This is a genomic window from Marinovum sp., assembly GCF_034669705.1.
Taxonomy (GTDB): domain Bacteria; phylum Pseudomonadota; class Alphaproteobacteria; order Rhodobacterales; family Rhodobacteraceae; genus Marinovum.
The window spans coordinates 1-50,084 of record NZ_JAXMOR010000035.1; the positions used below are offsets into that span (position 1 = coordinate 1).

Here is a 50,084-nt window from a genome sequence, read left to right on the forward strand (position 1 = left end):
GGCACACACACTCAACAGCAGACCCCGCAAAACGCTTGGCTGGAGAACGCCTGCAGAGGCATTGGACGACGTCCTGCGGTGAGATATAAACCAACCGTTGCGACGACCAGTTGAATCCGCCCAATACCTGTCGATTAAATACACAGAGCGGTTGGGAGAAGCTGGTATCGAGCCCTCTGTCGGCAGCGTCGGAGACAGTTACGACAATGCCTTGGCCGAGACGATCAACGGTTTGTTCAAGGCCGAAGTCAGCAGTGTCCCGACGGTTGGTGTAATTTCCGCCAGTAGCGCGGGCTGAGCGGAGCCTTCGCATAGCGAAGCGAGGCCCGTGCGGGTCGCTTGGCGGCCACGGTTGTTCTTCGGCTAAGGTTTGGTTTGCCGACCTGACCCATGACCGAGGAGACCAACCATGACCAACGACAGCCTATCAGAGACCGCGGCCTTGCGCGCGCTTTTGTCGGAGACCTCCGACACCCATCTGCTCGCCGAGATGCTCGGGTTTGTCGCCGACCGGCTGATGGCGCTGGATGTCGATCAGCTCTGCGGCGCCGGCGCGCACGAGCGCAGCGAAGATCGTGTGAACCGCCGCAACGGATACCGGTCCAGAGCCTGGGAAACCCGCGCCGGGAAGGTGGACGTGAAGATCCCGAAGCTGCGCAAGGGCAGCTACTTCCCCGAGTTCCTGGAGCCGCGCAGGGCGGCGGAGAAGGCCATGACAGCGGTCATCCAGGAGGCCTATGTCCAGGGCCTGTCGACACGCTCGGTGGACGACTTGGTCAAGGCGATGGGCATGACCGGCGTGTCCAAAAGCCAGGTCTCGCGGCTCTGCTGCGAGATCGACAAACGGGTCGATGCGTTTCTGGGTCGACCGCTCGAAGGCGAATGGCCGTACCTGTGGCTCGATGCCACTTACATCAAGGTCCGCCGCTCCGGCCGCATCGTCAGCGTCGCAGCCATAGTGGCCGTGGCGGTCAACCTGGACGGCCGTCGCGAGGTCTTGGGCATCGCCGTCCAGCCCAGCGAAGCCGAGGTCTTCTGGGAGGAGTTCCTGCGATCTCTGGCCGATCGTGGCCTGCGCGGCACCCGCCTGATCATTGCCGACGATCACAAGGGGCTGAAGGCCGCGGCCGCCAAGGTGCTCGGTGCCACCGTCCAGCGCTGCCGCGTCCACTTCATGCGCAACGCGCTCGCCTGCGTCGGCAAGAAGGACCGCCCGATCGTTACCGCGGCGCTCAGAACCGCCTTCGATCAGGACACGCTCGCGGCGTCGAAGGAGCACTGGGCCAAGCTGATCGACGCGTTTGAGCCGCGCCATGCCAAGCTTGCTGAGCTGATGCGCCGGGCTGAGGATGGCGTCTTGGCCTACAAGAGTTTTCCCAAGGAACACTGGGCGAAGATCCACTCCACGAACCCGCTTGAACGCTTGAACAAGGAGATAAAGCGCCGGACCAACGTTGTCGGGATCTTCCCGAACGAAGCCGCAGTCACGCGCCTGGTCGGCGCCCTGATGCTGGAGCGAAATGATGAGTGGGCGATCACGCGGCGCTATATGACACTGGAAACCGTCGCAGCCATTTGCGACACTGACCCCATGGACCCGGCGACAATCGCCGCCCTGTAACTGCGGCCGAGCCAAGGCCGAGGAACAAAGTTACACCATTTCACGGGACACTATCGCCGAAGTCATTCACCGCCGCGGCCCTTGGCGCAACTTCGAGGCAGTGGAATACGCAACACTCGAATGGGTGGACTGGTTCAACAACCGCCGTCTGCTTGAGCCTATTGGGAGCATTCCGCCGGCAGAAGCAGAGGCCAATTTCTACGCCGCTCTGGAAACTGAGGACATTGCCGCGTAACTAACTGAAATCAGCCTCCGGAAAACCCGGCGCGGTTCAAACCGTCTTCTGGCTGCTCCCTTGCGCCGGTTCGGAGCCTTACAGCCTTTCGGGGAAACTCTGAGTCGGTGGGGATTTCCTTGAGGGGCCGATTGCGATTCATCCTGTTCAGGAGGATGTTTCATGTCAGCCCCACTGCCAGGCGCGCTTCGGACGCGGTTTCAGAAGTTGATTGAAGAAGGGTTAAGCGGACGCGTGGCGGCGTTGCGGCTCAAGCTCTCGGCCTCGACAGGCACAAGGTGTGCAAGGTCCGTGCGCACCAGAGGCCACGCCGATCCCGGACCGCAGGGCCGCCCGAAAGGCGGCGGCAAGCTGGAGCCGTTCACCGACTTCTTCGAAGAACTGGTCACCCAGGACCCCGACATCACGCTCCATGAGCTGCGCGACGCGCTGGCCGAAGCCGAGGGTGTCATCGTGCACCATTCCTCGATCTCCGACCTGCTGTCGAAGCTGGGCTACACGTATTAAAAAAAGTCGCTGGTGGCCACCGAGCGCCGCCGTGCCCACGTAAGACAGCAGCGCAAGGACTGGTTTGCGCATCGCATCCCGGCGATGCAGGCGAAGCCCGAACGCGTTGTGTTCCTTGACGAAACCTCCGTCAAAACCAATCTCACCCGGCTGCGCGGACGGGCTCTGCGTGGCGCACGCCTGGAAATGGACGCCCCGTTTGGCAGGTGGGGCACGCAGACCTTCATCGCCGGTCTGACCCCGACCGAACTGATCGCCCCCTGGGTCATCAAGGGGGCGATGGACGGCGCGGCTTTTGCCGCGTACGTGCGCGAGGTCCTCGCGCCGGAGCTTCAGCCGGGCACTGTTGTCGTGCTCGACAACCTTGCCACGCCGAGGCCGCCGCAGCCCTGCGCGAGGCCGGCTGCTGGTTTTTGTACCTGCCGCCGTATTCGCCCGATCTGAACCCTATCGAACAGGCCTTCTCCAAGCTCAAGGCGCATCTTCGGAAGGCCGGGGCGCGGACGTTTACCGAATTATTCAGCGCCCTCCGAAGAATATGCGACCTGTTCACTCCTGACGAATGCATGAACTACTTTCGCGCTGCCGGATATGCGCCACGTTAATCCCGAAATGCTTTAGATGCCTCTTCCGCTGGTTGCTCGGTACGCTCCCCGATCAGCTGGTCATCCAGCTCGGCGCTCAGGGCGCGCTCTGCCAGCGCCTTGGTCAGCTCGGTGAGAACGCCATCCTTGCCGAAAAGGTCGCCGGCCGATCGGCCTTTCATCAGTTCATCCAGAAGGTCTTTGTCGACGCTCCTACGTGGGTCTCCTCATTTCAGAGTTACCACGCCCGGGCACAGAATTCCGGACAGTCTCCGCAACCGCGCCCATCATCATGCCCCTCCGGAGACAGCCTCGTACTCAGCGAAGGGTCGCAGCAGCGTTGCCTCCGGCATCGGGCCCTCCGCGTCCGCGAAACTATCTCCAAAAATTCGGATCATCTGGCCTGCGGCACCGGCCACTGCGGCGAAGTAAGCATGATCGATGATACGGCCGCGCCGGCCGCAACTGCGCCGGTGGCAGGCCACCTCCACCCCGGCATGGGTGATGCGCACCGTCTCGCCGGTGACCGACACGCGGACCCGTTCGCACAGCTGTTCGCCGTCCATGCGCAACAATCAAACCGCGATCATTCCAGAACGATTTCCGGCAGCACCACCTCCCATGTGTCTCTGTGAAGCCTCATACGGTGTTCCTCGCCACTCTCATGTGCGTGGCGCGCGACGATCGCGCCGACCTCGGCGGAGATCACCCGGGCTCCTTCCGGCAGGATCCAGCCGCCCTTCATCGCGATCAGGCTACGACCCCGCGCATCCCGGACCGACCAGCGCGGGCCATCGTTCACCAGCGTGACCGGGTCGCCGACCTGCGCCTGAGCGATCGCCTCGAGACAGGGATCGCCTGCACGCAGGCGGCCGGCCCAACTGATGAACACCTGGCTCATGTCAGGCATCAGATACGTCCGGTCCGGCGGCAAATCCTGCGCGTCAGGCAACGCGGCGGGCCTTCGCAGAACGGTATCGCCCTCGGACGGCACGAAGGCATGTGCGCCTTGCGTCATGACGGCAAGGCTGCGCCGGGCGCGCGTCATGGCGACGTAGAAGAGCCTGCGCGGCGCGTCGAGATCCTCGTTCCGGGAGGGCCGGTCCCAGCCGCCGTTCAGGATCACCACGTCGTCGAACTCCAGCCCCTTGGCGCGGTGCGCAGTCAGCAGCAAGAGTCCGCGCTGTTCGCCGCGTGCATCGCGCGCCCACTCGCCGAACCATTCCACGAGGTCGGGGACGGAAACCTGACCCATGCCGACCTCCTGTGCCAGCGCGGCAACGCCCTCGGCGATCAGGTCGGACCAGCGGTTGCGCGGCAGGGTGTTTGCGACCTCCAACAGCTCCGGAACGGTCAGAAGGCGCGTCCGGTTTTGGTTCAGGCTGGAGATGAAGTGCCGCATCTCGCGCAGCCGCCAGAGGCTCGGCAGGCTCTCGTTGGCCATCTCGACGGGAATGCCCTGAGCCTCGGCAAAGGCCCGAACCGGGGCGAGCTGGCGCCAGTTGCGCGCGATGATCGCCGTGTGCGACCAGTTCCAGCCGGGCTCCAGCGCCGCCAACCTTTGCAATTCGGTCACGGCCGCGACGGCCTGCGACCGATCGCCGGGAGGACATTGGAGAAGGTGAACCCGGCCCTGTGCAACAGGATCGCGGGTGCCCATGATGCCGCCCGGGGCATCCTTGCGCCGCTTGCGGTCGATGGTGATGTCATGGCCCAGTTTCATCCTGTCTCGGGCACCGGCGATCACGGTGTTCGAGGCTTCGATGATGTGGCGGGTGGAGCGGTAATTCTCGACCAGGAACTCCGGCTTTGCGCGGTAGTCCTCTTCGAATTGCCGGATGAATTTGATGGACGCCCCGGCAAAGGCATAGATGTTCTGGTCGTCGTCGCCCACCGCGAAGAGGCTCAGCTTCATGTCCTCGTCCTCGATCGTCCGCCCGGCGACGGCGGCGATCAACGCATATTCCTCGGGCCCGATGTCCTGATACTCATCGACCAGAATCCACCGGTAGCCCTGGATCAGTGTCTCGCGCTGCGCCTCGGCCTCGGCTTTGCTCAGCCCTTCGCCGTTCAACTGGCGCACCGCCTCCATGACGATGCCGTCGAAATCGCGGCTGTCCGCCTTAGCCCCCTCGAAGCTGGCCCCCACCAGACGCATGGCCATGGAATGACAGGTCGAGACCGTCACGCCAAAGGCCTCATCTCCGATCAGGTGGCGCAGACGCGCCCGGATTTCCACCGCCGCGTGACGGTTGTAGCTGAGCACAAGGATGCTGCGCGGGTCCTCGCGCCGCACCCGGATCAGATAGGCAATACGATGGACCAGCACGCGCGTCTTGCCCGAGCCCGGCCCCGCCAGAACCAGCACGTTGGTGGCGTCCCGGTCGTCGGCGACGATTTTCTGCTGCACCGGATTGCCGAGGACCTCGACCACGTTCTGCCATGACTTGCCGGTGGTCTGGCGCTTTACCTCTGTCGCCCTGCCCTTCATCCAGCGGCCCATGAAGCCGTCCTGATCGAGGGCGAAGTAATCCTCGGTCAGGCGGATGGCGTCGGGCATCGAGGACAGGCCGGTTTCCGCATAGGCCGCCATCACATGTGTCTGCACCGTCTGTTCGTCGTAATGCTCCTGCAAGGGCGCGAAGTCCTTGACCAGAAACTGCGTCTTGCCCGGTGCCAGCTGCACCGTCATGGCGGGGCGGAACACGGTCAGCCCCTTGCCCAGCGTCACCACGTCCTGCTCGTGCAGCCACAGCAGCGCACGGTCCATCAGCCGTGTCATTTCCTTGACCTGGCCGCGCAGGAAGGCATCGCCGGTCAAGCTCGCCAGCATGTCGCCCAGTGTTGTCTCGACCTGCTGGTCCTTGCCGCGCTGGCCCTTTCCGAGCCGTCCGAGCAAGTGTTCCACCAGCGCCTCGCCAGCCTGCCTGCGCAAGGCGGCCGACTGTTCCAGCACCGTCCACGACCGTTGCAAAGCCAGGAGCAGCGTATCACGGGACGCCTTGCGCAGGCGCAGATTGCCCTTGCCACCGTCAAGGTCGCGTCCATCCCGGGCCATCCCCCGCAGCAGCTTTTCGACCACATCGGGGCGGACGTGACTATGCCCGCCGTCGCGCAGCTTCTGGCAGGCGGGTTGCAGGTTGAAGGGCGTACTTACCGCACTCTCTGCGTCCGGCGCCTCTTCCCGCATCAGCGCGATCAGGTCCGTCTCGAGCCGCGTCGTCTGCGCCAGCCGTTTGCGCGAATCCTCGGCCACCCCTGAATGCACGAACACCGTCACCGCCGTGTCGTTTCGCGCAATGCCGAGTGTTTCGAGGTCGGCCATCGCCTTGGTGAGCTGCCCGCCGGTCAACCCGCTCACCCCGGTCAATTCGTCGGTCGAGATACCCTCGTCCGGCGGGGCGTTCATCAGGTGGCGGACGATGTCCATCAACTGCGTCCGCCGCGTGCCGGTGATCTGCGCCTTGTCGATCCGGGCGCCGGCCTCATCGATGCTGCGCACCCGCAGCGACGACGGGAAGACCTGCACGCGGTTTTCCTCGCGCGACATCAGCTTGGCCTCCTCCAGCCAGGAGATCGCAGTCTTGACCCGTGTGTCGTCGGTGGCGCTCTCGCGCTGGAACTCACGGTCATTTTCCTGTCGCACGATCTCGCCCGAGGTGGCGACGACCGTTCCGGTACTCCGGGTGCGGGCATCCATACGCCGCACGGCTTTCAGGATCGCGCCGATCTCGCGCCGGTCAAGCCGCGAGCGGGCGGACAGTTGAAACTGCCGTTCCACGTCCTCTGGCGTGAAGAGAAGCACGCAGTTGGCGTGGTCGCGGTCTCGCCCGGCGCGGCCAGCTTCCTGCAGGTAGTTCTCGAGCGAGCCGGGGATGTCACCATGCACCACCAGCCGGATATCGGGCTTGTCGATGCCCATGCCAAACGCGTTGGTGGCCGCGATCACCCGCAGTTCGCCGACGCGGAACCGTTCCTGGATGGTCTTCTTCTCGTCCGGCGTGAGGCCCGCGTGATAGCGTTCCGCCGACACCCCCTGTTGCTGCAGAAACTGTGCGACATCCTCCGTCGCCTTGCGCGTCGCGCAGTAGACCACGGCGCCCGACGCCCCTTCGGGCGGCAGCCGCTGCTCGATGACTTCGAGAATGTCGGCATGTTTGGTGCGCTTGCCGGTCGCGCGGACCTCGAAGCTCAGGTTGGTGCGCGAGGCACCACCATCGAGAAGCAGGAGCTCGGTCCCGATCCGCTGAAGGAAATGGTCGCGGATGTCACGGATCACCTCGGGTTTTGCAGTGGCGGTCAGACAGATCACCGGGGCCGGATCCTCGTCACCCGAAGTCTCCCGGATGAACCGCGAGACATAGCGATAATCGGGTCGGAAATCATGGCCCCATTTCGACACGCAATGCGCCTCGTCCAGCACCCACAGGCCGATCTCACGTTGCTTGAGCACGGACCTGACCGAGACGCTGCGCAGCTGCTCCGGCGAGATCAGAAGCATCGCGGCCTCGCCCAGGCGCACCCTGTCCAGCGCATCCTGCCGTTCGGGCAACGACAGCATCCCGTTCACCGTGACCGCCGAGGAAATCCCCGTGCGCTCCATCCCCGCCACCTGGTCGGCCATGAGCGCAACCAGCGGCGAGATCACAACCGTCAGCGCGCCGGTCCGGTCAAATTTCGCCAGCGCGGGGATCTGGTAGCAGACGGATTTCCCGGTCCCGGTCGGCAGGATGCCCAGCAGGCTCTTGCCGCGCATGCCCTCGTCGACAATGCGCTCCTGGAGTGGGCGGCCTGCGGGATCTTTGGGTGTCGGCCGGAAGGCATCAAAGCCGAACCAGCGTGACAGCGCCTTGACCGGATCGCTCTTCTCCCGGCACCAAGCGCACTCCGGGGCATTGCACGTTGTGTCACGCAGCAACTTCACTATCCTGGCCGCATCCGGAAACTGCATCCGCACCCACGGCGGCATCACCGAGTCTCCGCCTGAAACCGAAATCCACGCCAGCGCATAGGCCAGCGGCCAACCGTCCTGAGCAGCGCCCACCTGCTCCTGCAGGTGCCCCACCTCCGTGCCGCAGGCCTCACCCTCCAGCAAGCGCCCGAGCACCTGCCGCGCTTCTTCGGCCGACGGCACGGCAGCACGGCGCACGTGGCTGAACACGGCATCAAACCCTGAATCATGCGCGCTGCGAGTCGTCAGGAAATGGTGGGCGGCAAGGATCTCCGGCGCCTCGGCGTTCAACGTGCGAAAGGCGTCCAACTGGTTGCCAAGAACGTCGAACACCAGCCGGGCATCTGCCTCCGGATCGTTGACATGTCCCGACAGAAGCCGCCCGTCGTCGTAGTGCTTGACCAGATGGTGATACGGGTTGCGCGGGAAGGCCAGTGGATTGAGCCAGAGCGTGTCGATCGGCGCTTCGGCAAGCCGCGCCAGCCGCGGCCGTAGCGCCGCAAGATGCGGCAGGTCATGACGCAGGATGTTGTGGCCGATCAGGTGGCGCGTTTCACCGAGGTCAGCTTCCAGCCGATCCAGCGCAGCCGTGATGTCGCCCCTATGACATCGCAAAGCCGGCGTATCGTCATTGCGGACCGCCGCCAGATCGAAGACCCGCGCCGTTTTCGGGTCGACCTCGATGTCGACGGAAAGGCATTTCGCCAGAAACGGATCGGGGTGTTGCACGGCCTTTAACAGAGGGCACCAATGAAGCTAGAAAGATCAATAGCATATCTGACGCACTGACCCTATCAGGGTCAAGCTCGGCCCGGAAGTTTGAGTTATGCAAAACGGTCTGTGTTCGTCAGGCATCTGCAAGCGTGCGATGCCCCGGGGAGGCGCCTGAAGCCGGTCAAATCTTGACCGCGAGTTTTCCAGAACGCATGGCCTTCCCCTGCCCCGAGAAGTTTTGCCGGACCACGGCAGGTGACCTTCAGGGCGGCGAGAGCTTTCTGCTGGACGCCAACCAGGGCTGGACGCCGGATGAGGCAGAGCGCGCGATGCGCTGGATCGCGCCGCATGGCCCCCGCTGGATCGAAGAGCCGATCGCCGTGGACGTGCCTCAGGCCGCCTGGCAGGTGCTCAAGGCCGGCACCGGCGTGCCGATCGCCGGTGGCGAGAACTTCCTGGCCCGCCGCGATTACGAGGAGGTGGTGCAGGGCAAATGGCTGGATGTGGTGCAGCCCGACATCGCCAAATGGGGCGGGTTCACCGACTGCCTGCCGGTGGCGCGCGATATCGTGGCACACGGTCTGACCTACTGCCCGCATTCGCTGGGGGGCGGCATCGCCCTGGCCGCTTCGGCGCATCTGCTGGCCGCGGCTGGCGGTCCGGGGCTGCTGGAATGCGACGCGAACGAGAACAGTTTCCGCGACGAGACCTTCCCGCTCGATCTGAGCCACGGGGTGGTCACCCTGCCGGAGACCCCCGGCCTTGGTGTGAACTCAGCGGTGCTCGACCGCGCATTCTCGTAGCCTGTCTGGAGGTCAGGAGTGAATAGGACCAGCTCCCCGGCACGACGCCATATTGAGCAGCAACTCTTGGAGCAACCTTCGGGAGGTGTCTGCGACGGATGACGGCCGAGCGGACGAAGTGACCTTTCGCCGCGGCGGCTCCGGCACCTAAAGGCGCGAAATCAAACCAATTTTCTGGCGCTTACCACGAACTGCGTCAAAGAAAAGAAGAACCGCCCCTCCCGCGCGAGGCTGATCTGCTCATCAAACCAGGCGTCTGCGATTTCGACGTCGACATGCCCGTTCTCGATCGCATACTGCTTCATGAGGGTCATCATGGTGAACGCGAGGCCGTCCGGCTTCAGAACATGATCGACCACCGTGAAGGGAACGACGCTTTCCACCGTCTGACCCTGGTCTTTCAGTAGACCCGGCAAGCGCGCGGGCAAGTCGCCGGCCACGAAGTGCTGGTCCCATGACGACCTGAGTTCCGCCATCCGTTCCGGGTTGTCGCTGAACCACACCAGGCTCCCGAAATGGAGATCGCTGATCACCAGCCGTCCGCCGGGTTTCAGACAGCGCAACGCGCCTGCCACTGCAGCTTCGATATTCTCGACGTATTCGAACACCTGAACCGAGACGGCCTTGTCCGCGATCTGGTCATCCAGAGGCAGCGCGGTCGCGACGCCGTCCATGAAACTTACCCATGGATACTCCCGGCACCGCGTCTCGCCGGCGGAGCGCATGTCAACACTGGGATCGATGCCGATGATCCGGCCATCGTGACCGACCGCGCGGGCGAGTTCAGCCGTCAGCAGCCCGTTTCCGCATCCGATATCGAGGATCGTTTCGCCGGGGATTGGTTGAAGCGCATCGAACGAAGCCTGCCGTCGCCGGGTTAAATCGGCACCCAGATATGCGGTGTCCAGCAGTCGAGTGATCTCGGCATCGAACTTGAGCACCCTCGCACCCCCCGCAGCTACTGCGTCGTGCCAGCACTCTATCACACCTCTGTCGTGTTGCGAACCGACGCCTGAGGACACCAACCCGGCGCGGTAGGAGGTGTTCGCTGCGATCAGCCCCTCAAGGTTCCCAAGGGGCTGGCCGTTTACCGCCCGGGAGAGCGCCCTGACCTAGACCGTCAGGCCCGCGCTCTCGCGCTCTGCCACGACCTGCATCGCCGGGCGGTCGGCGCAGCGTCGTATCCAGTCTGCCACAGCCGGTTGTTTCGGCGCCGCGTCGGGGAGCCATTGGAACGGGCTCGAGAGCAACAGGTCGACCGCCGAATACCTGTCGCCCAGAAGATAGGGCCGGCCGTCAAGCGCGTCGGCCAGACGGTCGACCACGGTCTCCAGATCCCGGAAGGTTGTGCGTACAGCCGCATGGTCGAGCTTGGCCCAATTGAGCACCAGCACCGGCTCCATCACGCCCTGGTAGTAGAACAGCCAGCTCAGAAAGGCGCCGCGCTGGGGGTCGCCCTCGGGACGGCCCATCCCGGTCTCGGGGAACCTGTCGGTCAGATAGGTGATTATCGCGCCGCGCTCGCGCAGGTGATCCGCGCCATCGGTCAGGTAGGGCACCTTGCCCTCGGGGTGCGGGTTGCGCGGGTCGGCACGGCCGCTGCCGTCCTGGCGTGCGACGGTGACCTCGATCACGTCGATATGCTCGGCGATGCCCATCTCTTCGATCAGCACGAGGATCGAGGTCGAGCGAGAGTGCGGGGCGTGGTAAAGTGTCAGCATGGGGGTCTCCTGGTTCAAGCCATACCTTGCCATACCTGCCCCCTGCTGACAGTTTCCGTCAGCATGGCCCGGACCGATCGCCTTTTTCGACTCATGGACGCATTGCGCCGCTTGCCCGCGCCGGTCACCTCGGCGCGGCTGGCGTCAGAGACCGGCGTGTCGCGGCGCCAGCTCTACCGCGACATTGCCACGCTGCGCGCGGGCGGCGCCCTGATCGATGGCGAGGCGGGGGTCGGCTACCGGCTGACCGAGGACCCTGCCCTGCCACCGCAAAGCTTCTCGCGGCTGGAGATCGAGGCGCTGGTTCTCGCGGTGGGAGACTTGCGCCGGACCGGCGACCCGGCGCTGGAGGCCGCAGGCCAGTCGGCGCTTGCGCGGATCATCGCCACGCTGCCCGACCGCCAGTCGCGCCAAGCGATGCACACGGTCCTGCGCAGCTTCCGTCCGCCGCAGGTCCGCGCGGACTACGCCGTCGACATGGCGCTTCTGAGGCGCGCTTGCTGGGAGGAACTGGCGCTCGAGGTGCACTACCGCGACCTGAACGGCAAGGTCACCGAGCGCGAGGTCTGGCCGCTGGGGATCAGCTATTCCGAGCGCGCGCTGATGATGCTGGTCTGGTGTTGCCTGCGGCAGGACTGGCGCATTTTTCACCTCTCGGGCATCGAGCGCGCAAGCCTGAACGGCCGCAGTTTCAGGCCGCGGCGGGTAGGTTTGCTGCGCGACTACGCGGCCCGGCAGGCGGCCTCGAGGGCGTCGACGAAGCAATAGCGGCTCGCGGTTCGGTGTCCTGCCGTCAGCGGGCTCGGTGACGTCCCCCTGGTTTTCGGATGTGTCTGCATGGCGCGTGCGGAGGTGTCTCGGTGAAGCACCTCCGCGGGCGCGCTATTGCCCGCGCCGGTTGGGGCCCATGCGGATTGGATCTTCCTCACGCTCGCAGCACGGCAGCTTGTCGCAGAGCGCCAATGCGCTCGTGCGACACATATCATTCTTTCAGCCAAGACAGGACCCGGCCGGGGTCAAGTGCGCGGCGGCAGGCTTTCGATCTTGCGCAGCAGGTCCTGCACCTCGGCGGCCAGGTCCTGCGCCAGCATGCCGGCCACGCGGGGCAGGACACGCTGGGCGCTATGGGCAACGCTGATGTTTTGCGGAATGATCTTCTGTCCCTTGACCGGGATCGCCACAAGCTCGCCGGCAAGAAGCTCCGGCGCGACGTCCAGAACCGATGTCAGGGCCACGTGCCGCCCGGCCACCACCAGGTGTTTCAGGAGCTGCAGGGAGTTGGTGGCGACGGGCGGCAGATCCTCGGAAAAGATCCAGCTGTATCGCGCCTCCAGCATGCGACGGATCGCCAGCACCCGGCTTTGAATGACGATCGCGTGGGCCGTCACCTGTCTCAGGCTCACGGTGCGCTCGCGGGCCAGCGGATGGTCGGGCGCGGCGACGCAGTGCAGTGGCAGCGAGGTGCTCCAGGCAACATGGATGTCGCGGCGGGGGCGCAGGTTGAAGGCCAGCGCGATGTCAGACTGCCCTTCGCTCAGGGCCTCGGCCGCGTCATCCGGGGTCGCCACATCCACGTCGACGCGCACCCGCGGATACCTCTCGGACACCCGGCCAAGGAAATCCGGCACGATGCCGTTCATCAGACTGTCCATCGCGACCAGCCGAAAGTGACCGACATCCAGCCCCTGCATCTGTTTCACATCCGACCAGATGCGGTTCTCGTCCGCCTGCCAGCGCCGCGCCAGCAGCACCATGGCCTCGCCGACCGGGGTGAGTTTCATCCCGACCGGAAGCCTGTCGAACAGCGGCACGCCCAGCCGGTCCTCGATCAGCTTGATCTGCCGGTCGATGGCCGAGGCCGCGATGTCGATGTCGCGAGAGGCGGCCTGGATCGACCCGTGCTCGGCCACCGCCAGCACGTATTGAAGCCCGCGCGGGACAAGATGCAACGCCATTAGCCATCCTAATTATCAGAACAAGTCGTTGCCTATTATATCATGGATTAGATTGGAAGGATCGGATTAGTTTCAGGGACCGACAGCCGAGAGCCCTGCCATGACCCCGAGCCAGACCGACCTCCTGACCCGATTGAACGCCGCGCCGCGCGATGCGGCCCGTGCCATGATCGCGCCGCTGGCCGAGCGGTCCGAGTGGGTCGCCGACGCAGCCGTCGACCAGCGCCCGTTTACCAGCGATGGCGATGTCGCGGCCGCCTTGATCGAGGTCATCCTGGCCGCCCCGGCGGCCCGGCGCGTTGCGATGTTTCGCTGCCATCCCGAACTGGCGGGGCGCGAAGCGGTCGCCGGCCGGATGACCGAGGAGTCGCAGGGCGAACAGGGGCGTCTCGGGCTGATGTCGCTCGATGCCGGAACCCACCGCCATCTGACGCAGCTCAACGCGGCCTACGAGGCGCGTTTCGGATACCCCTGCATCATCGCGCTGCACCGCGTTCCCGACCTCGACACGCTGTTGCAGTCCTTCGAGACGCGGCTGACCGCCGATCCGGTCGAAGAACATGTCACCACCCTGGCGGAAATCGCCTCGGTCATCCGTGCGCGTGCCGCGCGCGCTTTCACCTCCACCCCAATCCCCCTAACGACACCCTGAACCCAGGAGCACTCCCCATGAAATCCTTCCTCCCCCTCCTCGCCACCTCTGTCCTGGCGATCTCTGCCGTCACCGCAGGCGCTGCCGAAACGATCCGCGTCGCCGGCAATTTCGCGACCGAGCATTCCTCGTCGCTGGCCATGGTCAAGTTCGAGGAAGAGCTCGAACGCCTGTCGGGCGGCGAGATCGACGTCAACATCTTCCCCGCACAGCAACTCGGCGGGGCTGCGGAAAACGTGCAGGCCGTCAAGATCGGCGCCATCGAGCTGATGTGGGTCGGCACTGCCTATCTGACGCGCACCGTGCCCGAACTTGAGGCAATCGGCCTGCCGTTCCAGTTCGGCAGCCGCGAAGAGGCTTTTGCCATCGCCGACGGCCCGGTAGGCGCTGCGCTGGACACCAAGCTGGCAGACGAAGGCATGACCTCGATGGGATACATGGAACTGGGCTTTCGCCAGCTGACCAACAACGTCGGGCCGATCGAGACGATCGAGGATATCGCCGGGTTGAAGATCCGCCTGCAACCGAATGAAACCCACCTCGCGACCTTCCGGGCGCTTGATGCCAATCCCGTCGCGATGGACGTGAAGGAACTGTATTCGGCGCTCGAACAGGGCGTGATCGACGGCCAGGAAAACCCCTTCGCGATCATCGACGTGGCGGGCTATGCCGAAGTTCAGGAGCATGTCTCCAACACCGGGCATTTCTTTGATTTCATCTCGGTCATCGGCAACAAGGACTGGTTCGACGGGCTCGACGGCGAGACCCAGTCTATGGTGCAGTTGGCGATGGCGACCGCGATTGCCTACCAGCGCGATCTGGCGGCAGAACAGGATGCGGCCGGGCTGGCGAAGCTCGAGGAAAAGGGCATGACCTATACCGCCGTCTCGCCCGAGCTTGCCAAGGCGCTGCGCGACAATACCGCCGGCGTCGCGGCCGAGACCAAGGCGCGTCTTGATCCGGGCCTCGTCGAGCTGCTCGACGCCGAAACCGCGAAATTCGGCATGTAGGATCATGATTGCGGATCGTCTCCTGACCACGATCCTGACGCGCGTCGACAGCGGCGCGCGTCTCATCGTGATTGGCGGCGCCGCCACCATGGTGGCGGTCGTCTCGGCCCAGGTGGTCATGCGGTATGTCTTCAACGGGTCGTTTGACTGGGCCGACGAGGTGTCGCGCATCGCCTTTGTCTGGACCACCTTTCTGGCGATCCCGCTTGGCATCCGCGAGGGCGCGCATGTGGGCATCACGCTCTTGGTCAACAAGTTGCCCGCCGGTCTGCGCGGCGCCATTTCGCGGCTGATGAACCTGCTGGCCGCGGGGATGCTGCTGGTGGTCTTCTGGACCTCCATCGCGGTGGCGGCAGCCACATGGTCCGAGCGACTGGGCGCCGTGAACATGACCTCGAGCGTCTTCTTCATTCCGGTGATCCTGTCGGCGGCGCATGGCGCATTGCACCTCATCAACCTCGCGCTTCACCCTCTCCCTCACCGACCAGCCGAGGCCATGGCATGAGTCTCTTCGTCATCATCACCTTTCTCATTCTGGCGTTTCTCGGCATGCCGCTGGCGTTCTCGCTGGGCGTCTCCGCCCTCGCCGGTCTCTGGATGTCGGGGTTCGATCTGGCGGTGCTGTCGCCGCGGCTGATGAACGCCGTCAACTCATTCCCGCTGATGTCGATCCCGCTGTTCATGGTCGCGGGTGAGCTGATGTTGAAGGGCGGGATCATGGACCGCTTGGTGGGCTTTGCGAATGCCTTCATCGGGCGGATGCGCGGCGGGCTGGCGCAGGTCGCAATCGTGTCCGGCGCGGGGCTGGCCTCGGTGTCCGGGGCGGCCGTGGCCGATGCCTCTGCCCTGTCCTCGACGCTCGTGCCCTCGCTCAAGAAGCAGTACGGGCTGGGGTTTTCGTCGGGCATCGTGGCCGCGGCGGCGAACCTCGGGCCGATCATCCCGCCGTCGGGGGCGATGATCGTCTATGCCTTCATGGCAGGCTCCAGCGTTTCGGTCGGGGGGTTGTTCATGGCCGGCGTGGTGCCGGGGCTGATCCTGTTTGTCGCGCTGATGGCACTGTGCTGGCTCATCGCCTGGATGCGGGACTATCCGCTGGCCGGCACGCCGTTCTCACTGGCCAATATCCTGCGGGAAACCCGCCGCTCGTTCCTCGTGTTCCTGATGCCCGTGGTTGTCATCGGCGGGATCGTCATCGGCGCCTTCACGCCCACCGAAGGGGCCGCCATCGGGGTGTGCTACGCGCTGTTTCTCGGGTTTTTCGTCACCCGTCAGCTCAAGCTTTCGGACCTGCCGGAGGTGTTGCTGACCGCCGCCAAGACCTCGGCGCTGGTGGGGGCGATGATCGCCTTTGCCTCCACCGTGACCTTTCTGTTCACCATCGACATGCTGCCGATGCAGCTTGCCAGCCTGATGAAGGGCATCACCGACAGCCCGTTCCTGTTTCTCTGCCTGATCTCGCTGATGCTCCTGGTCGTGGGGATGTTCCTTGAATCCAACGCCGCCTATATCATGCTGGTGCCGCTGTTTCATCCGATCGCCCTGCAATATGGCATCGACCCGCTGCACTTCGGCTTCATCTTCGTGCTCAACCTCGTGATCGGGATGCTGACGCCGCCGGTCGGGGTGGTGCTGTTTGTCGTCACCGGCATCACCGGTGTCAGAATGGGCGAGCTGGTGCGCGAAAGCTGGCCCTTCATCGCGGCGATGTACGCGGTTCTCCTGCTGTGCATGCTGGTGCCCTCTGTCGTCACCTGGCTGCCGACCTGGCTGGGCTATTGATGCGCCTGATGCTCCTGAACCCGAATACGACCACGGCGCTGACCGAGCGGCTGGTCGCCTCGGCGCGCAGCATCCTCCCCGACGAGGTGACGCTGGTGCCGGTGACCGCCGAGCGCGGCTTTCCCTATATCTCGTCGCGCCCCGAGGCGCAGCTTGCCGGGGCGGAGGTGCTGGAGATTGTGGCCGCCCATCTGCCGGCTGTCGATGCCGTGACCATCGCCGCCTTCGGGGACCCCGGTCTCGATGCGGCGCGAGAGGCCTTTGACCTGCCGATCACCGGGATGACCGAAGCCGCGATGGTCACGGCGCTGCAGCTTGGCCAGACTTTCGCCTTCGTCACCTTCACGCCGCAGATCGCGCCCTGGTACCGCGATCAGGTGACCCGCGCCCAGCTCTCGGCCCGGTTCGCTGGTGTCTTTTCGCCGCGCCAGGGGTTCGGCGACATCACCTCGGTGGCCGAAGACCTGACCGACGCGCTGCGCGAGACCTGCAAGGTGGCGGCGCGCCATGCGGATGTCCTTGTCCTCGCCGGTGCGCCGATCGCCGGCCTTGCCTCGGTCATCGAGAAGGATGTGCCCGCCGTCCTGATCGACCCGGTCAAAGCCGCAGTTCTTCAGGCCCATGCCCTCTGGCGGCTGAGGCCCAAGGGCGCTGACAAGGGCGGGTACGCCCGTCCGCCCGGCAAAGCGTCGGTCGGGCTCTCCTCACATCTGAGCGGTTGGTTGCAGCGCGAGACAACCAGAGACTGACCTCAGGGACCGCCGGCTGTCACCCGGCCGCGACACCTCCATAGCTTTGGCAGCGGGGCGGGCCGGTGTGGTACTGACCCCGAAGGTTCAGGCGAACGACAGCGTCAGGCTGCTGTCCATCCTCTCGCCGGGCGCAAGACGGGTGCCGGGCCCGCTGGTGCCGTCCGGACGCAGGTCGCAGTTGCAAGGCTCGATGGCGAGGATATTCCGCTTGCGGCGGCCATCGCGCCAGGTTTGCAGGAAGGGCAGCGATCCGGTGTCGGATGTCAGCTCAAGGCGCATCCCGGGCCAGTCGCCCGAGGCCGGACGCTCGACCACCACCGGCACGTCGGGCGGCATCCTGTGGCACTCCGGCGCCCCGGGCCGGTCGCCGGGGTCCAGACTGTCGATCCCGGTGACGCGGGTTCCGCCGATCCGAACCGCGCAGCCCGGTGCCGCGACGGGAAACCCGAAGTTGACGTGATAGAGCAGCATCACCTCGGCCGGCGTGGCCGAGATGTTCTCGATCCGGTCATGAACAACCAGCCGGGTGCCGCCGATGGGGGCGGACATGCGGCGGATGATCCGGCAGACCGCGCCACAGGGCATGGGGTGGTGGATCTCGCCCGTCACGAACAGATGCGGCTCCGGGGCCTGCCAATCCGCATCCAGCGCAAGCAGCCGCACCGGTGACAGCGCGAGGCTGCCGTGCTGAGGCAGACCGGCGCGCGGCGCGCGGACGTTCTCCAACCCGCAGGTCACCAGAAACCCGGTCAGCGCGCGCTGCGGGTTGCCGGTGTCGCCTGCCGGATGCCGCCAGCCGAGCGGCAGTCCGCGCAGGTGCAGGCTGCGGATGTCGAGCGAGCCCTGTTCCTTGACCTGGAAGTCCAGCCCGCCGCCGGTAGAGAACGCCAGCAGCTTTTGCCCCGCGTCCGGCCCGTCGCCAAGGGTGATGCGCTGCACCGAGGCCAGCTGCCGCAGGTCGCCCACCAGGTCAGGCAGGCTGTGACGCGCGGCGCGCGGCATGTCGGGCAGCGGCGCGTGCATTGCTTCAGGCCGCCCGTCGCGCGGTCGCGCTGTCATGTTCCGGCACATCGCCGATCTCGGTCATGCGGGCGTCGAGCTGCGCCAGCATGTCGTCGAAGACCTCGCCGTAGGCCGGGTCATCGGCGACATTGACCAGCTCCAGCGGGTCTTTTTCGCAGTCGAAGAGCTCCCATTCCGGCGGCTCGTCGGGACCATGCGCACCGGGCTGGCCGAGGTCGGAATTGTACCAGTAGATCAGCTTGTAGCGGTGACTGCGCAGCCCGTAATGCGCCCAGGCATTGTGGTGCTCGTCCTTGTGCATCCAGTAGCGGTGATAGGCGCTCTGCGGCCAGTCTTCGGGCGTCTCCTGCTCCAGCAGAGGCCGCATCGTGCGGCCCTGCATGTAGCTCGGCACCGGCAGGCCGGCGTAATCGAGGAAGGTGGGCGCGAAATCGACATTGGTGGCGATCTCCTTGGCCACGCTGCCCGGCGCGATGGCGGCGGGATAGCGGATAAGGAAGGGCATCTGCAGCGATTCCTCGTACATGAAGCGCTTGTCGAACCAGCCGTGTTCGCCGAGGAAGAAGCCTTGGTCGGAGGTGTAGATGACGATGGTGTTCTCGGCCAGGCCCTCGTCGTCGAGCCAGTCGAGCATCCGGGCGACGTTCTCATCCACCGCGTGGATCGTCGCCAGATAGCGCTTCATGTAGCGCTGGTATTTGAACAGCGCGAGCTCCTCCTCGGTCTCGAAGGTGAAGTTCTCGCCGGTGTGCCGGTCGATCAGCACCAGCCCCTTCGGGTCGGAGGGATGCGGTACGCGGCGGTCGGTGTCGCCGGGCACGCAGAGCTCGCCCACTTCCGCCCCACCTTCGGGCTGGATCAGACCCAGATCGGCGTATTTCAGGTCCATCCGCACGCGCATCCGGGCGGCCTCGGCGGCACGGGCGCGGTTGGCGTAATCGTCGTTGTAGGTCTCGGGCACCTTGATGTCCTGGCCCTCGAACATGTCGCGATCACGCGGGTGCGGCTCGAAATTGCGGTGTGGCGCCTTGTGATGACACATCAGGAAGAACGGCCGGTCGGGGTCGCGCTCCTTGAGCCAATTCAGGCTCTTGTCGGTGATGATGTCGGTGACATAGCCGGGCTCGACGCGGTCCTCGCCCATCTCGATCATCAGCGGATCGAAGTAATCGCCCTGCCCCGGCAGCACCGACCAGTAGTCAAACCCGGTGGGCTCATGCGGTTTGCCCTCGCCCAGGTGCCACTTGCCCACCATCGCGGTCTGATAGCCGGACTGGCGCAGGTGTTTGGCGACATTGGGCCAGCGGTTGTCGATGTGGGTGTCGAGCGTGGTGACGCCGTTGACGTGGTTGTAGGTGCCGGTGAGGATCGCGGCGCGCGATGGCGTGCAGATCGAATTGGTCACGTAGCAATGGTCGAGCCGCATTCCCTCGTTGGCGATTCGGTCGATGCCGGGGGTGTCATTGATGCCGTGGCCATAGGCGGAGATCGCCTTGGAGGCATGATCATCGGACATGATAAAAAGGATATTCGGTCTCATCGGCGGCTCCGTCGTAGCGAATTTTCGGGCCAGCTGTTGACCCGCTTCTCGTATTTGATAATAACAATCTCAGATATGGGAAGCAAGAATGTCCGGCACCTCAAGCAGAGTCATCGCAATCCTCGACGCGCTGAGCACCCCAGAAGGCGGGCTCACCGCGCAGGAGGTGGTGGAACGCGCCGGACTTCCGGCCTCGACCGGCTATCGCATCCTGACCGAGCTGCAGGAGCTGGGGCTGGTGCATCGCGGCGCCGAGCGGCGGCTGATCGCCAACTTCAGCTTTCAGAGGCGGCTGCACTGCCCGGGGCTGGAGCCCGAGGTGCTGGCGCAGGCCTGTGCGAAACTCAGCGCCGACATGACCGTCGCGGCCGAGGTGGTGGTGCTGAGCGGCCACAACATGCTGTGGCACATCGTCGAGCAGCACCCCGAGCAGGCGATCCGGCTGCGGGCCTTTCCGGGCTTCATGCGCGCCGCCTATGAGCTCGACAGCATCTCGCGGCTGGCGCTGGCGCACCGCTCGGTCGAGGCGCTGGAAAAGTCCTTCGACACCGGGGCCTTCTATACCGCGGGCGTCGACCGCCGCTCGCTGGACTGGGCCGAGGCACGCGCGATGATCGCCGCTGTCGACCGCCACGACATGCAGCACGACATGATGGGCAACGCCAAGGGCATCCGCCGCTACTGCGTCGCGATCCATGACGCGGGCGGCGAGATGATCTGCCTGCTGACCGTGGCCGAGGCGGCGACGCCGTTGCGCGACGAGGCGGCGCATGTGGCCAATGTCAGAGCGCAGCTGATGGCCCGCAAATCCGCAATCGAAAGCGTCTTCTCGGATCCGGCACAGACCGGCTGAGCGGCGATAACCACTGGGAGGAAGACCATGAAATTCACTTTGCCAATCCTGGCCACGGCTGTCGCGCTGACCGCGCTGCCGGCGATCTCGCAGGAGCTTGTCCTGTCAATCGGCTCGCGCGGTTACGGCCCCGCGGTCGAACGCAACCTCGAGCGCTTCAAGGAGGTGAACCCCGATGTCAGCATCGAGTGGAACAAGGTCTCGGACGTGCCGGGCGAGACCCGCAAGCTCTATGTCACCAGCCTGACCGCCAAGAGCCCGACACCCGATCTGCTGGCCGTCGACGTGATCTGGGCCGGCGAGTTCGCCCAGCGCGGCTGGCTCGAGCCACTGAACGGGCTGCTGGATGACGAGACCATCGCCGCCTTCAACCCCTCGCTGCTGGATGCAGCGACGGTGGACGGCGAGGTGCATGCCCTGCCGCTCTATGCCGATGGCATCCACTTCTTCTACCGCACCGACCTGCTCGAGAAATACGGGCTCGAGGTGCCGCAGACCTGGGAAGAGGTGCTGGCCGCCTCGCAGACCATCACCGAAGGCGAAGGCAACCCGCAGCTCTACGGGTTCGTGTCGATGTGGGCCAAGATCGAAGGGCTGTTCATGAACTGGCTGGCCTTCACCAATGGCAACGGCGGCGGCTTCTATGACGCCGGGGGCAATGTCGCGGTGAACTCGGAGGCCAATATCGAGGCGACGCAGTTCATGGTCGACCTGCTGCACGAACACCGGATGACACCGGACTCGATCCTCAACGCCCGCCCCGACGATGCGCGCACGCTGTTCCAGCAGGGCCGCGCGGCCTTTCTGATGGTGCAGGACTTCGTGCATGCACCGCTCAGCGCCGAGAACAGCCCGGTTGCCGGAAAGTTCGATTTCACCCGCGTGCCGTATTTCGAAGGTCATGAGGATGCGAACTCCACCACCATGGGCGGCTGGTTCCTCGGCATCAATCCGAACTCGGAAAACAAGGAAGCGGCGGCGGAGTTCCTCGCGCATTTCACCGCCAAGGAGCAGCAGCTGGCCGCCGCGGTCGAAGACAACCGCGCGCCGACCATCCCCTCGGTCTATGAAGACGAGAGCATGGGCAGCAACGATGTGCTCGCCAAGTTCGGCGGCAACTACGACTTCGGCGTCGTGCGCCCCTCTGCCGGCTCGGGCAGCAAATACCCCCGCGTCTCCGAGATCATGCAGCTCGAGATCACCAATGCCCTGCACCGGCAGAAGCCGGTCGAAGAAGCGCTGAACGACGCGCAGGAGCAAATCGAGGCGCTGCTGGCCGAGTAAGCCGCAGACCCTCTCGCCCGGCGGCGCCTCCCCGTCGCCGGGCCTCTTCTGACACCCCAACGGTGGCCCCATGACATCCATGACTTCCCCGCTCGACAGGCGCAGGCACCTGACGGGTCTGGCCTTCATCACGCCGACGATGCTCGTGATCATCGCGATCCTCGTCTACCCGATCCTGCAGTCGATCGTCCTGAGCTTTGGCCAGTCGAGCATCGACGGCACCGCCCCCTACCAGTTCGTCGGCCTCAAGCATTACGCCGCGCTGGCCGACAACGAGCGGTTCTGGAATGCGCTCTGGGTCACGCTGATCTTTACCGGGCTGTCGATCCCGCTGGAGCTGGCGATGGGCATCGGGCTGGCGGTGCTGATGAACGAGCATTTCCGCTTCAAGGGCATCGCGCGGCTCGCCGTGCTGTTCCCCTGGGCGCTGCCCACGGCGCTAAACACGCTGATGTGGCGCTGGATGTACAACACCGATTACGGCCTGTTCAACGCCGCCGCGCTGCAAAGCGGCCTCGTCGACCGGCCGATCAACTGGCTGGGTGACGAGACGCTGGCGATGGGCTCGATGGTCGTGGTCGCGGTCTGGAAGACCTCGAGCTTCATGGCGCTGATCATCCTCGCCGGGCTGCAATCCATTCCCCGCGACCTCTATGAGGCCGGCCGCATGGACGGCATGACCCGCTGGCAGGAGTTCCGCGAGATCACCCTGCCGCTCTTGAAAGGCCCGATCCTCGTGGCGCTGATCGTCCGCTCGATGGATGCGCTCAGGACCTTCGAGCTGCCCTTCAACCTGACCGACGGCGGGCCGGTGACCGCGACCGAGAGCCTGTCACTCTACGCCTACAAGGTGATCTTCGATTTCATCGAGTTCAACTACGGCGCGGCCATCGTCGTGGTGCAGTTCCTGGTGATCTTCGCCATGAGCCTGCTCTACATCCTCACCCTGCGGAACAAGGACTGAGACCATGACCAAACGTCCCCGTTTCGGCCTCTACGCGCTGGTGATCCTCTCGGTGGTGATCTCCTTCCTGCCGATCATCTGGCTGATCCTGACCTCGCTCAAGACCACCGAGGGCATCTATGCCTGGCCGCCGCAGTACCTGCCCGATCCCTTCACGCTGAAGAACTACATCCACATCTTCACCAACTCGCCGGAGCTTCTGCTCTATGTGCTGAACTCCTTCATCGTGGCGTTGGGCTGCACCGTCGTGGCGCTCAGCTTTGGCGGCATGGCGGGCTATGCGCTGTCGCGGCTGGGGATGCGGCGGGCCGGCGTGCTGATGGTCTTCATCCTCGCGGTGTCGATGTTCCCGCCGGTGTCGCTGCTGCCCTCGCTGTTCCAGAACTTCCTGCACCTCGGGTTGCTCAACACCTACACCGGGCTGATCATCGCCCACACCGGATTGTTCCTGCCCTTCACGGTCTGGATGCTGGCCAGCTACTTCGCCACGCTGCCGCCCGAGATCGAAGAGGCCGCGCGGATGGACGGCATGGGCTTCTTCCGCATCTTCTGGTCGATCGTGATCCCGCTGTCGTGGCCCGGCTTCGTGGCGACCGGGCTGATCGTCTTCATCTTTTCGTGGAACGAGTTTCCGCTGGCACTGGTGCTGATGACCCAGAACGCGATGCGCACCGCGCCGGTCGGCATCTCGCTCTACCCCGGCGAATACGCCTTCCCGTGGGAGACGATCTCGACCGCGACGGTGATCGCCATCATCCCCGTGCTGATCATCACCGCCATCTTCCAGAAACAGATCGTCGGCGGGCTGACCGCGGGCGCAGGCAAGTGAGACCCTGACAATGACCGAAGTGAAACTGGACCGTATCGGCAAGAAATATGGCAACGTGGAGGCCGTGCAGCAATTCGACCTGACGATCCGCGACGGCGAATTTCTTGTGCTGCTGGGGCCCTCGGGTTGCGGCAAGTCGACGACGCTGCGGATGATCGCCGGGCTCGAGAGCATCACCTCGGGCGACCTGATGATCGGCGGCGCGCGGATGAACGATGTCGATCCCAAGGACCGCGGCGTGGCGATGGTGTTCCAGAACTACGCGCTCTATCCGCATAAGTCGGTGTTCGACAACATGGCGATGGCGCTCAAGCTGCAAAAGGTGCCCACGGCCGAGATCAACGACCGCGTCGGCCGCACCGCCGAGATGCTGGGGCTGACCGACTATTTGCAGCGCAAGCCCGCCGCCCTGTCCGGCGGCCAACGCCAGCGCGTTGCCATTGGCCGCGCCATCGTGCGCACGCCCAAGGTCTTCCTGTTCGACGAGCCGCTGTCCAATCTGGATGCCAAGCTGCGCGTCAAGATGCGGATGGAACTGCAGGAGCTGCACGGCCGGCTCGGCGCGACCTCGGTCTATGTCACCCATGACCAGGTCGAGGCGATGACACTGGCCGACCGCATCGTGATCATGAACGGTGGCGTGGTGGCCCAGGTCGGCACCCCGCGCGAGGTCTATGACCGCCCGGCGGATGAATTCGTGGCCGGCTTCATCGGCAGCCCGGCGATGAACTTCCTCGACCTCAGCCGCGACGACACCGGCGCCTGGCGCAGCGACTGCGGCAGCCTCGCCCTGCCGGCCCTGCCCGTCGATACCGGCGCGCGACGGCAGGTCCGTCTCGGCGTGCGGCCTGAGCATATCACGGTTGGCGCCGGCAGACCGGCGGATGCGCCGCTCACCTACAGCGCGCAGGTGCTGCTCGACGAGCTGCTGGGGGCCGATGCGCTCCTGAGCCTCGGGATCGGCGAGGCCCGGCTTCTGGCGCGGGTCGGTGGAATCGACCATCCGGTCAAGGGCGATAGCGTGACGATCCGGCTGACCCCGTCGCAGCTGCACGTCTTCGACCGCGAGACCGGCACCGCCCTACGCTAGGGTCCGGTCCGGCTTGTGCTGCAGGCTCGGCGATGTCCGAGAGCGGCTCTCTCCGAGCCGCGCGGTACCGGGTTGCGATCAGAGGACACGCTGCCTCGGCTCAAACTCAGGCGTGACGTTGCGGGGCGCGTCGTACGGTAGCCCCGCAAGGGACGCGGCGCGCTGCGTGGCGCCATCGCGACATCCGCGGCGCAAACCGGGCGCAGGGGGCCGGGACCGCCGACCGCTGCCCCTTGGCGGCCACGGTCCACTCGGGGGCCGGAACCAGCGCCGTACGAACCACCTCGCCCCATCGCACGCCGTCCGGATCTTGCGTCGTCACAGCTTCTTTGCCGAACCGTAAAAAACCTGATTCAAATCCGTCACCGTGCTGTCGCGCTGAGCCTTTATCCGGCCTCCAAACACGGGGGCGACATGCTGAAGATCGAAGGACTCACCAAACGGTTCGGTGACAAGACGGCGGTGGATGCGGCCAGCATCGCGGTCGCACGGCCGACCATGATCGGGATCATTGGCCGCTCGGGCGCCGGCAAGTCGTCGCTGCTGCGCATGGTCAACCGGCTGAGCGATGCCTCAGAGGGCACCATCACCTTTGAAGGCGAAGAGATCACTGCCCTGCGCGGCGCAGCCCGACGCGACTGGCAATCACGCTGCGCGATGATCTTTCAACAGTTCAATCTGGTGCCGCGGATGGACGTGGTGTCGAACGTGCTGCACGGCACGCTGAACCGGCGCTCGACGCTGGCGACCATGTTCAACCTCTATCCGCAGGCCGACATTCACAAGGCCATCGAGATCCTCGACCGCCTCGGCATCGCCGAACAGGCGCCGAAACGCGCCGAGGCGCTCTCTGGCGGGCAGCAGCAGCGGGTGGCGATTGCCCGTGCGCTGATGCAGGGCCCCAAGATCATCCTCGCGGATGAGCCCATTGCCAGCCTCGACCCGATGAATGCCCAGGTGGTGATGCAGTCGCTGCGCCGGATCCACGAAGAGGACGGGCGTATGGTGATCGCCAACCTGCACACGCTCGATACCGCGCGGCGCTATTGCGACCGGGTGATCGGGATGCGCGACGGGCGCATCGTGTTCGACGGCACGCCCGAGCAGCTGACCACCGGCGTGGCACGCGACATCTATGGCGCCGGCGCGGATTTCTCAGAGGCTGCAACTTCGACCGAGATCGAGACCCTCGACAGGCCGGAGGTCCGCGAGGCCGAAGCCTATGCCTGAGCCGGGCCCGTGCGCACCGGCACGGCGCCGCCCCTGACAACCCCGCCCGCAAGCCGCCGCCCGGCGGCAGGGCAAACAACCCGCCCTCAAGCCGCCGCCCGGCAGTAGGGCAACAAACCCGCCCTCAAGCAGCCGTCAGGCAGTAGGGCAACAAACCCGCCCTCAAACCGCCGCCCGGCGGCAGGGCAACAAACCCGCCCTCAAGCAGCCGTCAGGCGGTAGGGCCATACACCGGAGAGAGACATGACCAAGACCCTCGCACTTGCGCTTGCCGCCACCACCGCGCTGAGCAGCGGCGCCGTCGCGGAAGAGATCACCGAGTTCCGCATCGGCATCCTCGGCGGCGAGAACGCCCAGGACCGGATGAACTCCTACCAGTGCCTCGCCGACTACACCACCGAGGCGCTTGGCGTCGAAACCAGGCTGTTTGCTCCGGCCGATTACAATGGCGTGATCCAGGGTCTTCTGGGCGGCACGATCGACATGGCCTGGCTCGGCGCCTCGGCCTATGCCGCCACCTTCCTGCAGGACCCCGAGGCGGTCGAGCCGGTGCTGATCAAGGTCAACGTCGACGGCTCGATCGGCTATCACTCCATCGGGTTCGCGCGCAAGGACGTGGGCATCACCTCGCTCGACGACATGGAAGGCAAGGTCTTTGGCTTCGGTGACCCGAACTCGACCTCCGGTTACCTGATCCCGTCGATCGAGATCCCGCAGTACAAGGACGCCATCACCATGGAGTCGGGCGCCTACTTCGAGGAGGTCAAGTTCACCGGCGGCCACGAGCAGACCATCGTCGCGGTCAACAACGGCGACATCGACGCCGGCGTGACCTGGGCCGACGGTCAGGGCCACTGGGAAGACGGCTACAACTCGGGCGCGCTGCGCAAGGCCGTGGACGCGGGCATCGTCGACATGAACGAGATGGTGGAAATCTGGAAATCCAACGTGATCCCGGAGGGCCCGATCGTTCTGCGCAAGGCACTGCCGGCCGAGGTGCGCGAGAAGATGACCGCGCTGGTCGACGAGTTGCATGAGCGCGACGCCGAGTGCGCCTATGGTGTGGCCGCCGGCGAGACGCTGGGCTTTCAGCCGGTGACTCATGACACCTATCTCTCGATCGTCGAGGCGCGCAAAGCCAAGATCGGCAGCTGAGCCTGTCGCGACCAAGGAGCGACGCGCAGCCCTCGCGGTTGCGCGTTCCCCACGCGCGCCCCGGGCCTGCCCCGGGGCCTCTTTGCCAAACAGCGCCAAGCTCCCGGACCCCGTTCGGGCCGGCGCGCGCAGGAAGACACCCCGATGACCGACGCCTCCCTCGCCCACGCGCCGCAGCGCCTGCGCGCCCTGCAATCAAGCTACATGGCGCAGGTCCAGCGCCGCAGGCTCTATGGCGGGCTGACGCTCATGATCTTTGTCGTGCTGATGGTGGCGGGGTTCAACGTCGCCGACGGCCGCAACGCCGGTGGCTTCTGGGACGGGCTGCACCAGATCGGCGACTACCCGGCCGACGTGCTGTCGGAGGCCTGGGAGAAACGCGCCGACCTGCCCGCCCTGATTGTCCGCTATGTTCCGGCCCTAATCGAGACCGTCAATATCGCCGCCGTCTCGACCCTGATCGGCGCTCTGGGCGGGCTGGTGCTGTCGCTTCTGGGCACCCGGGGGCTGGCCCGCTGGCCGCGGCTGATCCCGCTGTTCCGCCGGCTCTCGGATGTGCTGCGTGCAGTGCCCGAGATCGTCATCGCGCTGGTCCTGATCTTCGTTCTGGGCGGCGGCCCGGTGCCGGCGATGATCGCCATCGCCTTTCACACCGCCGGTGCGCTCGGCAAGATGTTCTCGGAAGTGGCCGAGAACGCCGACCTCAAGCCCGTCGAGGGCCTCGCCTCTACCGGGGCCAACTGGTCGCAGCGGATGCTGCTGGGCGTGCTGCCGCAGGTGGCGCCGAACTATGTGAGCTATGCCCTGCTGCGGTTCGAGATCAACATCCGCGCCTCTGCCATCCTCGGCTTCGTCGGCGCCGGCGGCATCGGCTACGAGCTGCGCAACGCCATGGCCTGGGGGCCGGGCCGGTTCGATGAGGCGGCCGCCATCTTCATCCTGCTGTTCGGCACCATCGTCTTCTTTGACCAAGTGTCCAGTCGGTTGCGGGATCGCCTGACCGAAGGTCAGTAATTCACGCTGACCGAAGGTCAGTAATACACGTTGTCCGAAGGTCAGTAATTCACGGTGTCCGAAGGTCAGTAATTCACGTTGACCGAAGGTCAGCAGTCCAGCCTGGCCGAAGGTCAGCAATCCAATCTGGCCGATGGCCAGTCACCCAAAAGTTCCAAGGGGCCCGCACAATGACCGCCACCGATCTGAGCCTGACCAAACACGCCGCCGACCGGCTGTTCCAGCGCAAGCGCCTGCTGGGCTTCGGCATCCCGGCGGTCATCGTGCTCTACTTCGTCTACATCGTCGTGGCCTTCGACATCCCCGGCCTCGCCCAGCGCGCCAATATGGACAACGCGGTCACGGTGCTGTCTGACAGCTGGTCGCACAAGGTCCATGTCACCCGCGACAATCGCACCGGCCAGATTTCCTATGCCGTCGAGGGCGAGCGCAAGGGCCGGTATCCCGAGGGCCAGCGCCCCGCCTGGGTCAGCGGCGACGAGGTGCTGACCATCGATCTTGGCAGTGACCACATCGTGCGCTACCTGCCCGACACCCGGACCGAGATCGAGATCCCCGGCTTTCCCATGATCGAGGTGCAGGCGCGGGGCCGCACCCTTGTGACCAACCTGCCCGAGGCGCTGCCCGAGTGGATCTCGGCGTCGAGCCGGCGCATCGGCATCACCACGCCGGAGGGGCGCATCACCCTGACCGGCGCGCGCACCGAGGTGTTCAACTACTTCCCCGGATGGGAGCTGTTCTGGTTCACCCTCGACAGCCCCTACCACGGCCACAGCTTCGCCGCGCTGCTGCTGGGCGACCGGCTCGATGCAGAGCGGTCCAACATCGCCGGCGCGCTCCACGACTTCTGGAACAACCCGATGTGGCGCCACAAGGACGTGGCCTGGGCGATCGGCGAGACCATCCTGATGGCCTTTCTCGGCACCATGGGCGCGGCGCTGATCGCCTTGCCGCTGGCCTTTCTGGCCGCCCGGCGCTTTTCGCCGCTGATGGCGCTGCGGGCCGCCACCCGGCGGCTGTTCGACTTCCTGCGCGGGGTGGATGCGCTGATCTGGACGGTGGTGCTCTCGCGCGCCTTCGGTCCCGGCCCGTTGACCGGGGCGCTGGCAATCCTGATCACCGACACCGGCACTTTCGGCAAGATCTTCTCGGAAGCGCTGGAAAACGTCGACGGCAAGCAGATCGAAGGCGTTGCCTCGACCGGGGCAAAGCCGCTGCAACGCTATCGGTTCGGCGTGATCCCGCAGGTGGTGCCGGTGCTTCTGGCACAGCTGCTCTATTTCCTCGAGTCCAACACCCGCTCGGCCACCATCATCGGCGCGATCACCGGCGGCGGCATCGGTCTGATGCTGACCCAGGCGATCCAGACCCAGAAGGACTGGGAAGAGGTCGCCTATTACATCGTGCTGATCGTGCTGATGGTGATGGTGATGGACTGGCTCTCGGGCTGGCTGCGCGGCAAGCTGATCGGACGCCGCGACTGATGCCGCGCCTGTCCCCCGATGCCGCCACCCGCCACCCCGACTGCGAGATCACCGACAGCCGGTTCGGCGCCTATGTCGAGATCGGCCGCGGCAGCCGGCTGACAAATGCGTCGCTGGGCGACTACAGCTATTGCGACCGTTACGCCGATATCGCCAATGCGCGGATCGGCAAGTTCGCCAATATCGCCGCCTTCTCGCGGATCGGGGCCACCGATCATCCGCTCGACACCGCCGCCTGTCATCATTTCCTCTATCGCTCCGACGACTACTGGGACGACGCACCCCGCGATGCGGCGTTCTTTGCCCGCCGCCGCGCGCGGCTGGCCCATATCGGCCACGACACCTGGATCGGCGCCGGGGCGATGGTCAAGCCCGACGTCACGCTGGGCCATGGCGCGGTGGTGGCGGCCGGCGCCGTGGTGACCCGCGACGTCGCCCCCTACACCATCGTCGCCGGCACCCCGGCCCGGCCCCTGCGTCCCCGCCAGCCCCCCGCCATCGCCGAGCGCCTGATCGCGCTGGCTTGGTGGGACTGGCCGCATGACGCGCTGCGTCTGGCGCTCGAGGATTTCCGCGGGCTCGAGGCGGAGGCGTTTCTGGAGCGGTATGGGGGGTAGGCGTCCGTCTCCGCGGCCGATGCGCCTGCCGCCTTTCTGCCTCCGGTCACGGTAGCCCTCGGGCTCACCTGCCCCCCTCATTCCTCCAACGTCAACGTCACCCGGTCACCGGCAAACCAGGTCCGCCCGTATTCCACCGGCACGCCCGCCGCATCGACATTCACCCCAGAGGAGCGCAGCAGCGGATCGCCCTCTGAGACCTGCAGATGCAGCGCCAGGGTCGCCGTGGCGCGGACCGCGGTCAGGCGGGTCGAGGCACGGGTGTAATCGGCCACCCCCACCGCGGCCAGCGCTTCGGTCACGCTGCTGGTCTGCGACAAGGCGGCGGTGATCCCCAGCAGAGACGCCAGTGGAAACAGGCTCTCGAACACCGCGATCGGCTGTGCGTCGGCCAGCGACAGCCCGTGACAGGCGCAGACCGGATCGCCCGCCGCGATCTCCAGCGCGCGGGCCTCGCCGCCAGTTGCCGCCCGCTCTTCCAGCAGCAGCACACGCTTTTCCGGCAGTCGCCCGGCTGCGATCAGGTTCTCGTGAAACCGCACCCGGCGGCCGATCGGATAATCGGTGGGCACCGCCGCCACAAAGGCGCCCGCCCCGCGCCGCGTCCGCACCAGCCCCTCGTCCACCAACGCCTTGATCCCGTGGCGCACGGTATGCCGGTTCACCCCGAAGCGCTCGGCCAGGGCGGCCTCGGTGGGCAGCCTGTCGCCGGGCAGATAGCGCCCCTCGGCCAGGTCGCTGCGCAGCGCATCGGCGATGGCCTGCCAGATCGGGGTCCGGGCGTCACGCAATTTTCACAAATCTCCGCTGTCTCGATGGGCGCAATATGCTAAGATATGTATAGTTGTATAGTATTCAGAGAAGTTGTCGAGATGAAAGACGCCGTCGACTCAGATGCCCCCCGCAAGGCCTGGATGGCCCTGCTTGCCAAGGCGCCAGAGGGCCGCGCCGCCGCCCTGCTGGACGCCGCGATGACGCGCCCCGGCTTCAGCTGGCTGCGCGCGCCAGAGATCGGCAGCACCATGGTCCGCGCCCGTGCCGGCGGCACCGGTGCCCCCTTCAACCTGGGCGAGATGACCGTGACCCGCTGCGCACTTACCCTGGCAGGCGGAGAGGTCGGCCACGCCTATCTTCAGGGCCGCCGCAAGACCGATGCCGAGGCCGCGGCGCTGGTGGATGCGCTGATGCAGACCGAGGCGGCCGAGACCCTGCGCCGGGAAGTGCTGGACCCGCTCGAGGCCGAGCTGGCGGCGGTCAGGGCCACACGCGCCGCCAAGGCGGCCGCCACCAAGGTTGAATTCTTCACCATGGTCAGAGGAGAGGATTGATGCAGGCAGACACGCTCTCAGGCGGCTTCACCGATCCCGCGATCCAATCGGCCCGGGCCTTTCGCGCGGTGATGGAGGCGATGGCCCGCCCCGGCACGATCCACGACATCACCGGCGCCGCGTCGCCTGCGCCGCTTTCGCCGGCCGCCGGCGCCGTGCTGCTGACGCTTTGCGACAGCGACACTCCCGTCGCCCTCGCCGGTGGATACGACTGCGACGCAGTGCGCAGATGGCTGGCCTTCCACACCGGCGCGCCCGTCACCGCCCCGGCGCAGTGCATGTTCGCGCTGGGCAGTTGGGAAACCCTTGCGCCGCTTTCGGCCTACCCTGTCGGCAGCTCGCAATACCCAGACCGCTCGGCCACGCTGATCGTCGAAAGCCCCATGCTCGAGGTGTGCGGCGCCCGCCTCTCCGGCCCCGGCATCAAGGACAGCGCGGTGCTGTCGCTGCCGGAGATCGCGGCCTTCCGGGCCAACCGCGCCCTCTATCCCCGCGGTCTCGATTTCATTTTCACCAGCGGCAGCCGCCTCGCCGCCCTGCCGCGCAGCACGCGGGTCGCCGCACAAGAAGGAGCCGCCTGATGTATGTTGCAGTCAAAGGCGGCGAGCGCGCCATCGAAAACGCCCATGCCTGGCTGGCCGAAGAGCGCCGCGGTGACACCGATGTGGCCGAACTGAGCGTCGCCCAGATCCGCGAACAGCTCTCTCTGGCCGTCAATCGGGTGATGGCCGAGGGCTCGCTTCATGATCCCGACCTCGCCGCGCTGGCGATCAAGCAGGCACGCGGTGACCTGATCGAGGCGATTTTCCTGATCCGTGCCTATCGCACCACCCTGCCGCGCTTCGGGGCGTCTGAGCCGGTCGATACCGGCAAGATGGCCTGCGACCGCCGGATCTCGGCCACCTTCAAGGACCTGCCCGGCGGCCAGGTGCTGGGTCCGACCTTCGATTACACCCACCGTCTGCTCGATTTCAAACTCGCCGCTGAAGGCGCGGTGCCGGAGGCGCCTGCGCGCCCCCCCGAACCGGGCCCGGTGCCGCATGTCACCGGGTTTCTCAACCGCGAAGGGCTGATCGAAGAGGCCCCGCGTGACGACACCGTGCCGCCCGACCTGACCCGCGAACCGCTGGAGATGCCCGCCGCGCGCGCCCTGCGCCTGCAGGCGCTGGCCCGGGCCGACGAGGGGTTCACCCTTGGCCTCGCCTATTCCACCCAGCGCGGCTACGCCCGCAACCATGCGTTCGTGGGCGAATTGCGCATCGGCGCGGTACCGGTCGAACTGGAGATCCCCGAGCTGGGGTTTGCGGTCGAGATCGGCGAGGTGGTGCTGACCGAATGCGAGACCGTCAACCAGTTCAAAGGATCGAAATCCGAGCCGCCGCAGTTCACCCGCGGCTATGGTCTGGTGTTTGGCCAGACCGAGCGCAAGGCGATCTCGATGGCGCTGGTGGACCGCGCGCTGCGCTGGGAAGAGCTGGGCGAAGACAATGTCGGCGCGCCGGCGCAGGACGCCGAATTCGTGCTCTACCACGCCGACAACATCCAGGCGACGGGCTTTCTCGAGCACATCAAGCTGCCGCATTACGTCGATTTCCAGTCAGAGCTGGAACTGGTGCGCAAGCTGCGCCGCGAGGCTGGTGAATCCCAGGCGCGCGAGGCCGCGGAATGAGCCGCGTGGCCCCTGAACCGGGGCGGCAAAGCTCAGCCGCGTCGCCGCGACTGCAGATCGAAGATGCCGGTGTTGTTCACCGTATCGATGAGCCAGCCGTCCGGTCCGCAGACATCGTCGGGCAGAAACCGCCCCAGAAGCGGCAGGGTGCGCAGCAACGCCTGGTCCACCACCATCACCGCCGCGCCCAGCCCGAGCGCCAGGCCCGCAATCGTCATCAGGTTCATTCCGTTCAGCCTCCAAGCCCCTGCATCCACATGCCGTTGACGGCCATTGAGCACAAAAGCGAGACAGTCCTGTGACAGTGTCCTCAGATTACAACTTTGCCTATCTCGACGAACAGACCAAGCGGATGATCCGCCGCGCCATCCTCAAGGGTCTGGCCATCCCCGGCTACCAGGTGCCCTTTGCCAGCCGCGAGATGCCGATGCCCTATGGCTGGGGCACCGGCGGGGTGCAGGTCTCGGCGGCGGTGCTGACGCCAGAGGATACCTTCAAGGTGATCGACCAGGGCGCGGACGACACCACCAACGCGGTCTCGATCCGCAGCTTCTTTGAGCGCACCGCCGGGGTCGCGACCACCACTGCAACCACCGAGGCCAGCGTCATCCAGACCCGCCACCGCATTCCCGAGGCGCCGCTCACCGAGGGGCAGGTGCTGGTCTACCAGGTGCCGATTCCCGAGCCGCTGCGCTTTCTCGAACCCCGCGAGAGCGAGACCCGCAAGATGCACGAGCTCGAGGACTACGGGCTGATGCACGTCAAGCTCTACGAGGACATCTCGCGCCATGGCCATATCGCGACCTCCTATGCCTATCCGGTCAAGGTGGAGGAGCGCTACGTGATGGACCCGTCGCCGATCCCCAAGTTCGACAATCCGAAACTGGCCGACATGGCCGCGATCCAGCTGTTCGGCGCGGGCCGCGAACAGCGCATCTACGCGCTGCCGCCTTATACGCAGGTGGTCAGCCTGGATTTCGAGGATCACCCCTTCGAGCCCTCCAAGGCCGACCACACCTGCGGGCTCTGCGGTGCCGGCGACAGCTATCTCGACGAGGTCATCATCGATGACGCGGGCGGACGGATGTTCGTCTGCTCCGACACCGACTACTGCGCGGCGCGACAGGCCGACGGCCACAAGGGAAAGGACGCGGCATGACCCCCCTGCTGTCAGTTCAGGACATCACCAAGCGCTACGGCGCCCATATCGGCTGCGACGGCGTCAGCTTCGATCTCTACCCCGGCGAGGTCATGGGCATCGTCGGCGAGAGCGGCTCTGGCAAGTCCACGCTGCTCAACTGTCTGGCCGGTCACCTGGCGCCGGACGCCGGACGGGTGATCTTTGACACCCGCGGCGATGGCCCGAGGGATACCGTCACCATGTCAGAGCCCGAACGGCGGATGCTGGGGCGTACCGACTGGGCCTTTGTCCACCAGCACGCCCGCGACGGGCTGCGCATGGGCGTCAGCGCCGGTGGCAATGTCGGCGAGCGGCTGATGGCGGTGGGCGCGCGCCACTATGGCGACATCCGCGACAAGGCCACCGACTGGCTCGGCCGGGTCGAGATCGACGCCGCCCGCGTCGATGACCGGCCCACCACCTTTTCGGGCGGGATGCAGCAGCGGCTTCAGATCGCCCGCAACCTCGTCACCGCCCCGCGGCTGGTGTTCATGGACGAACCCACCGGCGGGCTGGACGTCTCTGTGCAGGCACGGCTGCTTGACCTGTTGCGCGGGCTGGTCCGCGACATGGGGCTCTCGGCGATCATCGTCACCCATGACCTCGCCGTGGTGCGCCTGCTGGCCGACCGGCTGATGGTGATGAAATCCGGCCGCGTGGTCGAGTCCGGGCTGACCGACCAGGTGCTCGACGACCCCCAGCACGCCTATAGCCAGTTGCTGGTCTCGAGCGTTCTGCAGGTATAGCGGCGCGTCCCTCGCGCGGTCTGCGCATGCACCCCGGAGTTTCCCCGGCAAGAACTCGCAAAGATGAAGACAGATGATTGAGCTCGAACACGTCTCCAAGACCTTCACCCTGCACAACCAGGGCAGCGCCGTGATCCAGGTGATCCGCGACGCCTCGTTTCGCGTCGCGCCCGGTGAGTGCGTGGCGCTCACCGGCGCGTCGGGGGCCGGCAAATCGACGCTGATGCGGATGATCTACGGCAACTACCAGACCCGGTCTGGCGCGATCCGCATCGCCGGCACCGACATCGTGCAGGCCGAGCCGCGCACGGTGATTGCGCTGCGCCGCGACACCCTGGGCTATGTCAGCCAGTTCCTGCGCGTGGTGCCGCGGGTGCCGACGCTCGAGGTGGTGGCCGACCCGCTGCGGGCACTCGGGGTCGGCGCGTCAGAGGCCGAGAGCCGCGCGCGCGGGCTTCTGACCCGGCTCAACATCCCCGAGCGTCTCTGGTCGCTCTCGCCCACCACCTTTTCCGGCGGCGAACAGCAGCGGGTGAACATCGCCCGCGGCTTTGCCCATGACTATCCGGCGATGCTGCTCGACGAGCCCACCGCCAGCCTCGACGCCGCCAACCGCGAGGTGGTGCTCGGGCTGATCGAGGCGGCCAAGGCGCGCGGTGCGGCGATCATCGGCATCTTTCACGACGAGGCGGCCCGCGCCCGGGTCTGCGACCGCGAGATCGACGTCGGCCGCTTCACCCCCGGGGTCGCGGCATGACCGGCGGCCGCCTGATCGCCGTGGTCGGTCCCTCCGGCGTCGGCAAGGACAGCGTGATGGCGGGGCTTACGGCCGCCCTGCCCGGCCTGCACCGCGTTCGCCGGGTCATCACCCGTGCACCGGACCTTGGCGGCGAGGATCATGAGGCGGTGTCGGTCGCGGAGTTCGAGGCGCGCGCCGCCAGCGGGGCCTTCGCGGTGCACTGGCAGGCCCACGGGCTGCGCTATGGCATCCCGGTCGCGGTGACCCACCGGCTGGCGTCAGGCACAGATTGCCTGGTCAATTTCTCCCGCCGCGCCCTGGGCCAGGCCGTTGCGGTCTTTCCGGACGTCGTGGTGCTGAGCATCACCGCCCGGCCAGAGACGCTGGCCCGCCGCCTGGCCACCCGCGGCCGCGAGGACCCGGCCGAAATCGCCAGCCGCCTGGCCCAGGCCGAGACGCCGCTGCCCGCGGGGCTCGAGGTGATCGCCCTGTCCAACGATGGCCCCCTGACCGAGACCATCGCCCGCGCAACCGCGCTGCTGGCGCCTTCAGATGGCCCCACCGGCCTGCCCGCTGCCTTGCCAAGAGAGACCACATCATGAATTCCCATTCCGAGATCACAGATGTCCAGCCGGCCCCGCAAGACCTGCCCGGGGGCGATCTCTGCCTCGCCAACGCGCGGCTGGTGTTGTCCGACCGGGTCGTGACCGGTGCCCTGACCATCGAGCGCGGCGAGATCACCGGGATCGTCGAAGGCGACCGCCTGCCCGCGGGCGCGGTGGACTGCGCCGGCGACCTGGTCTTCCCCGGCCTCGTCGAATTGCACACCGACAATCTTGAACGCCATATCGAGCCGCGCCCCGAGGTCGACTGGCCGCACTTGCCCGCGCTGATCGCCCATGACGCCGAACTGGCCTCGACCGGCATCACCACCGTGTTCGATGCCATGCGCGTCGGCTCGATCCACTCCGGCAAGGGGCGTTACATCGACTATGCCCGCAAGCTCGCCGACGAGCTGCTGGCCGCCCGCGCCCAGGGGGTCTTCAAGATCAGCCACTTCCTGCATCTGCGGGCCGAGATCTGCTCGGAAACCCTGCTCGACGAGCTGGCGGGCTTCGGGCCGGAAGACCGCGTCGGCATCCTCAGCCTGATGGACCACACGCCCGGCCAGCGCCAGTTCCGCGACCTGACCGCGCTCAAGACCTATGTGGCCCGCAAACGTGGCATGGATGACGCCGACTTCGCCGAACATGTGGAAAACCTGCTGGGGCTGCAGCGCCGTTTCGGGGCCCGGCACGAGGCCGGTGCGGTGCAGGAGGCAAGCCGCCTGAACGCGGTGCTGGCCAGCCACGACGACACCACCGCCGGACATGTCGCCACCTCGGCGGCCAATGGCGTGGGGTTCGCCGAATTTCCCACCACGGTGGAGGCGGCCGAGGCCTGCCGCACCCACGGCATCGCGGTGATGATGGGCGCGCCCAACCTGATCCGCGGCGGCTCGCATTCCGGCAACGTGGCGGCGGAGGAGCTGGCACGGGCGGACCTGCTCGATATCGTTTCCTCGGACTACGTGCCCTCGGCGCTGCTGCTGTCAGCGTTCCGGCTGGCGGAGATCTGGGACGACCTGCCCCGCGCCATCGCCAGCGTCACCGCCAACCCGGCGCGCGCCGCCCGGCTCACCGATCGCGGCACGCTTGCCAAGGGGCTGCGCGGCGATGTCCTGCGGGTCCGGACGCTGGGCCGCATACCGCTGCTGCGCGGGGTCTGGAGCCGGGGCAACAAGGTGGGCTGAGGCCCGCGGTTCCCCGGCGCCCGCCTCATCCGTAAACCAGCCGCGGCAGCCAGGTGATGACCTGCGGGAAGACCATGCAGAGCACCAGCCCGACGATCTGAAGAAACAGGAACGGCAGCGCCGATTTGAAGATGTCGCTCATCGGGATTTCCGCCGGGGCCACGCCGCGCAGGTAGAACAGCGCATAGCCGAAGGGCGGCGAGAGGAAGCTCATCTGCATGTTGACGAGGTAGAGCACGCCGAACCACAGCACGAGGTCTTCGCTACTGTCGAGCCCGAAGGCGGCGGCCCCCAGCGCCTTGATGATCGGCACGAAGATCGGCACGCAGAGCAGCAGGATCCCGACCCAGTCGAGGAACATGCCGAGGATCACCAAGAGCACCTGCATCAGGATCAGGATGCCCCATGGTCCGAGCCCGGTGGCGGCGAGGCTTTCCTGCACGAACTGCTGGCCGCCCTCCAGCACGTAGAGGCCGACAAAGATCGTCGCGCCGAACATGATCCAGATCACCATGGCGGAGGCTTTCAGCGTGGTGGTGCAGGCCTCGCGCACGGTGGGCCAGTCGAGCTTGCGGTGGATGGCTGCGACGATGAAGGCACCGAAGGTGCCGATGCCCGCCGCCTCCACCGGGGTGGCGACGCCCGAAAAGATGATGCCCAGGACAACGATCACCAGCGTCAGCGGCGCGGCCATCTTGCCGATCAGAGCCACCTTCTCGCGGTTGCTGACACGCTCTTCCACCGGGATCGCCGGGCCGAGGGCGGGGTTGAGGGTGCAGCGGGCGACGACGTACAGGATGTACATGCCCGACAGCAGCAGGCCGGGAATGACCGCGCCGATGAACAGCTCGCCCACCGATTGCTCGGCCACCACGGCATAGATGATGGCGAGGATCGACGGCGGGATCAGGATGCCCAGCGTGCCCCCCGCCATGATCGAGCCCATGGCGATCTTGGGGTCATAATGGCGTTTCAGCATCGCCGGCAGCGCGATGATGCCCATGGTCACCACCGCCGCACCGATCACGCCGACCATCGCGGCGAGGATGGTCGAGGCGATGATCGTGGCCGCCGCGAGACCGCCCGACAGCCCGCCCATGACCTTGTAGATCACGTCGAACATGTCGTTGATGATCCCCGCCCTTTCCAGCATCGCGGCCATGAAGATGAACAGCGGGATGGCCGAGAGCTGGTAGTTGGTCATCAACGGAAAGATCCGGCTGGGGACGATGTTCAGCGCTCGCTCATCACCCAGAATGAACAGGAAAACGCAGGCCAGACCGCCGGTGACGAAGGCCAGCGGCAGACCGGCCATCAAGAGCACCAGCAGGCTGCCGAACATGATCAGCGTCAGCCATGCGATATCGATTTCAACGCCCATGCGTCAGTTCCCCCGTGCGATCGCGCGGATGTCCTTGGACACCTTCGATATGCCTTGCAGAACAAGCAGTACGCCGCCCATCACCATCACCCATTTCATCGGCCAGAGCGGCACCTCCCATTCGTTGAAGCTGATCTCGCCCCAGCGGATGTTGCTGTTGGTCCACTGGTCGAAGCCGAAGCCGCCCACCATCTCGCCAAAGCTGATCTGGCCGCGCGCCCAATCCGACAGGATCGAATTGCCCGAGGGCACGGCGATGGCGTCCATGGCAAAGATCCACGAGGTCACCAGCAGGGTGCCCGCGAAGATGAAGAAGAAGACCGAGGTCAGAAGGTCGACCCAGGCTTTCTTGGGCCGGGTCAGCGGCGCGTAGAAGATATCGACGCGCACGTGGCTTTCGGTCAGCATCGCGTAAGAGCCCGCGATCAGGTACTGCATGCCGAACATCAGGTACATCGCCTCATGCGCCCAGTTGGTGGGGCTGCCAAAGACGTAGCGCGCCAGCACCTCGTAATAGTAGACAAAGACCGCAATCACCGCCCAATAGGCGACAAACTCGCCGCAGAACAGGCTCAACCGGTCGATCCAGTTCTCGGCATAGGCGGCGTCGGGTTTCTGGCCCTGCGCAGCCTCGGCCTTTTTCAGCGCCAGTTCGGTTTCGGTCAGTTCCTCGTGCGGGGGCAGCGTTTCGTTGGCGCGGCGCACCAGCCTCGGCAGCAGGATCATGTCGATCAGCAGCAGCGCGAGGATCAGGTAAAAGGTGTAGCCCGCCATGTTGTCCCAGAACGCGCGTGTCTCGGCGGCGTCGTCGCGCAGCGGGGTGCGTTCTTCCAGCGCGGCGCGGGCCTCGGTGAGGCGGGCCTCGCCTTTTGAGATGGTGTCCTCGGCGCGGGTCAGACGGCGCTCGGCGGCCTTCTTCGCGAACGAGCCATCCTCGGCGGCGTCGACGGTGGCCTGCAGCTCGGCCAGCCCGGCGCGGGCATCGGCAACGCGGGTCTCTTCGCGGGCCAGGGTGCGTTCGGCGACGCGCAGCTCGTTGTCGAAGCCCGACAGGACGGTGCGGGCCTCTTGCGTCTGGGCGTTGCAGTAGAGCACGAAGAGGAACAGCGGGATGAAGATCAGCCCCCACATGCTTTTGAGGTAGAACCTGTGCAGCCCGAGAATGCCGCCGGTGACGGCGATCATGTAGGCCAGCGGCAGGGTGTAGCGTTTCTCTTGCGGCTGCGGGCGGCGCGACAGGATCATCGCGACCAATGGAAAGACGATCAGCCCGATCCAGTAGAGCCAATGCGGCAGCGTGAAGCTGAGCCCCGGCATGGCGGTCCCCTTCAATATTCGGATAAGGATAGAAACGCCGCCCGGGGAGCGTCCCCGAGCGGCGACGTCTGATTGCGTCAGGCGATCAGAGCTTGAGCTCGAGCCCGTCGGTCAGCGCCGGATCGACATAGCCCAGCGACCCCGACTGCATGTAGTCGAGCTGGATCTTGAACACCCGCGCGGCCTGCGGATCGCGGTTGGCGTAGTCGAACCAGATCGGCACCGCCACCTCGGTCATCAGTTCGACGTCGTCCTGCGTCAGGCGGGTGACCTCGGTGCCGTCGGCTTCGAACTTGCCCCAGGCTTCCTGGTCGGCGGCCTGAATCGCGGCGTGATGCATGTCGGAATAGACGTGGGTCTCCATCTCGACAAACTGCTGCATCTCGGGCGAGAGCGCGTCCCATGCGGGTTTGCCGACCGTGATGTCCATGATGTCGACCGGCTGGTAGAGCGACATGAAGCCCGGCGGGCCCATGACGATGTAGTCGGTGACCTGGCTGAAGCCGAGCGCATAGTTGACCGCCGGACCGACGTAATCGGCCACGTCGATGGTGCCTTTCTCCAGCGCCGGAAAGATCTCGGAGCCGGGAAGAACGGTGGTCTCGGCGCCGATCTCGGTAAAAATCTCGGCGACCATGCCGCCGGGCAGGCGCATCTTGCGGCCGGCGAAATCGTCGATCGAGCGGATCGGCACCTTGGAGTGGATGATGTTCGGGCCGTGGTGCACCGGGCCGACGAAATGCATCCCCTGCGCGGCATAAAGCTCGCGGGCGATGTCGATGCCGCCGAGGCCGTAGTAAAACACGTCGAACTCATGCGGATTGCGCAGCCCGAGCGGGATCGAGGTCAGGAAGGTCGCCGCCGGGATGATCCCCTGCGCATAGATGGTGAAGGGGTTGACCGCGTCCAGAACGCCGTTCTTGACCGCGTCGTAAAGCTGGAAGTCGCCGACGACGTCATTGGCGCCGAACGGCGTGAAGCTGAGCTCGCCGCCGGTCTTTTCCTGGATCGAGCCGCACCAGTCCTTGAAGATCTGCAGGCCGGCGCCACCGGGCCAGCTGGTCTGGATCTTCCAAATGGTGCCGTGCGAGGCGGCGGTGGCGACATGCGGCGCGGCCAGCGTCGCGGCCCCCATGCCGGCAATCGAACGCAGCGCATGGCGCCGCTGTATCAGTTTGGTCATGTTGGTCCTCCCTATCATGCGCCGGGGGCCGGCTTCACTTCGCGACCCGCCTCCCGACCACGCAAGCCTAACCGGATTCGATTATTTTCTAAGCCTTTTTTCATTTACGCTGATCAAAACCGCCTCGGACCCTTGACAGTCCGCCACCGACCGGGGCCGCTCAACTGCTGCGAAACACATGCACCGCGCAGGGTGCGTGGCGCACCACCCGCGCCGCGGTGGAGCCCAGCAGGTAGTCGCTGAAATCGGGCTGGTGCGATCCGATGACGATACAGTCGATGTCGTGATCGGCGGCGTATTCGATCAGCGTGCGATAGGTGTGGCCGCGCACGATCCGGGCGGTAATCCCTTCGATATGCGCGGTTTTCTCGGCCATCAGCTGCCGCGCCCGCTCATAGCCTTCGCGCACCGCATCCTCGCCGAGATAGGCGTTGACCGAGGACGGCGGCGCCTCGAAGACATGCAGGGCGACGATCTCGGCGCCCGGATTGCAGAGTGCCTGTGCGATCTTCAGCATTTCGGGCGAGATGCCGTGGTCGAGCGCCATGGCCACCAGGATCTTGTTGTACATTGCTCTCTCCTATGCCGCGGTCAGTTTGCGTAGATGTAGTTCGGCAACCAGAGCGCGATCTGCGGGAAGACGAAGATCAGGATCAGCCCGATGAGCTGGATCACCATGAACTGCATCATCCCGAGATAGATGTCGCGCAGGTCCCACTCCGGCACCACGCCCTTGAGGAAATAGGCCGAGAGCGCCACCGGCGGGCTCAGCCAGGCGGTCTGCAGGTTCACCGCCACCAGAATGGCGAACCAGATCAAAAGGTCGTTCTGGTTCTCGAAGCCGAGGTCGAGCGAGGTGACCGTCGGGATCAGGATCGGCACGATGATCAGCACGATCGGCACCCATTCCAGCGGCCAACCCAACAGGAAGATCAGCGCCATGATCAGCATCAGGATCAGGACCGGCGACATGTCGAGCGACAACAGAAGCTCGGTCAGCATCTTCGGCGTGCCGAGGTTCGAAAACACCGCGCCAAAGAAGTTCGACGCCGCCACGAGGAACATGATCAGCACGGTGATCTCGAGGCTCTTGATCAGCGCGTCGTAGAGCCCCGGGATGGTGAACCTGCGATAGAGCATCGACAGCAGCACCGCGCCAAAGGCACCGCAGGCCGAGGCCTCGGCCGGGGTCGCCCAGCCAGCGAGGATCGAGCCCAAGGCAAAGGCAATCAGCACCGTCGGCGGCACCAGCCCCATGAAGAACTCGTACCAGAGGTCCGAGAAGTAGAAGCCGCCGGGCTTGGCAGTGTGCAACCAAGTATAGACCCCGTACATCACGCCGATCCACGCAAGCGGCACGATCAGCGCGCCGAAGAAGAACCCGTAGCCGGTGGTGATGCCACGGGTGATCAGCCACATCAGCACGATCAGCGACGCCATCACCAGCACGACTTCCAGCAGGTAGTACCGCGAGGTTTCGGGCTGATCCTCCGGCGACAAAATCGGTCCGAGGTTCGGATTGAGCCAACAGCGGCCCAGCGCATAGAGCAGGTAGAGGCCCGCCAGCATCACGCCGGGGATGATGGCGGCGCGAAAGAGGTCGGTCACCGGCACCTCGAGCACCGGCCCCATGACGATCAGCATGATCGACGGCGGGATCAGGATACCCAGCGTGCCGCCTGCGGTGATGGTGCCCGCCGCCAGCCGCACGTCATAGCCCGACTTGTTCATGGTGCGCGCCGCCATGATGCCCAGGATCGTCACCGAGGCGCCGACGATGCCGGTGGCCGCGGCAAAGATCGTCGAGACGAAGAGCACGGCGATGAACAGCGCCCCGCGCGTCCGGCTCATCATCATCTGCACCGCCTGAAACAGCCGCTCCATCAGACCGGCCTGCTCCATCACGATCCCCATGAAGATGAACAGCGGCACTGCGACCAGCTGGTCCGACAGCATCACCGAATTGGTCTGCAGCGTCATCAGGAAGGTGGCGAGCTTGAAGTTCGCCCCCCAGGTGCCGAAGACGAAGCCGAGGAAGATCAGCGTGAAGGAGATCGGGAAACCCACGAAGATCGCAAACAGCATCGCCGCCAGCATGATCAGCCCGATGATCGGCTTGTCGACGTCCAAGAGGCCCTCGCGGCCGAAGGCCGAAGTCCACCAGTCCGCCAGCGGCACCACGTCGGGAAAGAACACCGCGCCGGTGACGATCCCCAACGCCACGGCGTAATACGGCAGCACCTTGAGGAACCTGGCTTCGCGCGCCGGTCCCATCTTGTGAAAGGCGCGGAACAGCTCTGGGACCCCTTGGATCAGCAGCAGGAAAGCGCCCACCGGCATCGCCAGGCGCGCCGGCCACAACAGCGGCGCCCAGGTGGAATCGCTGGCCTGCTCGCCGGAGACGAAGGCCTTGAGCCAGTACTCGGCCGAGACCCAGGTGAAAAACAGCATCGCCGGGATGTAGAAGGCCTGATAGAGCACTGCGTCGACCGTCGCCTGGGTCTTGTCGGACCAGTTGCGATAGAGGAAATCGGCGCGGATATGCACGCCGCGCATCAGCGCATAGCCGGCGGCGGCCATGAAGAGCACGCCGCCCAGCATCCGCGACACGTCATAGACCCAGAGCGTCGGACCGAAGCCCCAGGCGATGGCCTGTGCGTTCATGCCGTTCTGGGTCAGCACCGCGAACATGTTGCGCGAGAACACCTCGTAGACGATGGCGAGGATCAGCGGGATCATCAGCAGGCAGATGATCCGCCCGGCCCAGAGGTTGATCACGTCGATGGTGGCGGTGATCGGCCGCTGCCAGTCTGTCATGTCCTCCGGCGTCTGCCCCGGCGCCTCGGCACGGCGCTCGGCGATCAGCTCGTCGGTGATGTCGAGCTCTTCGGGGATTACCTCTTCGGCCATGGCAGGTCCCTTTTCGTGTAGCTGTGTGTGACCCTGCCCCAGGCCTGACCCGTGGCCTCTGCCGTCTGCGCGACGATCCGCCCGCCGGCGATGTAGAGCTCTTCGGAGACTACCTCTTCCGCCATGGCAGGTCCCTTTTCGTGTAGCTGTGTGTGACCCCGCTTCGGGCCTGACCGGGGGCCTCTGCGGCACTCTGGCAAGAAGCCCCGGGTCAAGCGCGGATCAGGGTCCGGAGCGAGTTCCCGGACCAACATCCCCGGCAGCCGCCGTATCGCGCCCCCGCAGACCCAGGCTCAGGCGTCCCATTCCGGTCGCGGCGCGGTGGAGGCCCCGGGGCAGGCCCGGGGCGGGGTTGGCGTTACTTCAGCGTGTCGGCAAAGGCGCGGCCGAGGTTGGCGTTCGAGGTCTGCGCCCCGGCCCAGAACGGCACCGCGACCTCGGCAAAGTCCTTCTGGCTCTGCCAGACCTTGGCAAAGAACTCGTTCTCGGCGGCATTGGTCTCCAGCGCGGCCTTGGCGGCGGCCATGTACTCGGTGAAGTAATCCGCCGGCGTGTCATGCAGGATCACGCCGTGGTTCTCGGTCAGGTCCTTCAGCGCCTTGCCGTTCTCGTAGATCCGGTAGGACATGGATTTCGACAGCGAGGCATTGGCCGCCACTTCCAGCGCCTTCTTCTCGAGATCGGTCAACCCGTCATAGACGTCGCCGTTGATGTAGAGATCGGCGTTGACCACCACCTGATGCAGGCCCTGCAGGTAATAGTGCTTCAGCACCTTCTGGAACCCGAAGACCGAGTCGGGCTTGGGGCAGCACCATTCGGCGGCATCAATGGTGCCCTTCTCCAGCGCCGGCAGGATGTCACCGCCGCCCATCGCGACCGAGGCGACGCCGATATCCTTGTAGGTCTGACCCGGGATGCCCGGCGGCGTGCGGAAGCGATACTTGCGGAAATCGTCCATGCTGGCGATCGGTTCCTTGAACCAGCCCAGTGCCTCGGGCCCCACCGGCTGCAGCATGAAGCCCTTCACGTTCATGCCCATCTCGTCCCAGAGCTCGTCGTAGAGCTCCTTGCCGCCGCCGTACTGGAACCAGCTGACAAAGGCGATATTGTCGATGCCGACACCGGCGCCCGCGACAGGCGAGCCGAAGAGCATCGCCGCCGGGTGCTTGCCCGACCAGTAGTGCGTCCAGGCAAAGCCGCCCTCGATCAGCCCGCTGTCCACCGCGTCGAGGGTTTCCTGCACGCCGACCACCGCGCCCGCGGGCAGCACCTCGATGGTGAGCGATCCGCCGGTCAGGGCCGAGACATCCTCGGCGAACTCCTTGAGCATGGTCACCTCGTCGGCCTGCGCCGGGATCACCGACTGCACCCGGATCACCGTCTCGGCAAAGGCCGCCGTGGCGCTCAGGGCAAGGGCCGCGGCCCCCACCGTCAGGGTCTTGAGATCGAACATCAGTTTTCCTCCCGTGATGTGGTCGCCTTCTTTGTTGCTGTGCGGCCCGGAGGCGAAGGCGCTGATCCGGGCCTGTCTGGTCTCTTCTCTTCGCGGCCCCCTCTCCCGAATGGCCGCCGGTGGGTCGTATCCCGACGACTTCCCTCCCAAAAAGCCGCCGGAATTCCTCTTGTCGGTCTCCGGGGTCTTCGTATCCCGACGACCTCCCCTCGCAGGGCAGGCCGCCGGAATCCCGGGTGTCTGTCGTCCGCTAGGCCGTGGCGTCCTCCAGAATGAAATCGCTGGCCCGCTCGCCGATCATGATGGCAGGGGCGTTGGTGTTGCCGCTGACGATCCGCGGCATGATCGAGGCATCGGCGACCCGCAGGCCGGCGATGCCGTGCACCTTCAGCCGGGGGTCCACGACGGCCATCGGATCGGTCCCCATCTTGCAGGTGCCGGTGGGGTGATAGATCGTCACCGCGGTGCGCCGGGCCCAGTCGAGCGTCGCGGCCTCGTCGTCAAAGGCCACGCCGTCTCCCGGCGCATGTTCGCTGATGATATGCGATTTCAGCGGATCGGTCGCGGCGATCTTGCGTGCAATTTGAATGCCTTTGACGATTGTTCTCTGGTCGGTCGGGGTGGCCAGGTAGTTCGGATGGATCGCCGGATGGTCGTCCATGTTGGCGGATTTCAGCTCCAGGTGGCCGGCGCTTTCCGGGCGCAGTTGCAGCACCGAGGCGGTGAAGGCCGAGAACCGGTGCGGCCCCTCGGCCGGGCTGTCGGCGCTGAACGGCTGGATGTGGAACTGGATGTCGGGGGTCTCGAGATGCGCCTCGGTCTTGAGAAAACCGGTGCCGAGGCTGGCCGCCATGGTCATCGGCCCACGCTGGCTGAGCGCGTATTGCAGCGCGATCCGGGCCTGTTTGAACAGGTTGCTGGTCTCGACGTTGATCGTGCTCAGATCGGTGCGGAACACCGGCCGGGCCTGCAGATGGTCTTGCAGGTTGCGGCCCACCCCGCCCAGATCGGCCCGCACCCCGACGCCCAGCCGCTGCAGCGCCGCGCCGTCACCGATGCCCGAGAGCATGAGGATCTGCGGCGAACCGATGGCGCCGGCGCTCAGGATCACCTCGCGGCGGGCGCGGATTTCGTGAAAGCCGGGGCCGATCCGGACCCGGACCCCGACCGCCCTGCCCTCTGACAGCAGCACCTTCTCGGTCTGGGCGTCGGTGATCACCTCGAGGTTCTGCCGCCGCCGCGCCGGCCTGAGATAGGCCACCGCCGCAGAGCAGCGCCGGCCGCCCCGCATGGTCAGCTGGAAATAGCCCACCCCCTCCTGATCGGCCCCGTTGTAATCGCGGGCCTGCTTGTAGCCGGCCTGCTGCGCCGCCTCGATCCAGCGGTCGACCACCTCGCGGGTCAGCCGCGAGGTCTGCACCGAAAGCGGCCCGTCGCGGCCCCGCAGACCGTCGGGATCGTCGCCCTCCCAGCGCTCGGCGCGCTTGAAACAGGGCAACACCTCGTCCCACGACCAGCCCCGACAACCGGATTGCGCCCAGCCGTCGTAATCCTGCGGCTGGCCCCTGACATAGAGCAGCCCGTTGATCGAGCTCGACCCGCCCAGCACCCGGCCGCGCGGCCAGGGGATCGTCCGGCCGGCAAGGCCCGTGTCGGCCTCGGTGCGGTAGCACCAGTCGCTGCGCGGGTGGCCCATGGTGCGGAAATAACCGACGGGGATGTGAATCCAGGGGTTCGTGTCCTTCGGCCCGGCCTCGAGCAGCGCCACGCTCCAACGGCCGCATTCCGACAGCCGATTGGCAAGCGCGCACCCGGCAGATCCGGCGCCGACAATGACGAAATCGAACTCCAATATGCCCCCAATTCGGCCGCTGCGTCGTAAAATGAGACTATAGGTCTCGATTTTTACTGAATGCACGCTACAGTGATTCGCATAGAAATCCACAGACTATTTGCCCGGAGAGCGTCCCGATGGCTGACCCAGACCGGATACCGCCCAATCTGCGGACCCTGTTGATCCTTGAAATCCTTGGGAAAAGTGATCGGGCGATGACCGCGACGGAAATCAACGAGGACCTCGGCCTGCCGAAACAGACGTTGCACCGGCTCTGCGGCACGCTGGAGGAGCACGGTTTCATCACCCGGCTCGGGGCCGACCGGCGCTATCAGATATCGCGGCGGCTGCGTGCACTGGGCTCGGGGCTGATGTACAGCTCGCGCGACCAGATCGCCCGCCATCAGATCCTGCTCGAGGTCTCGCGCGAGGTGCGCGAGACGGTGAACTACGTGATGCCCGAGGACACCGGCATGCGCTATCTCGACCGGGTCGAGACCGACTGGGCGTTCCGCATCCAGCTGCCGATCGGCACCAATGTGCCATTTCACTGCACCGCCAGCGGCAAATGCTTCCTTGCCAGCCTGGCACCCGACGCCCGCGCCCGCTTTGTGGCCTCGCTGCAGCTCACCCGGATGACCGACGCCACGCTGACCGACCCTGACCGCCTGCTTGAAGAGCTGGCGACGATTGCCCGGCACGACTATTCGCTCGATCGCGAGGAGTTTCTTGAGGGGATGGTGGCGATTGCGGTGCCGGTGACCGATCCGCAGGGCCGTTTCGTGGCGGCGCTGGCCTTTCACGCGCCGACCCAGCGGGTCTCACTCGAGCAGGCGATTGCCCGCAAGGACGTGCTGCGCGACGCCGCCGACAAGCTGCGCGGCTCGCTCTTTCCTGACGACTGAACGCCGCGGCGAACTGGTCCCCGAAGCCCTCCTCTCGCAACAGTGCCGGACTTAATTGTCGCGCCTCTCCGCCTCTCGCCGCACCGGGAACCGGTCGCCCTTTTCGGTGATCACCACCAGCCGGCCCTGCGCATCCAGCACATAGAGATCGCAGCGCGAGAACCCGTTCACGAAATCGATGCACACCCGGCTGTCACCGGACACCTCGTAATAGCCATAGCCGGTGCCACCCTGATCGGCATAGGTGTAAGTATAGCGCCCGTCGTCATAATATTCCGATACACCACCGTCGTAAAAGGCGATGCGCGCGCCCCGCAGCCGGTTGTCGAGCGCGTCAGAGCCGATCTCGCGATCACTGTCCCGCGCCAGCGGATCAGCCGCCAGCGGCGTGGCCGCAAGACACAGGACAAACAGAAACCGCATCGGCACACCTCCGGAGTTCTGGCCGCAGCCTAGCCGATCCCGCCGCCCCCCGGGCACACGATCACGCGACCAGCTTCTCGGCCTTCTTCAGGTCGACCGACACCAGCTGCGAGACCCCCTGCTCCTGCATGGTGACGCCGAACAGCCGGTCCATCCGCGCCATCGTCACCGCGTGGTGGGTGATGATCAGAAAGCGGGTGTCGGTGCGGCGGCACATCTCGTCAAGCAGGTCGCAGAAACGGGTCACGTTGGCATCGTCGAGCGGCGCGTCGACCTCGTCGAGCACGCAGATCGGCGCCGGGTTGGCGAGGAAGACCGCAAAGATCAGCGCCAGCGCGGTCAGCGTCTGCTCGCCGCCAGAAAGCAGCGACAGGGTCGAGAGCTTCTTGCCCGGCGGCTGGCACATGATCTCGAGCCCGGCTTCCAGCGGATCATCCGACTCGACCAGCACCAGGCTCGCCTCGCCGCCGCCGAAGAGATGGGTGAAAAGCATCGAGAAGTTCGAATTCACCTGCTCGAAGGCAGTCAGCAGGCGCTCGCGCCCCTCGCGGTTGAGGCTGGCGATGCCGCCGCGCAGGGTGCGGATCGCCTCTTCCAGGTCGGTCTTTTCACTGACCAGCGTGTCATGCTCTTCCTGCACCTCGCGGGCGTCCTCCTCGGCGCGGAGGTTGACTGCGCCGAGCCCGTCGCGCTGGCGCTTGAGCCGGTTGACCGTCTCCTCGATCCGCTCGGCCGCCGGCATCTCCTCGGGGTTCACCCCAAGCTTCTCGAGCAGTTTCGCAGGCGTCACCTCGAGTTCGTCCTCGATCCGCTCGGCGGCGGTGCGGGTGGTTTCCTGAGCGGCCTCGGCGCGG

45 protein-coding genes and 4 pseudogenes are annotated in these 50,084 nt (G+C 65.8%); 30 read left to right on the forward strand and 19 right to left on the reverse strand.

Annotated elements, in window-relative coordinates; translation table 11 throughout:
- From VOI27_RS23175 to VOI27_RS19140, 4 genes and pseudogenes are all read left to right on the forward strand, one after another.
- Window positions 1-250 (forward strand): annotated as a pseudogene (locus VOI27_RS23175) (IS3 family transposase); the annotation flags it as partial.
- Between the two features lie 159 nt (window positions 251-409).
- Window positions 410-1,621: an IS256 family transposase gene (locus VOI27_RS19130; protein ID WP_323767512.1), complete on the forward strand. Its 1,212-nt coding sequence runs from the start codon at window positions 410-412 to the stop codon at window positions 1,619-1,621.
- 55 nt (window positions 1,622-1,676) lie between these two features.
- Window positions 1,677-1,856 (forward strand): annotated as a pseudogene (locus VOI27_RS19135) (IS3 family transposase); the annotation flags it as partial.
- A 162-nt stretch (window positions 1,857-2,018) separates the two neighbouring features.
- Window positions 2,019-2,968 (forward strand): annotated as a pseudogene (locus tag VOI27_RS19140) (IS630 family transposase).
- Here VOI27_RS19140 and VOI27_RS19145 read toward each other — a convergent pair.
- From VOI27_RS19145 to VOI27_RS19155, 3 genes are all read right to left on the reverse strand, one after another.
- Window positions 2,965-3,129, reverse strand: a complete 165-nt coding sequence (locus tag VOI27_RS19145; protein WP_323767514.1) for a hypothetical protein — start codon at window positions 3,127-3,129, stop codon at window positions 2,965-2,967. The pseudogene VOI27_RS19140 and the gene VOI27_RS19145 overlap by 4 nt on opposite strands.
- Before the next feature lie 108 nt (window positions 3,130-3,237).
- On the reverse strand, window positions 3,238-3,513 hold the full coding sequence (locus VOI27_RS23180; RefSeq protein ID WP_416374695.1) for a Mu transposase domain-containing protein: 276 nt from the start codon (window positions 3,511-3,513) through the stop codon (window positions 3,238-3,240).
- Window positions 3,514-3,533: 20 nt separating this feature from the next.
- Window positions 3,534-8,546 carry a RecQ family ATP-dependent DNA helicase gene (locus VOI27_RS19155; RefSeq protein ID WP_323767598.1) on the reverse strand — a complete coding sequence of 1,671 codons (5,013 nt, stop codon included), beginning with the start codon at window positions 8,544-8,546 and terminating at the stop codon, window positions 3,534-3,536.
- Between the two features lie 254 nt (window positions 8,547-8,800).
- Here VOI27_RS19155 and VOI27_RS19160 point away from each other — a divergent pair, with 254 nt between their 5' ends.
- Window positions 8,801-9,415, forward strand: coding sequence for an enolase C-terminal domain-like protein (locus VOI27_RS19160; RefSeq protein WP_323767516.1), 615 nt, complete (start codon window positions 8,801-8,803; stop codon window positions 9,413-9,415).
- A 161-nt stretch (window positions 9,416-9,576) separates the two neighbouring features.
- Here the strand turns inward: VOI27_RS19160 and VOI27_RS19165 are convergent, their stop codons facing one another.
- Complete coding sequence (locus VOI27_RS19165; protein WP_323767518.1) at window positions 9,577-10,356, reverse strand: methyltransferase domain-containing protein; 780 nt, start codon at window positions 10,354-10,356, stop codon at window positions 9,577-9,579.
- A 171-nt stretch (window positions 10,357-10,527) separates the two neighbouring features.
- Complete coding sequence (locus VOI27_RS19170; RefSeq protein WP_323767520.1) at window positions 10,528-11,136, reverse strand: glutathione S-transferase family protein; 609 nt, start codon at window positions 11,134-11,136, stop codon at window positions 10,528-10,530.
- Between the two features lie 63 nt (window positions 11,137-11,199).
- Here VOI27_RS19170 and VOI27_RS19175 point away from each other — a divergent pair, with 63 nt between their 5' ends.
- Window positions 11,200-11,904, forward strand: a complete 705-nt coding sequence (locus VOI27_RS19175; protein WP_323767522.1) for a helix-turn-helix transcriptional regulator — start codon at window positions 11,200-11,202, stop codon at window positions 11,902-11,904.
- Between the two features lie 248 nt (window positions 11,905-12,152).
- Here the strand turns inward: VOI27_RS19175 and VOI27_RS19180 are convergent, their stop codons facing one another.
- The gene (locus VOI27_RS19180; protein WP_323767524.1) at window positions 12,153-13,091 is read right to left on the reverse strand and encodes a LysR family transcriptional regulator; all 939 of its coding nucleotides are present in this window, start codon (window positions 13,089-13,091) and stop codon (window positions 12,153-12,155) included.
- Between the two features lie 100 nt (window positions 13,092-13,191).
- Here VOI27_RS19180 and uraD point away from each other — a divergent pair, with 100 nt between their 5' ends.
- Genes uraD through VOI27_RS19205 form a run of 5 tightly spaced genes read left to right on the forward strand, consistent with a single transcriptional unit; the run spans window position 13,192 to window position 17,284 of the window.
- A complete protein-coding gene (uraD, locus tag VOI27_RS19185; protein ID WP_323767526.1) occupies window positions 13,192-13,743 on the forward strand; it encodes a 2-oxo-4-hydroxy-4-carboxy-5-ureidoimidazoline decarboxylase in 552 nt (183 codons plus the stop codon).
- Between the two features lie 17 nt (window positions 13,744-13,760).
- Window positions 13,761-14,753 (forward strand): TRAP transporter substrate-binding protein, encoded by a 993-nt coding sequence (locus VOI27_RS19190; RefSeq protein WP_323767528.1) that lies wholly within the window; start codon window positions 13,761-13,763, stop codon window positions 14,751-14,753.
- A gap of 4 nt (window positions 14,754-14,757) precedes the next feature.
- Window positions 14,758-15,258: a TRAP transporter small permease gene (locus tag VOI27_RS19195; protein ID WP_323767530.1), complete on the forward strand. Its 501-nt coding sequence runs from the start codon at window positions 14,758-14,760 to the stop codon at window positions 15,256-15,258.
- Window positions 15,255-16,535 (forward strand): TRAP transporter large permease, encoded by a 1,281-nt coding sequence (locus VOI27_RS19200; protein ID WP_323767532.1) that lies wholly within the window; start codon window positions 15,255-15,257, stop codon window positions 16,533-16,535. Before VOI27_RS19195 ends, VOI27_RS19200 begins: the two co-directional genes overlap by 4 nt.
- A complete protein-coding gene (locus VOI27_RS19205) occupies window positions 16,535-17,284 on the forward strand; it encodes an aspartate/glutamate racemase family protein (RefSeq protein ID WP_323767534.1) in 750 nt (249 codons plus the stop codon). Before VOI27_RS19200 ends, VOI27_RS19205 begins: the two co-directional genes overlap by 1 nt.
- 87 nt (window positions 17,285-17,371) lie before the next feature.
- On the opposite strand, the gene VOI27_RS19210 is transcribed toward VOI27_RS19205, so the two are convergent.
- Both VOI27_RS19210 and VOI27_RS19215 read right to left on the reverse strand, forming a co-directional pair.
- Complete coding sequence (locus tag VOI27_RS19210) at window positions 17,372-18,346, reverse strand: DUF4432 family protein (RefSeq protein WP_323767536.1); 975 nt, start codon at window positions 18,344-18,346, stop codon at window positions 17,372-17,374.
- Entirely contained in the window at window positions 18,315-19,850 is a 1,536-nt protein-coding gene (locus tag VOI27_RS19215; RefSeq protein WP_323767538.1) for a sulfatase, read from the reverse strand. The genes VOI27_RS19210 and VOI27_RS19215 overlap by 32 nt, the downstream gene beginning before the upstream one ends.
- Window positions 19,851-19,938: 88 nt before the next feature.
- On the opposite strand from VOI27_RS19215, the gene VOI27_RS19220 reads away from it, so the two are divergent.
- From VOI27_RS19220 to VOI27_RS19265, 10 genes are all read left to right on the forward strand, one after another.
- Complete coding sequence (locus VOI27_RS19220; RefSeq protein WP_323767540.1) at window positions 19,939-20,703, forward strand: helix-turn-helix domain-containing protein; 765 nt, start codon at window positions 19,939-19,941, stop codon at window positions 20,701-20,703.
- A 27-nt stretch (window positions 20,704-20,730) separates the two neighbouring features.
- Window positions 20,731-21,987 carry an ABC transporter substrate-binding protein gene (locus VOI27_RS19225; RefSeq protein WP_323767542.1) on the forward strand — a complete coding sequence of 419 codons (1,257 nt, stop codon included), beginning with the start codon at window positions 20,731-20,733 and terminating at the stop codon, window positions 21,985-21,987.
- A 70-nt stretch (window positions 21,988-22,057) separates the two neighbouring features.
- A complete protein-coding gene (locus VOI27_RS19230) occupies window positions 22,058-22,951 on the forward strand; it encodes a sugar ABC transporter permease (RefSeq protein ID WP_323767544.1) in 894 nt (297 codons plus the stop codon).
- 4 nt (window positions 22,952-22,955) lie between these two features.
- Complete coding sequence (locus VOI27_RS19235; protein WP_323767546.1) at window positions 22,956-23,780, forward strand: carbohydrate ABC transporter permease; 825 nt, start codon at window positions 22,956-22,958, stop codon at window positions 23,778-23,780.
- Between the two features lie 10 nt (window positions 23,781-23,790).
- Window positions 23,791-24,870, forward strand: coding sequence for a sn-glycerol-3-phosphate ABC transporter ATP-binding protein UgpC (locus VOI27_RS19240; protein WP_323767548.1), 1,080 nt, complete (start codon window positions 23,791-23,793; stop codon window positions 24,868-24,870).
- 414 nt (window positions 24,871-25,284) lie between these two features.
- On the forward strand, window positions 25,285-26,100 hold the full coding sequence (gene phnC, locus VOI27_RS19245) for a phosphonate ABC transporter ATP-binding protein (RefSeq protein WP_323767550.1): 816 nt from the start codon (window positions 25,285-25,287) through the stop codon (window positions 26,098-26,100).
- Between the two features lie 243 nt (window positions 26,101-26,343).
- Window positions 26,344-27,255, forward strand: a complete 912-nt coding sequence (phnD, locus tag VOI27_RS19250) for a phosphonate ABC transporter substrate-binding protein (RefSeq protein ID WP_323767552.1) — start codon at window positions 26,344-26,346, stop codon at window positions 27,253-27,255.
- A gap of 144 nt (window positions 27,256-27,399) precedes the next feature.
- Window positions 27,400-28,269: a phosphonate ABC transporter, permease protein PhnE gene (gene phnE, locus VOI27_RS19255; RefSeq protein WP_323767554.1), complete on the forward strand. Its 870-nt coding sequence runs from the start codon at window positions 27,400-27,402 to the stop codon at window positions 28,267-28,269.
- 170 nt (window positions 28,270-28,439) lie between these two features.
- A complete protein-coding gene (gene phnE, locus VOI27_RS19260) occupies window positions 28,440-29,753 on the forward strand; it encodes a phosphonate ABC transporter, permease protein PhnE (RefSeq protein ID WP_323767556.1) in 1,314 nt (437 codons plus the stop codon).
- Complete coding sequence (locus tag VOI27_RS19265; protein WP_323767559.1) at window positions 29,753-30,370, forward strand: DapH/DapD/GlmU-related protein; 618 nt, start codon at window positions 29,753-29,755, stop codon at window positions 30,368-30,370. The genes phnE (VOI27_RS19260) and VOI27_RS19265 overlap by 1 nt, the downstream gene beginning before the upstream one ends.
- A gap of 77 nt (window positions 30,371-30,447) precedes the next feature.
- Here the strand turns inward: VOI27_RS19265 and phnF are convergent, their stop codons facing one another.
- Entirely contained in the window at window positions 30,448-31,161 is a 714-nt protein-coding gene (gene phnF, locus VOI27_RS19270) for a phosphonate metabolism transcriptional regulator PhnF (protein ID WP_323767561.1), read from the reverse strand.
- A gap of 81 nt (window positions 31,162-31,242) precedes the next feature.
- Here phnF and phnG point away from each other — a divergent pair, with 81 nt between their 5' ends.
- Genes phnG through VOI27_RS19285 form a run of 3 tightly spaced genes read left to right on the forward strand, consistent with a single transcriptional unit; the run spans window position 31,243 to window position 33,367 of the window.
- Complete coding sequence (gene phnG, locus VOI27_RS19275; RefSeq protein ID WP_323767563.1) at window positions 31,243-31,698, forward strand: phosphonate C-P lyase system protein PhnG; 456 nt, start codon at window positions 31,243-31,245, stop codon at window positions 31,696-31,698.
- Complete coding sequence (gene phnH, locus VOI27_RS19280; RefSeq protein WP_323767566.1) at window positions 31,698-32,279, forward strand: phosphonate C-P lyase system protein PhnH; 582 nt, start codon at window positions 31,698-31,700, stop codon at window positions 32,277-32,279. The genes phnG and phnH overlap by 1 nt, the downstream gene beginning before the upstream one ends.
- The gene (locus tag VOI27_RS19285; protein ID WP_323767568.1) at window positions 32,279-33,367 is read left to right on the forward strand and encodes a carbon-phosphorus lyase complex subunit PhnI; all 1,089 of its coding nucleotides are present in this window, start codon (window positions 32,279-32,281) and stop codon (window positions 33,365-33,367) included. Before phnH ends, VOI27_RS19285 begins: the two co-directional genes overlap by 1 nt.
- Window positions 33,368-33,399: 32 nt before the next feature.
- On the opposite strand, the gene VOI27_RS19290 is transcribed toward VOI27_RS19285, so the two are convergent.
- A complete protein-coding gene (locus tag VOI27_RS19290; RefSeq protein WP_323767570.1) occupies window positions 33,400-33,585 on the reverse strand; it encodes a hypothetical protein in 186 nt (61 codons plus the stop codon).
- An 86-nt stretch (window positions 33,586-33,671) separates the two neighbouring features.
- On the opposite strand from VOI27_RS19290, the gene VOI27_RS19295 reads away from it, so the two are divergent.
- The 5 genes from VOI27_RS19295 (at window position 33,672) to VOI27_RS19315 (ending at window position 37,824) form a co-directional block, all read left to right on the forward strand.
- Window positions 33,672-34,526 (forward strand): alpha-D-ribose 1-methylphosphonate 5-phosphate C-P-lyase PhnJ, encoded by an 855-nt coding sequence (locus VOI27_RS19295; protein WP_323767601.1) that lies wholly within the window; start codon window positions 33,672-33,674, stop codon window positions 34,524-34,526.
- Entirely contained in the window at window positions 34,523-35,293 is a 771-nt protein-coding gene (phnK, locus tag VOI27_RS19300; protein ID WP_323767572.1) for a phosphonate C-P lyase system protein PhnK, read from the forward strand. Before VOI27_RS19295 ends, phnK begins: the two co-directional genes overlap by 4 nt.
- A gap of 73 nt (window positions 35,294-35,366) precedes the next feature.
- On the forward strand, window positions 35,367-36,050 hold the full coding sequence (gene phnL / locus VOI27_RS19305; protein ID WP_323767574.1) for a phosphonate C-P lyase system protein PhnL: 684 nt from the start codon (window positions 35,367-35,369) through the stop codon (window positions 36,048-36,050).
- Window positions 36,047-36,634, forward strand: a complete 588-nt coding sequence (phnN, locus tag VOI27_RS19310) for a phosphonate metabolism protein/1,5-bisphosphokinase (PRPP-forming) PhnN (RefSeq protein WP_323767576.1) — start codon at window positions 36,047-36,049, stop codon at window positions 36,632-36,634. Before phnL ends, phnN begins: the two co-directional genes overlap by 4 nt.
- A complete protein-coding gene (locus VOI27_RS19315; protein ID WP_323767578.1) occupies window positions 36,631-37,824 on the forward strand; it encodes an alpha-D-ribose 1-methylphosphonate 5-triphosphate diphosphatase in 1,194 nt (397 codons plus the stop codon). Before phnN ends, VOI27_RS19315 begins: the two co-directional genes overlap by 4 nt.
- Window positions 37,825-37,849: 25 nt before the next feature.
- On the opposite strand, the gene VOI27_RS19320 is transcribed toward VOI27_RS19315, so the two are convergent.
- The 7 genes from VOI27_RS19320 to VOI27_RS19350 form a co-directional block, all read right to left on the reverse strand.
- Window positions 37,850-39,205 carry a TRAP transporter large permease subunit gene (locus tag VOI27_RS19320; protein ID WP_323767580.1) on the reverse strand — a complete coding sequence of 452 codons (1,356 nt, stop codon included), beginning with the start codon at window positions 39,203-39,205 and terminating at the stop codon, window positions 37,850-37,852.
- 3 nt (window positions 39,206-39,208) lie between these two features.
- Complete coding sequence (locus VOI27_RS19325; protein WP_323767582.1) at window positions 39,209-40,522, reverse strand: TRAP transporter small permease subunit; 1,314 nt, start codon at window positions 40,520-40,522, stop codon at window positions 39,209-39,211.
- An 85-nt stretch (window positions 40,523-40,607) separates the two neighbouring features.
- Window positions 40,608-41,705, reverse strand: a complete 1,098-nt coding sequence (gene dctP, locus VOI27_RS19330) for a TRAP transporter substrate-binding protein DctP (RefSeq protein ID WP_323767584.1) — start codon at window positions 41,703-41,705, stop codon at window positions 40,608-40,610.
- A gap of 160 nt (window positions 41,706-41,865) precedes the next feature.
- Window positions 41,866-42,276 (reverse strand): universal stress protein, encoded by a 411-nt coding sequence (locus VOI27_RS19335; RefSeq protein ID WP_323767586.1) that lies wholly within the window; start codon window positions 42,274-42,276, stop codon window positions 41,866-41,868.
- Between the two features lie 20 nt (window positions 42,277-42,296).
- On the reverse strand, window positions 42,297-44,615 hold the full coding sequence (locus VOI27_RS19340; protein ID WP_323767588.1) for a TRAP transporter large permease subunit: 2,319 nt from the start codon (window positions 44,613-44,615) through the stop codon (window positions 42,297-42,299).
- A 358-nt stretch (window positions 44,616-44,973) separates the two neighbouring features.
- The gene (locus VOI27_RS19345; protein WP_323767590.1) at window positions 44,974-46,068 is read right to left on the reverse strand and encodes a TRAP transporter substrate-binding protein; all 1,095 of its coding nucleotides are present in this window, start codon (window positions 46,066-46,068) and stop codon (window positions 44,974-44,976) included.
- Between the two features lie 250 nt (window positions 46,069-46,318).
- Window positions 46,319-47,920 (reverse strand): GMC family oxidoreductase, encoded by a 1,602-nt coding sequence (locus VOI27_RS19350; protein ID WP_323767592.1) that lies wholly within the window; start codon window positions 47,918-47,920, stop codon window positions 46,319-46,321.
- 119 nt (window positions 47,921-48,039) lie between these two features.
- Here VOI27_RS19350 and VOI27_RS19355 point away from each other — a divergent pair, with 119 nt between their 5' ends.
- On the forward strand, window positions 48,040-48,807 hold the full coding sequence (locus tag VOI27_RS19355; protein WP_323767594.1) for an IclR family transcriptional regulator: 768 nt from the start codon (window positions 48,040-48,042) through the stop codon (window positions 48,805-48,807).
- A 51-nt stretch (window positions 48,808-48,858) separates the two neighbouring features.
- Here the strand turns inward: VOI27_RS19355 and VOI27_RS19360 are convergent, their stop codons facing one another.
- Together VOI27_RS19360 and VOI27_RS19365 are read right to left on the reverse strand one after the other, a co-directional pair.
- Entirely contained in the window at window positions 48,859-49,230 is a 372-nt protein-coding gene (locus VOI27_RS19360; RefSeq protein ID WP_323767596.1) for a hypothetical protein, read from the reverse strand.
- Between the two features lie 61 nt (window positions 49,231-49,291).
- Window positions 49,292-50,084: pseudogene (locus VOI27_RS19365) on the reverse strand (chromosome segregation protein SMC); the annotation flags it as partial.

Coding starts and splice junctions, on each gene's coding strand:
- VOI27_RS19285 (WP_323767568.1), top strand. CDS start 32,279: ATGTATGTTGCAGTCAAAGGCGGCGAGCGCGCCATCGAAAACGCCCAT.
- phnE (WP_323767556.1), top strand. CDS start 28,440: ATGACCGCCACCGATCTGAGCCTGACCAAACACGCCGCCGACCGGCTG.
- VOI27_RS19130 (WP_323767512.1), top strand. CDS start 410: ATGACCAACGACAGCCTATCAGAGACCGCGGCCTTGCGCGCGCTTTTG.
- VOI27_RS19290 (WP_323767570.1), bottom strand. CDS start 33,585: ATGACGATTGCGGGCCTGGCGCTCGGGCTGGGCGCGGCGGTGATGGTG.
- VOI27_RS19210 (WP_323767536.1), bottom strand. CDS start 18,346: ATGACAGCGCGACCGCGCGACGGGCGGCCTGAAGCAATGCACGCGCCG.
- VOI27_RS23180 (WP_416374695.1), bottom strand. CDS start 3,513: ATGGACGGCGAACAGCTGTGCGAACGGGTCCGCGTGTCGGTCACCGGC.
- VOI27_RS19195 (WP_323767530.1), top strand. CDS start 14,758: ATGATTGCGGATCGTCTCCTGACCACGATCCTGACGCGCGTCGACAGC.
- VOI27_RS19240 (WP_323767548.1), top strand. CDS start 23,791: ATGACCGAAGTGAAACTGGACCGTATCGGCAAGAAATATGGCAACGTG.
- VOI27_RS19180 (WP_323767524.1), bottom strand. CDS start 13,091: ATGGCGTTGCATCTTGTCCCGCGCGGGCTTCAATACGTGCTGGCGGTG.
- VOI27_RS19205 (WP_323767534.1), top strand. CDS start 16,535: ATGCGCCTGATGCTCCTGAACCCGAATACGACCACGGCGCTGACCGAG.
- uraD (WP_323767526.1), top strand. CDS start 13,192: ATGACCCCGAGCCAGACCGACCTCCTGACCCGATTGAACGCCGCGCCG.
- phnE (WP_323767554.1), top strand. CDS start 27,400: ATGACCGACGCCTCCCTCGCCCACGCGCCGCAGCGCCTGCGCGCCCTG.
- phnK (WP_323767572.1), top strand. CDS start 34,523: ATGACCCCCCTGCTGTCAGTTCAGGACATCACCAAGCGCTACGGCGCC.
- VOI27_RS19320 (WP_323767580.1), bottom strand. CDS start 39,205: ATGGGCGTTGAAATCGATATCGCATGGCTGACGCTGATCATGTTCGGC.
- VOI27_RS19325 (WP_323767582.1), bottom strand. CDS start 40,522: ATGCCGGGGCTCAGCTTCACGCTGCCGCATTGGCTCTACTGGATCGGG.
- VOI27_RS19235 (WP_323767546.1), top strand. CDS start 22,956: ATGACCAAACGTCCCCGTTTCGGCCTCTACGCGCTGGTGATCCTCTCG.
- VOI27_RS19340 (WP_323767588.1), bottom strand. CDS start 44,615: ATGGCCGAAGAGGTAATCCCCGAAGAGCTCGACATCACCGACGAGCTG.
- VOI27_RS19220 (WP_323767540.1), top strand. CDS start 19,939: ATGTCCGGCACCTCAAGCAGAGTCATCGCAATCCTCGACGCGCTGAGC.
- VOI27_RS19335 (WP_323767586.1), bottom strand. CDS start 42,276: ATGTACAACAAGATCCTGGTGGCCATGGCGCTCGACCACGGCATCTCG.
- VOI27_RS19360 (WP_323767596.1), bottom strand. CDS start 49,230: ATGCGGTTTCTGTTTGTCCTGTGTCTTGCGGCCACGCCGCTGGCGGCT.
- phnL (WP_323767574.1), top strand. CDS start 35,367: ATGATTGAGCTCGAACACGTCTCCAAGACCTTCACCCTGCACAACCAG.
- phnG (WP_323767563.1), top strand. CDS start 31,243: ATGAAAGACGCCGTCGACTCAGATGCCCCCCGCAAGGCCTGGATGGCC.
- phnN (WP_323767576.1), top strand. CDS start 36,047: ATGACCGGCGGCCGCCTGATCGCCGTGGTCGGTCCCTCCGGCGTCGGC.
- VOI27_RS19315 (WP_323767578.1), top strand. CDS start 36,631: ATGAATTCCCATTCCGAGATCACAGATGTCCAGCCGGCCCCGCAAGAC.
- phnC (WP_323767550.1), top strand. CDS start 25,285: ATGCTGAAGATCGAAGGACTCACCAAACGGTTCGGTGACAAGACGGCG.
- VOI27_RS19145 (WP_323767514.1), bottom strand. CDS start 3,129: ATGAAAGGCCGATCGGCCGGCGACCTTTTCGGCAAGGATGGCGTTCTC.
- VOI27_RS19190 (WP_323767528.1), top strand. CDS start 13,761: ATGAAATCCTTCCTCCCCCTCCTCGCCACCTCTGTCCTGGCGATCTCT.
- VOI27_RS19265 (WP_323767559.1), top strand. CDS start 29,753: ATGCCGCGCCTGTCCCCCGATGCCGCCACCCGCCACCCCGACTGCGAG.
- phnH (WP_323767566.1), top strand. CDS start 31,698: ATGCAGGCAGACACGCTCTCAGGCGGCTTCACCGATCCCGCGATCCAA.
- VOI27_RS19215 (WP_323767538.1), bottom strand. CDS start 19,850: ATGAGACCGAATATCCTTTTTATCATGTCCGATGATCATGCCTCCAAG.
- VOI27_RS19170 (WP_323767520.1), bottom strand. CDS start 11,136: ATGCTGACACTTTACCACGCCCCGCACTCTCGCTCGACCTCGATCCTC.
- VOI27_RS19355 (WP_323767594.1), top strand. CDS start 48,040: ATGGCTGACCCAGACCGGATACCGCCCAATCTGCGGACCCTGTTGATC.
- VOI27_RS19225 (WP_323767542.1), top strand. CDS start 20,731: ATGAAATTCACTTTGCCAATCCTGGCCACGGCTGTCGCGCTGACCGCG.
- VOI27_RS19200 (WP_323767532.1), top strand. CDS start 15,255: ATGAGTCTCTTCGTCATCATCACCTTTCTCATTCTGGCGTTTCTCGGC.
- VOI27_RS19230 (WP_323767544.1), top strand. CDS start 22,058: ATGACATCCATGACTTCCCCGCTCGACAGGCGCAGGCACCTGACGGGT.
- VOI27_RS19345 (WP_323767590.1), bottom strand. CDS start 46,068: ATGTTCGATCTCAAGACCCTGACGGTGGGGGCCGCGGCCCTTGCCCTG.
- phnD (WP_323767552.1), top strand. CDS start 26,344: ATGACCAAGACCCTCGCACTTGCGCTTGCCGCCACCACCGCGCTGAGC.
- dctP (WP_323767584.1), bottom strand. CDS start 41,705: ATGACCAAACTGATACAGCGGCGCCATGCGCTGCGTTCGATTGCCGGC.
- VOI27_RS19175 (WP_323767522.1), top strand. CDS start 11,200: ATGGCCCGGACCGATCGCCTTTTTCGACTCATGGACGCATTGCGCCGC.